Source organism: Rhodococcus sp. BP-332 (assembly GCF_019836065.1).
Taxonomy (GTDB): domain Bacteria; phylum Actinomycetota; class Actinomycetes; order Mycobacteriales; family Mycobacteriaceae; genus Rhodococcoides.
In genome coordinates this window covers 288,358-346,028 of the sequence record NZ_JABUEC010000001.1, presented here as the reverse complement: position 1 = coordinate 346,028, position 57,671 = coordinate 288,358, and the positions used below count along the sequence as shown (strand labels likewise).

53 protein-coding genes and 1 pseudogene (2 of these 54 only partly in view) are annotated in these 57,671 nt (G+C 70.0%); 46 read left to right on the top strand and 8 right to left on the bottom strand.

The window, feature by feature from the left end:
- The 7 genes from thrS to pdxS form a co-directional block, all read left to right on the top strand.
- A protein-coding gene (gene thrS / locus HQ314_RS01550; protein ID WP_222649496.1) for a threonine--tRNA ligase crosses the window boundary here: on the top strand, positions 1-1,192 show its 3' portion. Its footprint begins 872 nt before the window's first position; the window shows 1,192 of its 2,064 coding nt (coding positions 873-2,064); its start codon lies off the left edge, out of view; its stop codon occupies positions 1,190-1,192.
- On the top strand, positions 1,189-1,749 hold the full coding sequence (locus HQ314_RS01545; RefSeq protein WP_027505217.1) for an HIT domain-containing protein: 561 nt from the start codon (positions 1,189-1,191) through the stop codon (positions 1,747-1,749). The genes thrS and HQ314_RS01545 overlap by 4 nt, the downstream gene beginning before the upstream one ends.
- A 7-nt stretch (positions 1,750-1,756) precedes the next feature.
- A complete protein-coding gene (gene pgsA / locus HQ314_RS01540) occupies positions 1,757-2,440 on the top strand; it encodes a phosphatidylinositol phosphate synthase (RefSeq protein WP_056444783.1) in 684 nt (227 codons plus the stop codon).
- Entirely contained in the window at positions 2,437-3,351 is a 915-nt protein-coding gene (locus tag HQ314_RS01535; RefSeq protein ID WP_056444780.1) for a phosphatidylinositol mannoside acyltransferase, read from the top strand. The genes pgsA and HQ314_RS01535 overlap by 4 nt, the downstream gene beginning before the upstream one ends.
- A complete protein-coding gene (locus tag HQ314_RS01530; RefSeq protein ID WP_027505220.1) occupies positions 3,348-4,472 on the top strand; it encodes a glycosyltransferase family 4 protein in 1,125 nt (374 codons plus the stop codon). The genes HQ314_RS01535 and HQ314_RS01530 overlap by 4 nt, the downstream gene beginning before the upstream one ends.
- The gene (locus HQ314_RS01525) at positions 4,472-5,488 is read left to right on the top strand and encodes an NUDIX domain-containing protein (RefSeq protein WP_222649071.1); all 1,017 of its coding nucleotides are present in this window, start codon (positions 4,472-4,474) and stop codon (positions 5,486-5,488) included. The genes HQ314_RS01530 and HQ314_RS01525 overlap by 1 nt, the downstream gene beginning before the upstream one ends.
- Positions 5,489-5,584: 96 nt before the next feature.
- Positions 5,585-6,520, top strand: a complete 936-nt coding sequence (pdxS, locus tag HQ314_RS01520; RefSeq protein ID WP_051613209.1) for a pyridoxal 5'-phosphate synthase lyase subunit PdxS — start codon at positions 5,585-5,587, stop codon at positions 6,518-6,520.
- 30 nt (positions 6,521-6,550) lie between these two features.
- Here the strand turns inward: pdxS and HQ314_RS01515 are convergent, their stop codons facing one another.
- Entirely contained in the window at positions 6,551-7,162 is a 612-nt protein-coding gene (locus HQ314_RS01515) for a hypothetical protein (protein ID WP_222649069.1), read from the bottom strand.
- Between the two features lie 135 nt (positions 7,163-7,297).
- Here HQ314_RS01515 and HQ314_RS01510 point away from each other — a divergent pair, with 135 nt between their 5' ends.
- The 12 genes from HQ314_RS01510 (at position 7,298) to HQ314_RS01455 (ending at position 20,495) form a co-directional block, all read left to right on the top strand.
- Complete coding sequence (locus tag HQ314_RS01510; protein WP_222649067.1) at positions 7,298-8,149, top strand: acyl-CoA thioesterase II; 852 nt, start codon at positions 7,298-7,300, stop codon at positions 8,147-8,149.
- Positions 8,146-8,769 carry a pyridoxal 5'-phosphate synthase glutaminase subunit PdxT gene (pdxT, locus tag HQ314_RS01505; protein ID WP_222649066.1) on the top strand — a complete coding sequence of 208 codons (624 nt, stop codon included), beginning with the start codon at positions 8,146-8,148 and terminating at the stop codon, positions 8,767-8,769. Before HQ314_RS01510 ends, pdxT begins: the two co-directional genes overlap by 4 nt.
- 41 nt (positions 8,770-8,810) lie before the next feature.
- Complete coding sequence (locus HQ314_RS01500) at positions 8,811-9,566, top strand: YebC/PmpR family DNA-binding transcriptional regulator (protein ID WP_027505225.1); 756 nt, start codon at positions 8,811-8,813, stop codon at positions 9,564-9,566.
- A 107-nt stretch (positions 9,567-9,673) separates the two neighbouring features.
- Positions 9,674-10,270, top strand: coding sequence for a crossover junction endodeoxyribonuclease RuvC (gene ruvC, locus HQ314_RS01495; protein ID WP_027505226.1), 597 nt, complete (start codon positions 9,674-9,676; stop codon positions 10,268-10,270).
- The gene (gene ruvA / locus HQ314_RS01490) at positions 10,267-10,869 is read left to right on the top strand and encodes a Holliday junction branch migration protein RuvA (RefSeq protein ID WP_027505227.1); all 603 of its coding nucleotides are present in this window, start codon (positions 10,267-10,269) and stop codon (positions 10,867-10,869) included. The genes ruvC and ruvA overlap by 4 nt, the downstream gene beginning before the upstream one ends.
- A 41-nt stretch (positions 10,870-10,910) precedes the next feature.
- Entirely contained in the window at positions 10,911-11,948 is a 1,038-nt protein-coding gene (ruvB, locus tag HQ314_RS01485) for a Holliday junction branch migration DNA helicase RuvB (protein ID WP_222649495.1), read from the top strand.
- A gap of 113 nt (positions 11,949-12,061) precedes the next feature.
- Entirely contained in the window at positions 12,062-12,466 is a 405-nt protein-coding gene (yajC, locus tag HQ314_RS01480; RefSeq protein ID WP_081821185.1) for a preprotein translocase subunit YajC, read from the top strand.
- 182 nt (positions 12,467-12,648) lie between these two features.
- Positions 12,649-14,412 (top strand): protein translocase subunit SecD, encoded by a 1,764-nt coding sequence (secD, locus tag HQ314_RS01475; RefSeq protein WP_222649064.1) that lies wholly within the window; start codon positions 12,649-12,651, stop codon positions 14,410-14,412.
- A 3-nt stretch (positions 14,413-14,415) separates the two neighbouring features.
- Complete coding sequence (gene secF, locus HQ314_RS01470) at positions 14,416-15,618, top strand: protein translocase subunit SecF (protein WP_222649062.1); 1,203 nt, start codon at positions 14,416-14,418, stop codon at positions 15,616-15,618.
- A gap of 1 nt (position 15,619) precedes the next feature.
- A complete protein-coding gene (locus HQ314_RS01465; protein ID WP_222649060.1) occupies positions 15,620-17,341 on the top strand; it encodes an ABC transporter substrate-binding protein in 1,722 nt (573 codons plus the stop codon).
- The gene (locus HQ314_RS01460) at positions 17,338-17,898 is read left to right on the top strand and encodes an adenine phosphoribosyltransferase (protein WP_222649058.1); all 561 of its coding nucleotides are present in this window, start codon (positions 17,338-17,340) and stop codon (positions 17,896-17,898) included. Before HQ314_RS01465 ends, HQ314_RS01460 begins: the two co-directional genes overlap by 4 nt.
- Positions 17,899-17,993: 95 nt before the next feature.
- On the top strand, positions 17,994-20,495 hold the full coding sequence (locus tag HQ314_RS01455) for a RelA/SpoT family protein (RefSeq protein WP_308119186.1): 2,502 nt from the start codon (positions 17,994-17,996) through the stop codon (positions 20,493-20,495).
- 99 nt (positions 20,496-20,594) lie between these two features.
- On the opposite strand, the gene HQ314_RS01450 is transcribed toward HQ314_RS01455, so the two are convergent.
- Entirely contained in the window at positions 20,595-21,467 is an 873-nt protein-coding gene (locus tag HQ314_RS01450; RefSeq protein ID WP_027505233.1) for a peptidylprolyl isomerase, read from the bottom strand.
- 191 nt (positions 21,468-21,658) lie between these two features.
- Here HQ314_RS01450 and HQ314_RS01445 point away from each other — a divergent pair, with 191 nt between their 5' ends.
- The 3 genes from HQ314_RS01445 to HQ314_RS01435 are packed head-to-tail and all read left to right on the top strand — an operon-like array spanning position 21,659 to position 24,242.
- On the top strand, positions 21,659-22,327 hold the full coding sequence (locus HQ314_RS01445) for an MBL fold metallo-hydrolase (protein ID WP_222649056.1): 669 nt from the start codon (positions 21,659-21,661) through the stop codon (positions 22,325-22,327).
- A complete protein-coding gene (gene hisS, locus HQ314_RS01440) occupies positions 22,324-23,613 on the top strand; it encodes a histidine--tRNA ligase (RefSeq protein ID WP_056444766.1) in 1,290 nt (429 codons plus the stop codon). The genes HQ314_RS01445 and hisS overlap by 4 nt, the downstream gene beginning before the upstream one ends.
- A 2-nt stretch (positions 23,614-23,615) precedes the next feature.
- The gene (locus HQ314_RS01435; protein ID WP_027505236.1) at positions 23,616-24,242 is read left to right on the top strand and encodes a hypothetical protein; all 627 of its coding nucleotides are present in this window, start codon (positions 23,616-23,618) and stop codon (positions 24,240-24,242) included.
- On the opposite strand, the gene HQ314_RS01430 is transcribed toward HQ314_RS01435, so the two are convergent.
- The 3 genes from HQ314_RS01430 to HQ314_RS01420 form a co-directional block, all read right to left on the bottom strand.
- The gene (locus tag HQ314_RS01430) at positions 24,232-24,915 is read right to left on the bottom strand and encodes a TetR/AcrR family transcriptional regulator (RefSeq protein WP_027505237.1); all 684 of its coding nucleotides are present in this window, start codon (positions 24,913-24,915) and stop codon (positions 24,232-24,234) included. The genes HQ314_RS01435 and HQ314_RS01430 overlap by 11 nt on opposite strands.
- A gap of 3 nt (positions 24,916-24,918) precedes the next feature.
- Positions 24,919-25,422 (bottom strand): DUF3237 domain-containing protein, encoded by a 504-nt coding sequence (locus HQ314_RS01425; RefSeq protein ID WP_056444756.1) that lies wholly within the window; start codon positions 25,420-25,422, stop codon positions 24,919-24,921.
- A gap of 100 nt (positions 25,423-25,522) precedes the next feature.
- A complete protein-coding gene (locus HQ314_RS01420) occupies positions 25,523-26,788 on the bottom strand; it encodes an FAD-binding domain-containing protein (protein ID WP_222649054.1) in 1,266 nt (421 codons plus the stop codon).
- 124 nt (positions 26,789-26,912) lie between these two features.
- Between HQ314_RS01420 and HQ314_RS01415 the strand changes: the two genes are divergently transcribed.
- Positions 26,913-27,950, top strand: a complete 1,038-nt coding sequence (locus HQ314_RS01415) for an Rv2578c family radical SAM protein (protein WP_222649052.1) — start codon at positions 26,913-26,915, stop codon at positions 27,948-27,950.
- A 9-nt stretch (positions 27,951-27,959) separates the two neighbouring features.
- Here HQ314_RS01415 and HQ314_RS01410 read toward each other — a convergent pair whose 3' ends face one another.
- Entirely contained in the window at positions 27,960-28,739 is a 780-nt protein-coding gene (locus HQ314_RS01410) for an MBL fold metallo-hydrolase (RefSeq protein WP_222631021.1), read from the bottom strand.
- 41 nt (positions 28,740-28,780) lie between these two features.
- Complete coding sequence (locus HQ314_RS01405) at positions 28,781-29,698, bottom strand: neutral zinc metallopeptidase (RefSeq protein WP_056444750.1); 918 nt, start codon at positions 29,696-29,698, stop codon at positions 28,781-28,783.
- A 144-nt stretch (positions 29,699-29,842) separates the two neighbouring features.
- Here HQ314_RS01405 and aspS point away from each other — a divergent pair, with 144 nt between their 5' ends.
- The 14 genes and pseudogenes from aspS (at position 29,843) to aroB (ending at position 48,149) form a co-directional block, all read left to right on the top strand.
- Positions 29,843-31,663 (top strand): aspartate--tRNA ligase, encoded by a 1,821-nt coding sequence (aspS, locus tag HQ314_RS01400; protein WP_222631023.1) that lies wholly within the window; start codon positions 29,843-29,845, stop codon positions 31,661-31,663.
- Between the two features lie 49 nt (positions 31,664-31,712).
- Positions 31,713-32,636 (top strand): DUF389 domain-containing protein, encoded by a 924-nt coding sequence (locus HQ314_RS01395; RefSeq protein ID WP_056444744.1) that lies wholly within the window; start codon positions 31,713-31,715, stop codon positions 32,634-32,636.
- A gap of 56 nt (positions 32,637-32,692) precedes the next feature.
- A complete protein-coding gene (locus HQ314_RS01390) occupies positions 32,693-35,320 on the top strand; it encodes a circularly permuted type 2 ATP-grasp protein (RefSeq protein WP_308119185.1) in 2,628 nt (875 codons plus the stop codon).
- Entirely contained in the window at positions 35,317-36,219 is a 903-nt protein-coding gene (locus HQ314_RS01385) for a transglutaminase family protein (RefSeq protein WP_222649050.1), read from the top strand. Before HQ314_RS01390 ends, HQ314_RS01385 begins: the two co-directional genes overlap by 4 nt.
- 236 nt (positions 36,220-36,455) lie before the next feature.
- Positions 36,456-37,628: a kinase gene (locus HQ314_RS01380; protein ID WP_027505245.1), complete on the top strand. Its 1,173-nt coding sequence runs from the start codon at positions 36,456-36,458 to the stop codon at positions 37,626-37,628.
- A 7-nt stretch (positions 37,629-37,635) separates the two neighbouring features.
- A complete protein-coding gene (locus tag HQ314_RS01375; protein ID WP_222649048.1) occupies positions 37,636-38,997 on the top strand; it encodes a replication-associated recombination protein A in 1,362 nt (453 codons plus the stop codon).
- A gap of 9 nt (positions 38,998-39,006) precedes the next feature.
- The gene (alaS, locus tag HQ314_RS01370) at positions 39,007-41,679 is read left to right on the top strand and encodes an alanine--tRNA ligase (RefSeq protein ID WP_222649046.1); all 2,673 of its coding nucleotides are present in this window, start codon (positions 39,007-39,009) and stop codon (positions 41,677-41,679) included.
- A 2-nt stretch (positions 41,680-41,681) separates the two neighbouring features.
- Entirely contained in the window at positions 41,682-42,260 is a 579-nt protein-coding gene (gene ruvX, locus HQ314_RS01365; RefSeq protein ID WP_051613214.1) for a Holliday junction resolvase RuvX, read from the top strand.
- On the top strand, positions 42,257-43,606 hold the full coding sequence (mltG, locus tag HQ314_RS01360; protein ID WP_222649544.1) for an endolytic transglycosylase MltG: 1,350 nt from the start codon (positions 42,257-42,259) through the stop codon (positions 43,604-43,606). Before ruvX ends, mltG begins: the two co-directional genes overlap by 4 nt.
- On the top strand, positions 43,603-44,442 hold the full coding sequence (locus HQ314_RS01355; protein ID WP_222649044.1) for a shikimate dehydrogenase: 840 nt from the start codon (positions 43,603-43,605) through the stop codon (positions 44,440-44,442). The genes mltG and HQ314_RS01355 overlap by 4 nt, the downstream gene beginning before the upstream one ends.
- 79 nt (positions 44,443-44,521) lie before the next feature.
- Entirely contained in the window at positions 44,522-45,073 is a 552-nt protein-coding gene (locus HQ314_RS01350; protein ID WP_056444731.1) for a prepilin peptidase, read from the top strand.
- Between the two features lie 12 nt (positions 45,074-45,085).
- Positions 45,086-46,273: a chorismate synthase gene (gene aroC, locus HQ314_RS01345; protein WP_027505250.1), complete on the top strand. Its 1,188-nt coding sequence runs from the start codon at positions 45,086-45,088 to the stop codon at positions 46,271-46,273.
- An 83-nt stretch (positions 46,274-46,356) separates the two neighbouring features.
- Positions 46,357-46,848 (top strand): annotated as a pseudogene (locus HQ314_RS01340) (shikimate kinase); the annotation flags it as partial.
- Between the two features lie 191 nt (positions 46,849-47,039).
- Entirely contained in the window at positions 47,040-48,149 is a 1,110-nt protein-coding gene (aroB, locus tag HQ314_RS01335) for a 3-dehydroquinate synthase (RefSeq protein WP_027505251.1), read from the top strand.
- 12 nt (positions 48,150-48,161) lie between these two features.
- Here aroB and HQ314_RS01330 read toward each other — a convergent pair whose 3' ends face one another.
- Positions 48,162-48,755 (bottom strand): B-4DMT family transporter, encoded by a 594-nt coding sequence (locus HQ314_RS01330; RefSeq protein WP_027505252.1) that lies wholly within the window; start codon positions 48,753-48,755, stop codon positions 48,162-48,164.
- A 119-nt stretch (positions 48,756-48,874) separates the two neighbouring features.
- On the opposite strand from HQ314_RS01330, the gene HQ314_RS01325 reads away from it, so the two are divergent.
- From HQ314_RS01325 to carB, 9 genes are all read left to right on the top strand, one after another.
- The gene (locus tag HQ314_RS01325) at positions 48,875-49,984 is read left to right on the top strand and encodes a Xaa-Pro peptidase family protein (RefSeq protein ID WP_222649040.1); all 1,110 of its coding nucleotides are present in this window, start codon (positions 48,875-48,877) and stop codon (positions 49,982-49,984) included.
- Positions 49,985-50,084: 100 nt separating this feature from the next.
- The gene (efp, locus tag HQ314_RS01320) at positions 50,085-50,648 is read left to right on the top strand and encodes an elongation factor P (protein WP_027505254.1); all 564 of its coding nucleotides are present in this window, start codon (positions 50,085-50,087) and stop codon (positions 50,646-50,648) included.
- Positions 50,649-51,209, top strand: coding sequence for a transcription antitermination factor NusB (gene nusB / locus HQ314_RS01315; RefSeq protein WP_051613217.1), 561 nt, complete (start codon positions 50,649-50,651; stop codon positions 51,207-51,209).
- Between the two features lie 90 nt (positions 51,210-51,299).
- On the top strand, positions 51,300-51,875 hold the full coding sequence (pyrR, locus tag HQ314_RS01310; RefSeq protein ID WP_027505255.1) for a bifunctional pyr operon transcriptional regulator/uracil phosphoribosyltransferase PyrR: 576 nt from the start codon (positions 51,300-51,302) through the stop codon (positions 51,873-51,875).
- Positions 51,872-52,831: an aspartate carbamoyltransferase catalytic subunit gene (locus HQ314_RS01305; protein ID WP_308115639.1), complete on the top strand. Its 960-nt coding sequence runs from the start codon at positions 51,872-51,874 to the stop codon at positions 52,829-52,831. The genes pyrR and HQ314_RS01305 overlap by 4 nt, the downstream gene beginning before the upstream one ends.
- Entirely contained in the window at positions 52,828-54,144 is a 1,317-nt protein-coding gene (locus HQ314_RS01300) for a dihydroorotase (RefSeq protein ID WP_222649038.1), read from the top strand. The genes HQ314_RS01305 and HQ314_RS01300 overlap by 4 nt, the downstream gene beginning before the upstream one ends.
- A complete protein-coding gene (locus tag HQ314_RS01295) occupies positions 54,145-54,648 on the top strand; it encodes a hypothetical protein (protein ID WP_027505258.1) in 504 nt (167 codons plus the stop codon). It begins immediately after the preceding gene.
- The gene (gene carA, locus HQ314_RS01290) at positions 54,645-55,799 is read left to right on the top strand and encodes a glutamine-hydrolyzing carbamoyl-phosphate synthase small subunit (RefSeq protein WP_027505259.1); all 1,155 of its coding nucleotides are present in this window, start codon (positions 54,645-54,647) and stop codon (positions 55,797-55,799) included. Before HQ314_RS01295 ends, carA begins: the two co-directional genes overlap by 4 nt.
- Positions 55,799-57,671, top strand: partial view of a carbamoyl-phosphate synthase large subunit gene (gene carB / locus HQ314_RS01285; RefSeq protein WP_051613218.1) — the 5' portion only. Its footprint extends 1,532 nt past the window's final position; the window shows 1,873 of its 3,405 coding nt (coding positions 1-1,873); its start codon is at positions 55,799-55,801; its stop codon lies off the right edge, out of view. Before carA ends, carB begins: the two co-directional genes overlap by 1 nt.

Here is a 57,671-nt window from a genome sequence, read left to right as displayed (position 1 = left end):
GCGCAAGGAGCTCGAGGACTACTCGCGCCAGCGCCATGTCGAGCAGGGCTACGAGTTCGTCTACTCACCGCACATCACCAAGAGCACGCTGTACGAGGTCTCCGGTCACCTCGACTGGTACAAGGACGGCATGTTCCCCGCGATGCATCTCGACGCGGAACTCGCCGAGGACGGCACGGTGCGCAAGCCCGGCCAGGACTACTACCTGAAGCCGATGAACTGCCCGATGCACAACCTGATCTTCGACTCCCGCGGCCGCTCGTACCGCGAACTTCCGTTGCGGCTGTTCGAGTTCGGGTCGGTCTACCGCTACGAGAAGTCGGGCGTCATCCATGGTCTGACCCGTGTGCGCGGTATGACGCAGGACGACGCTCATATCTACTGCACTCGCGAGCAGATGCACGAGGAGCTCACGAACACGCTGAACTTCGTACTCGGACTCTTGAAGGACTACGGCCTCGACGACTTCTATCTCGAGCTCTCCACCCGTAACCCCGACAAGTCCGTCGGCTCCGACGAGGTGTGGGAGGAGGCCACCGCCACCCTCGCCGAGGTCGCCGCGGCCTCCGGGCTGCACCTCGTTCCCGATCCGGGCGGCGCCGCGTTCTACGGACCCAAGATCTCGGTGCAGGCGAAGGACGCGCTCGGCCGGACATGGCAGATGTCGACCATTCAGCTCGACTTCAACCTGCCCGATCGTTTCGGCCTCGAGTACACCGGCAGCGACGGTGTGAAGACGCGCCCCGTCATGATCCACCGCGCACTGTTCGGTTCCATCGAACGCTTCTTCGGTGTGCTGACCGAGCACTACGCGGGTGCCTTCCCGGCGTGGCTCGCCCCCGTGCAGGTGGTGGGCATCCCCGTCGCCGAGGCGTACGCGGACCACCTCTTCGGTGTGATCGCCGCGCTTCGGAAGTCGGGCATCCGCGCCGAGGTCGACGCCAGTGACGACCGCATGCAGAAGAAGATCCGCAACCACACCACGCAGAAGGTGCCGTTCATGCTGCTGGCCGGGCAGAACGACGCGGATGCCGGTGCGGTGAGCTTCCGCTTCCGCGACGGCACCCAGATCAACGGTGTCCCCGTCGACGACGCGGTCACGGCGGTCGCCTCCTGGGTGGCGCAGCGCCGCAACGAGTCCCCGACGGCGGACACCTTCGACACCATCCCCGGCGGGAGTGACGGAGCATGAGCGAGGACGACGCCACCGCCGACGCGGGAGCCATCGTGGACACCGGGACGGGTGACGAGGACCGCCTTCAGCGGCTCTGGTCGCCGCACCGGATGTCCTACATCGCGACGGCTCCGAAGGTCGACGACAAGATGGCGTCGGAGCCGTTCACCCAGATTCCCACGCTGGAGGACGAGGACGGGCTCATCGTCGCGCGCGGAGAGCACGTGTACGCGGTGCTGAATCTCTACCCGTACAACCCGGGTCACCTGATGGTGGTGCCGTACCGCAAGGTGGCCGACCTCGAGGACCTCACGGACGAGGAGAGCGTGGAGCTGATGCGGTTCACGCAGCACGCGATCCGCACGATGAAGCGGGTCTCACGCCCGCACGGGTTCAACGTCGGGCTCAATCTCGGTGCGCCCGCGGGCGGTTCGCTCGCCGAGCACCTGCACCAGCACGTCGTCCCGCGGTGGGGCGGTGACGCCAACTTCATCACCGTCATCGGCGGTGCGAAGGTCATGCCGCAACTCCTCCGAGACACTCGCGCGTTGCTCGCCGCCGCGTGGAAGGACTGACTCCGTCGTGCTGAGCATCTTCGGTAGGGCATCGGCGTCCAAGGTCACCGCGCCGCTGGGCCGCGCCCTCAACAGCACGGGTCTCACGCCGGACTCCGTCACCATCATCGGCACCGTCGCGAGCGTCGTCGCCGCGATCACGCTGTTCCCCGCGGACCATCTGTTCATCGGCACGCTGGTGATCTGGCTGTTCGTCATGTTCGACATGCTCGACGGTGCGATGGCACGTGCGCGGGGCGGCGGCAGCAAGTACGGCGCCGTGCTCGATGCGACGTGCGACCGCGTGGCCGACGGCGCCATCTTCGCCGGGTTGTCGTGGTGGGCGGTCTTCCACCAGAACGATCGGCCGCTGTTCGTCGCGATGCTCGTGTGTCTGGTCACGTCGCAGGTCATCTCCTACGCCAAGGCCCGTGCCGAGGCGAGCGGACTGTCCGCCGACGGTGGCCTGATCGAACGTCCGGACCGCCTGGTGATCGTCCTCGTCGGATCCGGGCTCACCGGCATCGGCCAACTCGCCGATCTCACCTGGCTGCAGTTCGCTCTGCCCGTCGCGACGTACTTTCTGGCCGCGGCGAGCATCGTCACGGTGTTCCAGCGTGTACTGGCCGTCCGCAACTCCGCCGGTGCCCGCGACATCATTCCGATCCAGCCGAAGGCCAACCGGATCGAGCCGGACAGCACGGCTGGATGAGTCTGTCGGAGCGGCTCGGCGCCGCGGGATACATCGCCGGATGGCGGGTCGTCCGGGCGCTGCCCGACGGCGTCGCGACCCGACTCTTCGACGCCGGCGCCGACCTCGCCGCGCGCCGCAACGGTGGACCGGAGCAGCTGCGCCGCAACCTCGCCCGCGTGCTGGGCACCACCGCGGACGCGGTACCGGACGACCTCGTGCAGGCGTCGGTGCGCTCCTACGCGCGGTACTGGCGCGAGGCGTTCCGGTTGCCGTCCATGGATCTCGCGGCCCAGGCCGCGGCCATCGACGACGCCGTCGTCGGCCAGGAACATCTGGACGCGGCGCTGGCGTCCGGCCGCGGCGCCGTGCTCGCGCTCCCGCACAGCGGGAACTGGGACATGGCGGGCGTCTGGCTCACGCGCACCCGCGGCCAGTTCACGACGGTGGCCGAACGGCTGAAGCCGGAGTCGCTCTACCAACGCTTCGTCGCGTACCGCGAGTCCCTCGGGTTCGAGATCTTCCCGCTGAGCGGCGGCGAACGCCCGCCGTTCGAGCAACTCTCCGAGCGCCTGCGAGACGGAAAGGTCGTGTGCCTCCTCGGTGAGCGCGACCTCGCCCGCCACGGGGTGCCCGTCACGTTCTTCGGGGAGCCGACCCGCATGCCGGCCGGGCCCGCGCGTCTCGCGATCGACACCGGTGCGGCTCTGCTCCCGGTGCACTGCTGGTTCACCCCCACCGGCTGGGGTTTCTCGATCGAGCCCCCGATCGACGTCTCCGCCGGCGTCGAGCAGGCCACCCAGTCGCTCGCCGACCACTTCGCCGCCAACATCGCCGCGCATCCGGCCGACTGGCACATGCTGCAGCCGCTGTGGTGGGACGACCTCTCGCAGGGCCGGCGTGACCGCATGACCGGTGAGGCCGACCGGTGAAGATCGGCATCGTCTGCCCGTACTCGTTCGACGTCCCGGGTGGCGTGCAGGCGCACGTCGCGGAACTGGCCGAGGTACTGATCCAGCGCGGTCACCGTGTCAGCGTCCTGGCCCCGGCGAGCGACGAGACGGCGCTGCCCGACTTCGTCGTCTCGACGGGCAAGGCCCTGAGCTTTCCGTACAACGGCTCGGTGGCGCGCCTGGCGTTCGGTCCGGTGACCTACACCCGCATCCGGGCGTGGATCGAGAAGGGCGAGTTCGAGGTCCTGCACATCCACGAGCCGAACGCGCCCAGTCTGTCGATGCTGTCGCTGAAGATCGCGGACGGTCCGATCGTGGCCACGTTCCACGCCTCGACCACGAAGTCGTTGCTGCTGAGCACCTTCCAGGGTGTGCTGCGCCCGTATCACGAGAAGATCGCCGGGCGCATCGCCGTCTCGGAGCTGGCGCGACGGTGGCAGGTGGAGGCTCTGGGGTCCGATGCGGTGGAGATCCCCAACGGGGTCCACGTCCCCGCGTTCGCGACGGCGCCCCTGTTGCCCGGGTATCCCCGGCCGGGCCGGACGCTGGTGTTCATCGGCCGCTACGACGAGCCCCGCAAGGGCATGCAGACCCTGCTGGCCGCGCTCCGGCCCATCGCCGCGGTGTTCCCGGACATCGAGGTGCTGGTCGTGGGCCGCGGCGACGAGCAGAAGCTGTGCCGAGAGGCCGGCGATCTGGCGAAGCACTTCCGCTTCCTCGGCCAGACGACGGACGCCGAGAAGGCGTCGGCACTGCGCAGCGCCGACATCTACTGTGCTCCCAACACCGGCGGCGAGAGCTTCGGCATCGTGCTGGTGGAGGCCATGGCCGCGGGCGCGCCCGTGGTCGCGAGCAATCTGGACGCGTTCCGCCGCGTGCTGCGGGACGGCACGGCCGGTGTGCTCTTCCCGGTGGGCGATTCCGAGGCCATGGCGGACGCGGTGATCCGCGTGCTGTCGAACGACGACGAGCGGGCCGACCTGGTGCGCCAGGCGAGCCGCGCCGCCGTGTCCTACGACTGGCCGGTCGTCGCGGAGCAGATCGTCCGGGTGTACGAAGCGGTCGCGGTGGCCGGTCGCACGGTGAAGGTGATCGACTGATGACGTTCTGGGTGGCCGCCGCCGTCGTGGTCGTGGCACTGCTGGTCCTCCTCCTCGGCCTGTGGGCGTACTCGACGGCGCACCGTCTCGACCGACTGCACGTGCGCTCGGACCGGTCCTGGCAGTCCCTCGAGGCCGCCCTGGCCCGTCGGTCGGTGGTGACCCGTGCGGTCGCCGCCGCCCTGGACGCGCCGGGATCGGTGGAGAGCCGCACCCTGACGACGCTCGCGGATCGGGCGGAACGGGCGGAGCGTGCCGACCGGGAGCGCGCCGAGAACGCGGTGTCCGTCGCACTCGGCCGCATCGACCTCGCCCGGCTGAACCCGCAGATGATCTCCGAACTCGCCGACGCGGAGGCGCGGGTGCAGATCGCCCGGCGGTTCCACAACGACGCGGTCCGCGACACCGTCGCACTGCGATCGCGTCGACCCGTCCGCCTGCTCCGACTCGGTGGGACGGCCGCGATGCCGACCTACTTCGAGCTCTCCGAGAGCGAGGCGACCCTCGGGGAGGTCGAGGGCGCGTCGACCCGGACGTCGGCGCGCGTCGTGCTGCTCGACGGGCGCGGCCGCGTGCTGCTGCTGCGGGGTCACGATCCGTCGGTGCCCGACGTGCACTTCTGGTTCACCATCGGTGGGGGCGTCGAGGTGGGGGAGACCCTGCGCGACGCCGCCGTTCGCGAACTGCGCGAGGAGACCGGCATGGTCGCCTCGGCGGAGGACCTGCGCGGGCCCATGTGGCGTCGGACCGCGACGTTCTCCTTCGACGGCGTCGTGATCCGGTCGGAGGAGCTGTTCTTCGCTCTCCGCGCCGAGGCGTTCGAGCCGGTGCGCACGGGCTTCACGGAGCTCGAGCGACGCGTCGTCACCGGACATCGCTGGTGCACGGCGGACGAGATCCGGTCACTGGCCGCCTCGGGCGACGCGGTCTATCCGCGCGCGATGGCGGAGCTGCTCGACGAGGCGGACACGGTGCTGGCTCTCCGCACCGATCCGGACGTGCGCGCCATCCACTGACCTGGTGTGATGGCAGCCATAGCGGGCCAGTGCGGTCGAAGTGGTTATCGCGACGAGGTCCAGCCGAGCCTAGGCTCGCGGTGCACACATTCCCGCATGCCTGAGGAGATCACCGTGACCACCACCCTCCCGTCCGAGCAGGACGCCACTCCGTCCACCGGAACCGCCCGCGTCAAGCGCGGTATGGCAGAGATGCTCAAGGGTGGCGTCATCATGGACGTGGTCACCGCCGAGCAGGCGAAGATCGCCGAGCAGTCCGGCGCCGTCGCCGTCATGGCTCTCGAGCGGGTGCCCGCGGACATCCGCGCACAGGGCGGCGTCTCGCGGATGAGCGATCCCGACATGATCGACAGCATCATCTCCTCGGTCAGCATCCCCGTCATGGCGAAGGCGCGCATCGGCCACTTCGTCGAGGCACAGATCCTGCAGAGCCTCGGCGTCGACTACGTCGACGAGTCCGAGGTGCTGACCCCCGCCGACTACGCGAACCATATCGACAAGTGGAAGTTCACGGTTCCCTTCGTCTGTGGTGCGACCAACCTCGGCGAGGCGCTGCGCCGGATCACCGAGGGCGCGGCCATGATCCGCTCGAAGGGCGAGGCCGGCACCGGTGACGTGTCCAACGCGACCACGCACATGCGCACCCTGCGTGACCAGATCCGCCACCTGACGTCGCTGCCCGAGGACGAGCTGTACGTCGCCGCGAAGGAGCTGCAGGCTCCCTACGATCTCGTCGTCGAGGTCGCCCGCGCGGGCAAGCTCCCCGTCACCCTGTTCACCGCCGGTGGCATCGCCACCCCGGCGGACGCCGCGATGATGATGCAGCTCGGTGCCGAGGGTGTCTTCGTCGGGTCCGGCATCTTCAAGTCCGGCAACCCCGAGCAGCGCGCCGCCGCCATCGTCAAGGCGACCACCTTCTTCGACGACCCGGACGTGCTGGCCAAGGTCTCCCGCGGCCTGGGCGAGGCCATGGTCGGCATCAACGTCGACGAGATCCCGCAGCCGCACCGCCTCGCCGAGCGCGGCTGGTGATCTGACACCACCTCCGGTCTGCGGGGTTGGTCAGCGCTCGACGAGCAGGGCCGGGCGGTCGGGGTGGTCCATCCGCACCTCGACGTCCGCCCGTTCGCCGTGCTCCGCGTGCGCCGTCAGGGCAGGCACCGTCCAGCGCTCGGCCTCCGGGGTGAGGCGCGACGCGGTGCGCTCGGTGAGCGTCAGCGCCACCGTGACGTCGAGATCGAGGCCACGCCCCAGCAGCATGGGGCCCGCGACGACCACCACCTGATTCTGCGCCGCCGTTCGCGGCCGAGCGCGAGCGGAGCGATCGGACCGCTCGTCCCACAGCGCGGGCAACCACTGATCGCGTTTGCGCACCGCCGTGATCACCTCGCGCGTCAGTGCGTCGTAGTCGAACCACAGGGTGCGGTAGGAGAGTTCGTCCTCGTGCCCGTACTCGAGTCGCAGCGACGCGGGCCGCACCCAGTCGTGCAGGGAGACGAGATCGGCGGCGCGGCCGTCCGCGCGGAGCCGGGCGACGACGCGCTGAGCGAAGGCCACCGGATCGGCGGCGTCCGCGCCGTCGACGGCCACGACACACCGTCCGTCGACGGCGTCGATGCGGTCCACGACGTGGTCCACCACCGCGTCGGGAGTGGTGGGGGAGAAGCGGGGCACGGCCTCGATCCTGCCCGACGTGCCGCCTCCGCCCCCCGCGAGTACGGCCGAAGTGTCGTTCCGGGGCCCGATTCTGCGACACTTCTGCCGTACTCGCGGGGCAGGTCCCGTCTGTCCCGACCGGAAAGGGTGATCATGGCCGGAATCGAAGAGATCCTCGAGCTCGAGCGCATCGAGAACGACATCTATCGCGGGAGTTCCGTCCCGAGTCAGCTGCAGCGCACGTTCGGCGGCCAGGTCGCCGGGCAGTCGTTGGTGTCCGCGGCGAAGACGGTGGATCCCGCGTTCCGCGTGCACTCGCTGCACGGATACTTCCTGCGTCCCGGAAACCCGAACGAGCCCACCGTCTTCACGGTCGACCGCATCCGCGACGGTCGGTCGTTCGCCACGCGTCGGGTCACGGGCATCCAGGACGGCAAGGCGATCTTCACGATGTCGGCGTCGTTCCACGTGGAGGACGAGGGCATCGAGCATCAGGACCGGATGCCGGCGGTGGTGGGTCCGGAGGACCTCCCCGACGTCGCCGAGGACGAGGCGTTGCGGCAGAAGATGTTCTACAAGGAGTGGAACCGGTGGGACGTGCGGCTCGTCCCGCAGGAGCGCATCACCCGGAGCTCCAGTCTTGCTGCGCAGCAACAGGTCTGGATCCGATACCGCGATCCGCTGCCGGACGATCAGGTCTTCCACGTGTGCGCTCTGGCGTACATGTCGGACATGACGCTGCTGGGTTCGGCGAAGGTCCCGCACGAGGACGTCGCCACGCAGACCGCGTCGCTCGATCACGCGTTGTGGTTCCTGCGCCCGTTCCGTGCGGACGAGTGGTTGCTGTACGACCAGACGTCGCCCTCCGCCGGCCTCGGCCGCGCGTTGACTCAGGGGCGGATCTACGACCGTCAGGGCCGGATGGTCGCGGCCGTCACGCAGGAGGGTCTGATGCGCTACGACCGCTCGGCGCAGCACACGCCGGGCCTCGAGACGTCACGGTGACAGCTTCGACCATCGGAGTGCTCGCGCTGCAGGGTGACGTGCGAGAGCATCTCGAGGCGCTCACTGCCGCCGGTGCGAGCGCGGTGACGGTGCGCCGTCCCGAGGAACTCGACGCCGTCGACGGTCTGGTGTTGCCCGGCGGCGAGTCGACCACGATGGGGAAGCTGCTGCGGATCTTCGATCTCCTCGATCCGCTCCGCGAGCGCCTCGCGGCCGGTATGCCCGCCTACGGGTCCTGCGCCGGCATGATCCTGCTGGCCTCCGACATCCTGGACACCACCCCGGATGCCGTGCATCTCGACGGCCTCGACATCACGGTGCGGCGCAACGCCTTCGGTCGTCAGGTCGACTCCTTCGAGACCGACCTCGACGTCGCTCGGGTGGGCGGCGAGCCGATGCGTGCCGTGTTCATCCGGGCGCCGTGGGTCGAGCGGGTCGGCGACGGAGTCGAGGTGTTGGCCACCGTCCCGGAGGGTCCCGCGGCGGGCCGCGTCGTCGCCGTGCGGCAGGGCGACGTGCTCGCGACGTCGTTCCATCCCGAGGTCACGGGGGACCGCCGGGTCCACGCCCTGTTCGCCGACATGGTGCGGGAGCGAAGGACCTCGTCCACGCCCGCGTAAGATGGGCACGTTCTCTGCCGGTACGAAAGGGGCTATTGCCGATGAGCGGCCACTCCAAATGGGCGACCACGAAGCACAAGAAGGCTGTCGTCGACGCCCGCCGATCGAAGTCCTTCGCCAAGTTGGTGAAGAACATCGAGGTCGCCGCGCGCACGGGTGGTGGTGACCCCGTCGGTAACCCCACGTTGTACGACGCCATCCAGAAGGCGAAGAAGACCTCGGTCCCCAACGACAACATCGAGCGTGCGCGCAAGCGCGGCGCCGGTGAGGAAGCGGGCGGCGCCGACTGGCAGACCATCATGTACGAGGGCTACGGGCCCAACGGTGTCGCCGTCCTGATCGAGTGCCTCACCGACAACCGCAACCGCGCGGCCGGCGAGGTCCGTGTCGCGATGACTCGCAACGGCGGCAACATGGCCGACCCGGGTTCCGTGTCCTACCTGTTCTCCCGCAAGGGCGTCGTCACGCTGGAGAAGAACGGCCAGTCCGAGGACGACGTCCTCATGGCCGTGCTCGACGCCGGCGCCGAGGAGGTCAACGACAACGGGGACACCTTCGAGGTGGTCTCGGAGCCGACCGACCTCGTCGCCGTGCGCACCGCGCTGCAGGAGGCGGGCATCGACTACGACTCCGCCGAGGCCAGCTTCCAGCCGTCCGTCAGTGTGCCCGTCGACGTCGACGGAGCGCGCAAGGTGTTCAAGCTGATCGATGCGCTCGAGGACAGCGACGACGTGCAGAACGTGTGGTCCAACGTCGATCTGTCCGACGAGGTGCTCGCGCAGCTCGACGAGGACTGACTCCAGCGCGCCGCCCACACTCGTCACCGACTCGCCGCTAAGGTATCGAACAACAGTTCTACGTGTTCGAAGGTCCGGAGCGGCCGAATCCGGTGAGGGAGTGGGCGTTGCGTGTCATGGGAGTCGACCCCGGGCTGACCCGGTGTGGACTGAGCCTGGTCGAGTCCGGCGCAGGCAGAGCGGTCACGGCGCTCGACGTCGACGTGGTGCGGACGCCGGCCGACATGGAGTTGGCGCAGCGACTTCTCCTGATCGCCGAATCCGCCGAGTACTGGCTGGACACCCACCGGCCCACGGTGGTCGCCGTCGAGCGGGTGTTCTCCCAGAACAACGTGCGCACCGCGATGGGCACCGCGCAGGCCGGGGGAGTGATCGCCCTCGCGGCCGCCCGGCGCGGTATCCCGGTCGCCTTCCACACTCCGTCCGAGGTCAAGGCCGCTGTCACCGGGAACGGCACCGCGGACAAGGCTCAGGTGACGGCCATGGTGACCCGCATTCTCGGCATGCAGCAGGCCCCCCGCCCCGCCGACGCCGCCGATGCTCTCGCCCTGGCGATCTGTCACTGCTGGCGGGCACCCATGATGGCGCGGATGGCCGCCGCCGAGGCGCAGGCGGCCGCGGCGAAGGCCGCGTACGAGAAGAAACTGAAGCAGCAGCGCGCGGCCGTGCGGGCCGCCGCGAGGACGGGAGCGCAACCGCGATGATCAGCTCGGTACGGGGCGAGGTGCTCGAGATCGCCCTCGACCACGCGGTGGTGGAAGCGGCAGGCATCGGCTACCGCGTCAATGCGACGCCGGCGACGCTGGCCGGGCTCTCTCGCGGAACCGAGGCGCGCCTGGTCATCTCGATGATCGTGCGCGAGGACTCCATGACGCTGTACGGCTTCGCGGACGCCACGTCGCGCGATCTCTTCGGTCTGCTCCAGACGGTGTCCGGCGTCGGTCCCCGGCTCGCCATGGCCGTGCTCGCCGTCCTCGAACCCGACGCGCTGCGCACCGCGCTGACCGACGGCAACGTCACGGCCCTGATGCGGGTACCGGGTATCGGCAAGCGCGGCGCCGAGCGTCTCGTGGTCGAACTGCGCGACAAGGTGGACGCGGTGGTGTCCGGTCCGGCCGGTGTCGCCGCACCCGGCCACTCGTCGGGCCCGGTGCGTGATCAGGTGGTCGAGGCGCTGCTCGGCCTCGGGTTCCCGGCCAAGCAGGCCGAGCCCGCCGTCGATGCCGTGCTGGCAGACGACCCCGCCGTCGGAACGGCGCAGGCTCTGCGCTCGGCCCTGGTGAGCCTGGGCAGGTCGCGGTGACGGACCCGGACGGCACCGATGACTCACTGGTCACCGCCGAGATGGTGCCGGACGACGGCGATCTCGATGCGAGTCTGCGGCCGAAGTCGCTCGACGACTTCATCGGTCAGCCCCGCGTGCGGGAGCAACTGCAGCTCGTCCTGCAGGGCGCGACGCAACGCGGCGGAACACCGGACCACATCCTGCTGTCCGGTCCGCCCGGACTCGGCAAGACCAGCATGGCGATGATCATCGCGGGGGAGCTGAACTCGGCGTTGCGCCTGACGTCCGGGCCGGCCCTCGAACGAGCGGGAGACCTCGCGGCGATGCTGAGCAACCTCGTCCAGGGTGACGTGCTCTTCATCGACGAGATCCACCGCATCGCGCGGCCGGCCGAGGAGATGCTGTACCTGGCGATGGAGGACTTTCGCGTCGACGTGGTCGTCGGTAAGGGGCCGGGCGCCACCTCGATCCCGCTCGACGTCGCACCGTTCACGCTCGTCGGTGCCACCACCCGGTCCGGCGCCCTCACCGGCCCGCTGCGCGACCGCTTCGGCTTCACCGCGCACATGGACTTCTACGACCCCCGCGAACTGCAGCGCATCCTGACGCGGTCGGCGGGAATCCTCGGAGTGCGCATCGAGGCGGATGCCGCCGCGGAGATCGCGGGACGATCGCGCGGCACACCCCGCATCGCCAACCGCCTGCTGCGCCGGGTGCGGGACTACGCCGAGGTGCGTGCCGACGGCCGCGTGACACTCGAGGTCGCCCGGGCGGCGCTCGAGGTCTACGACGTGGACGAGCTCGGCCTCGATCGCCTCGACCGGGCCGTGCTCGGCGCACTCGTCCGCAGCTTCGGCGGCGGGCCCGTGGGGGTCTCGACGCTCGCGGTCGCGGTCGGGGAGGAACCGGCCACCGTGGAGGAGGTGTGCGAGCCCTACCTCGTCCGCGCGGGCATGATCGCGCGGACGCCGCGCGGTCGGGTGGCCACGGCCGCCGCGTGGGAACGGATGGGTCTCACACCCCCGCCGGATCTCGCGGTCGGCGGCATCTCGGTGCGGACGAACGAGCCGCAACGCACGCTCTTCGACGAGACCTGAGCCGGTGGATCCGGACGATCCCGGCGTTTCGGGCGGTCGACACGCCCGATCGCCCGGCCGAACGTGGCACACTGAAGGTTCCGAGTCCCAAGATCTAAGGATTGACGTTTCTGATGGAACTGCTGTTTCCGCTTCTCGTTCTCGCCCTGCTCGTGCCCATGTTTCTCGGCATCCGCCGCCAGAAGCGTGAGGTGGCCAAGACGGTCGAGCTGCAGGAAGCGCTGTCCATCGGTGATCGCGTCCTGACCACGTCCGGGCTGCACGGCCTCGTCGACGGACTCACCGAGACCACCGTCGACCTGGAGATCGCTCCCGGCATCATCACCACCTGGTCGCGTGCCGTCGTGCGCGACGTGCTGCCCGACGAGGACGAGCTGGACGAGTCGGCTGCGGAGAACGCCGCTCCGACCAGCGACTTCGAGGACCACAGCGACGCCGGATCGCGCGTCGACAGCCTGGAGAACGGCCTCGGCGGAGCGGACGACGGCCGATCGCAGGCACGACTCACCAAGGAGTGAGACAAAGCGGATACACCGCCCCCGAGGTCGTCCTCGGGGGCGGTGCGTCGTTGTGGAGAGGGTACGGTCGGTCAGGCTCCGGCCGTCCGTGACGCCCGCCGCCGCCGCGCTCCACCCCCGTCCGACCAGCAGCAGGTCCGTCTCCTCCAGCCGGTCCGTCTCACTCAGGAGAAGCACTCACCGTGGCCCCATCCAGCGGATCCTCGTATCCGGTGCGGTATCTCGCCGTGTTCGGCGTCTTCATCGCCCTCGTGTACGTCCTGGTCTTTTTCACCGGTGACAAGTCCCCGACTCCCAAGCTGGGCATCGACCTGCAGGGTGGAACACGCGTCACGCTCACCGCGCGCACGCCCGACGGCAGCGCCCCGAGCCAGGAGAGCCTGCGTCAGGCGCAGCAGATCATCGAGACCCGCGTCAACGGTCTCGGTGTCTCCGGCTCGGAGGTGGTCGTCGACGGTCAGAACCTGGTCATCACGGTTCCCGGCGACGACAGCTCGCAGGCCCGCACACTCGGTCAGACGGCCCGGCTCTACATCCGCCCGGTGCTGACGTCCCAGGCCCCCACTCCGGCGGGCACTCCCGCTCCCGCGGCGACCGACCCCGCTGCCGACCCCACGGCTGCCGACCCTGCGGCCACCACGGCTCCCGCGACACCGGCGCCGCAGAACCGGCCCTTCCCGGCGCAGGACCCCACGGACACCCCCGCCCCGTCCGAGACATCTGCTCCGTCCGAGACACCCGCGCCGTCCGACACCTCCGCCTCCGAGCCCGGTGCCGCCCCGCCCGCGTCGTCGGCGGACGAGACCGCCGACGCGATCGCCGAGGCGAAGGCGCAGCGGCAGAGCACCGACCCGACCGTGCAGCAGCAGGCCATGGCCACGATCGACTGCTCCGCGCCCGACCCCCTGCAGGGCAACGACGATCCGGCCCTGCCGCTCGTCGCCTGCTCCACGGACGGCACCGCGGTCTACATCCTCGAGCCGTCGATCATCGACGGACAGCAGATCGCCGACGCCAGCTCGCAGTTCGACACCCAGCAGTCCCGCAACGTCGTCTCCCTCAGCTTCACCACCGAGGGTGGCAACACCTGGGCTCAGTTCACGTCGGCGAACATCGGCAAGCAGGCCGCGTTCACCCTCGACTCCAAGGTCGTCAGCGCACCGGTCATCCAGGGCGCGACCCCCGCGGGCAGCGCCACGCAGATCACCGGCAATTTCACCGCCGACAGTGCCCGCGAGCTCGCCAACACGCTGAAGTACGGATCGTTGCCGTTGTCCTTCGCCGCCTCCGAGGCGGAGACAGTGTCGGCGACGCTGGGACTCGCGTCGCTCGAGGCAGGCCTGATCGCCGGCGCCATCGGTCTCGTGTTCGTCCTCATCTACTGCCTCCTCTACTACCGCATGCTCGGCATCCTCACGGCGCTGTCGCTGGTGCTGTCGCTGGTCGCCATCTACGGGATCCTCGTACTGCTCGGTCGATGGATCTCGTTCACGCTCGATCTCGCCGGCATCGCCGGTCTGATCATCGGTATCGGTATGACCGCCGACTCGTTCGTGGTGTTCTTCGAGCGCATCAAGGACGAGATACGCGAGGGCCGCAGCTTCCGCTCGGCGGTTCCGCGTGGTTGGGCCCGTGCGCGGCGCACCATCCTGTCCGGCAACGCGGTGAGCTTCATCGCGGCGGCGGTGCTGTACGTGCTCGCCGTCGGTCAGGTGCGCGGCTTCGCGTTCACGCTCGGCCTGTCGACCCTGTTGGACATCGTCATCGTGATACTCGTGACGTGGCCACTGGTCAACCTTGCCTCGCGGTCCGAGTTCTGGTCCAAGCCGTCGATCAACGGTCTCGGTGCCGTCCAGGAGATCGCCCGCGCGCGCAAACGCGCTGCCGCCGCCAAGACCACCCGCGATGCTGCTACCGCGGCAGCCGGCCCAAGCAAGGAGGCCTGACCCGTGGCCGAGACGACCACCACCACCGAGGACTCCGTTCCCGACGCACCCGAGGCCGGTCGCGGACTCCTGTCGCGGCTCTACACGGGCACCGGCGCGTTCGACATCATCGGACGCCGTCGCCTCTGGTACGGCGTCACCGCGGCCTTCGTGCTCGTGTCGTTGCTGTCGATCGCGGTCCGCGGCTTCACGCTCGGTATCGATTTCGAGGGCGGCACGCGCGTGCAGTTCCCGGCTCCGCAGGGCGTCGACACCGCGCAGGTCGAGGAGATCTACACCGACACCCTCGGTCAGGACGCCGTCGCCGTCCAGACCGTGGGCACCGGATCCGGCGCCACCGTGCAGATCCGCTCCGAGTCGCTGGACCAGGGGCAGGCGTCCGCGCTGCAGACGGCCCTGTTCGACGCGTTCCAGCCCGCCAACGCGGAGGGTGAGACCACGCGCGATGCGGTCTCTTTCACCGACGTCAGTGAGACCTGGGGTTCCCAGATCACCGACAAGGCGCTGATCGCGCTCGTGGTGTTCCTGGTGATCGTCAGCATCTACATCGCCGTCCGGTACGAGCGGGACATGGCGCTCGCCGGTATCGCGGCCCTGTTCTTCGACATCCTCGTCACGGCGGGTGTCTACTCGCTGGTCGGGTTCGAGGTCACTCCGGCGACCGTCATCGGACTGCTGACCATTCTGGGCTTCTCGCTGTACGACTCCGTGGTGGTGTTCGACAAGGTCGAGGAGAACACCCGCGGCATCCTGCACCTCAACAGGCGCACCTATGCCGAGCAGGCCAACCTGGCGGTGAACCAGACGCTGATGCGCTCGATCAACACCACCGTCATCAGCGTGCTCCCTGTCATCGCCCTCATCGTCATCGCGGTCTGGTTGCTGGGTGTGGGGACGCTGAAGGATCTCGCACTGGTCCAGCTCGTCGGCATCGTCATCGGGGCCTACTCGTCGATCTTCTTCGCGACCCCGCTGGTGGTCACGCTGAAGGAACGGTGGGGCCCGGTCGCGGCGCACACGAAGAAGGTGCTCGCGAAGCGCGAGGGCACCACGCGTCCGCGCGCCGAGAGCGCGGTTCCGGCCGGCGCCACGTCCACGGCGACCGCCACGGCAACGGATGCTGCGGCCAAGACCGCACGCACTGCGGCCGCGGCGCCCCGCGCAGGCGCACGCCCGACGGGTAAGCGCGGCAAGCGGAGGAGCTGACATGCGTGCGTCGTCAGGGGTCAGGACAGGCGTCGCCGTCGCGGCGCTCGCCGCGATCACGGCCACGACACTCGTGGCGTGCGGCGACGAGGACACCCGCATCCCGTCCATCGGCTACGCCGTCGACAACACCGTCACCACCTACAACGGCGGAACCGTCGCCGGATCGGTCTCGGCTGCGCCGCAGGCCTTCTCGCGAGTGCTGCCCGGATTCGCGCTCACCGCCCCGAGCGGCGGTGCCGTGAGCGACACCGACATCGGGACGGCCGTGGAGGTACCCGGCGAGCAGCAGGTGGTCACCTACACGCTCGCCGCGCCCGCCGTGTGGTCCGACGGTGTGCCGATGACGTGCGACGACCTCGTGCTGGCGTGGGCCGCACGCAGCGGCCGGACAGCCGCGGACGGAGCGCCGCTCTTCGACGCCGCGTCCACCGCCGGTTACACCGACATCGAACGCATCGACTGCGCTCCCGCGGACAAGGTCGCGACCGTGACGTTCCGCTCGGGACGCGGGTACGTCGAGTGGCAGTCCCTCTTCGGCGCCGGGACGATGATGCCCGCACACGTCGCGGCCCGCATCGCCGGCGTGCCGGACGTGGTGAGCACCCTCGCCGGCGGTGACCAGGACGCACTGCGGCGCGTCGCGGACGTCTGGAACACCGGATGGAACCTCACCCCGGCGGAGGGGGAGGACGTCGGAACCGTCGACCCGGCGGTCTTCGTGTCGTCCGGGCCCTTCCGCATCGAGTCGTACTCGGTCGAGAACGGTCTCGCGCTCGTTCCCAACGAACGGTGGTGGGGTGTTCCCGCCGCCACGGATCGTGTCGTCGTGTGGCCCAAGGGCGCCGACATCGCGGCCAAGGCGGCATCGGGCGACATCGAGGTCGTCGACGCCGACGGCGGCACGGCGACTCCCGACGGCTTCACGTCGACGGCTCAGCCGTCCTTCGGCGTCGAGCAGTTGACCATGGCCACGTCCGGTGTCTTCGTCGACCCGGCCGCACGCCGCGCCTTCGCTGCATGCGTTCCCCGCGGCGAGCTGTACGCGCAGCACGGCCACCCCGGATACGAGGCGGAGACCGGCCGCGGGTCCGGCATCGTCGACAGCCGGACCACCCTTCCCGCGACGCTGCCCTACCGCTCGGTGGCGGCCACCGCGGCGGAGCGATACCGCACCGCGGACGTCGCCGGGGTGACCGCGGGTCTCGCCGAAGCGGGTCTGACCGACCCCGTCGTCCGCGTGGGCTACCTGGGGCCCGACGAGCGCCGCGCGGCCGTCGTCGCCGCCATCGCATCGTCCTGCGCACCTCTCGGCATCGAGATCGTGGACGCGTCGTCGCCGACCTTCTCGCCGCTCGCTCTGCGCGACGGGGAAGTGGACGCCGTCCTGGCCTCCACCGCCGGACAGGCGGGTGCGTCGGGCACGTCCTCCGCCGATCCCGGTCGCTTCGCCCTGCGCGGCGGACAGGGCGTCAACGTCGGCGGCTACGCCAACGGGCGTCTCGACGAGCTGATCGATCGCCTGGCCGTCGACCAGTCCGACGCCACCGTGCTCGCCGCGGCGGTCGAGGCGGAGAACATCCTGTGGACCGACATGCCCACACTCCCGCTCTACAACGCGCCGCGCGTCACCGCGGTGGCGTCCGGAATGCGAGGTGTGGAGTCGAACCCGACGGTCGCGGGTGCGGGCTGGAACATGGACAAGTGGATACTCGTCGGATGAGTACACCCGGATCGAGCAGCCCCACCACGAGCGCACCCGGTGGATCGGACGTCGTCGCCCGGTTGACGCGCTGGGCCGACGACTTCCCCACGCCGGGAGTGCGCTTCGCCGACCTCACGCCCGTGTTCGCCGACGCGGAGGGGCTGCGCACCGTGGTGGACTCGCTCGCCGAGGCGGGCCGTGACGCCGACGTCGTGGCCGGTATCGACGCGCGCGGCTTCCTTCTCGGTGCCGGCGTCGCGCTGGCGTTGAACACCGGCGTGATCGCCGTCCGCAAGGCGGGGAAGTTGCCCCCGCCGGTGCACCGGCAGTCGTACGAACTCGAGTACGGCACGGCGGAGCTCGAGATCTCCGCCGAGGGCATCGCGCTCGAGGGGCGCCGCGTACTCGTCGTCGACGACGTGCTCGCGACCGGCGGCACACTCGAGGCCGCCGCCGAACTGTTGACGCGGTGCGGGGCGATCGTGGTGGGTGCCGCCGTTGTTCTCGAGGTGGAAGTTCTGGGCGGCCGCGAGCGTTGGAAGCGTGGACCGCTCACGACATTGGGCGTCGTCTGAGCATCCGACCTCGAGAAGATGTGAGGGCGTGCGCTGTGCGCTCCGGTGACGGCGGATAGAGTCGGGTCTCTCGAGCAGCTGAGGAGGTGTCGATCATGACGCGATACATCGGTCGTACCGCCGAGGAGTCCGCAGCAGTGCCGCCTGCCGCGGGGGAGTCGCTGCCGTCCGACGCCGTCCTGCCTGCCGACGCTGCGGCTGACGAGGCCGCGACGGAGCCCGTGCCCTTCGGGGCGGAGCCTGCCGATCCGACCGCGCGCACCGATGCCCTGACACCGGAGCCGGTCGCACCCGCCACGGAGCCAGTGCCCGATCCGGCACCCTCCTCCGCCACCCCCACTGCGCCGTCGTCCGCGTCCCGGCGCGTTCGTGCGCGGCTGGCCCGCCGCATCACCGCGCAGCGCAACACCGCGGTCAAGCCGGTGCTCGAGCCGTTGGCCGGCACCCACCGGTCGATGTACCCGAAGGCGGATCTCGGGCTGCTGCAGCGCGCGTACGACGTGGCCGACGAGCGGCACGCAACGCAGATGCGCAAGTCGGGTGACCCGTACATCACGCACCCGCTCGCGGTCGCCAACATCCTGGCCGAGCTGGGAATGGACACCACGACGCTCGTCGCGGCGCTGCTGCACGACACCGTCGAGGACACCGGCTACTCGCTGGACCAGCTGCGCACCGAGTTCGGCGACGAGGTCGCCCATCTCGTCGACGGCGTGACGAAGCTCGACAAGGTCGCGCTCGGCACCGCCGCCGAAGGCGAGACCATCCGCAAGATGATCATCGCGATGGCGCGGGATCCGCGGGTGCTGGTCATCAAGGTGGCCGACCGGCTGCACAACATGCGCACGATGCGCTTCCTGCCGCCGGAGAAGCAGGCGCGCAAGGCGAAGGAGACCCTCGAGGTCATCGCACCGCTCGCGCACCGCCTCGGCATGGCGACGGTCAAGTGGGAGCTCGAGGACCTCGCGTTCGCGATCCTGCACCCCAAGAAGTACGACGAGATCGTGCGCCTCGTCGCCGACCGGGCCCCGTCACGCGACACCTATCTCGCCAAGGTGCGCGCCGAGATCAACGCGACCCTGTCGGCCTCCCGCATCAGTGCCGTGGTCGAGGGTCGGCCCAAGCACTACTGGTCGATCTACCAGAAGATGATCGTCAAGGGCCGCGACTTCGACGACATCCACGATCTGGTCGGCGTGCGCATCCTGTGCGACGAGATCCGGGACTGCTACGCCGCCGTCGGCGTGGTCCACTCGCTGTGGCAGCCGATGGCCGGACGGTTCAAGGACTACATCGCGCAGCCGCGCTACGGGGTCTACCAGTCGCTGCACACCACGGTCGTCGGTCCCGAGGGTAAGCCTCTCGAGGTGCAGATCCGCACCCGCGACATGCATCGCACCGCCGAGTTCGGCATCGCCGCGCACTGGCGATACAAGGAGACGAAGGGCCGTCACTCCGGTGACGCGACCGAGCTCGACGACATGGCGTGGATGCGCCAGCTGCTCGACTGGCAGCGGGAGGCCGCGGACCCGGGGGAGTTCCTCGAGTCGCTGCGGTACGACCTCGCGGTCAAGGAGATCTTCGTCTTCACCCCCAAGGGCGACGTGGTGACCCTGCCCGCCGGATCGTGTCCCGTGGACTTCGCCTACGCCGTGCACACCGAGGTGGGGCATCGGTGCATCGGTGCCCGCGTCAACGGGCGCCTCGTCGCACTGGAGCGTCAGCTCGACAACGGCGAGGTGGTCGAGGTCTTCACCTCGAAGGCCCCGACAGCCGGACCGAGCCGCGACTGGGCCACCTTCGTCGCGTCGCCGCGTGCGAAGACCAAGATCCGCCAGTGGTTCGCCAAGGAACGCCGCGAGGAAGCGCTCGAGGCCGGCAAGGACGCCATCGCCAAGGAGGTGCGGCGCGGGGGACTTCCGTTGCAGCGCTTGATGAACGGCGAGTCCATGTCGGCTATTGCGCACGAGCTGCGGTATGTCGACGTCTCGGCTCTCTACACCGCGGTGGGGGAGAACCACGTCTCGGCGCAGCACGTCGTGCAGCGTCTCGTCGCTCACCTCGGCGGTGTCGGCGATGTCGAGGAGGAACTGGCCGAGCGGTCCACCCCGTCCACCATTCCCACCCGTCCGCGCCGCGTCGGCGACGCAGGGGTCATGGTGTCGGGTGCGGACGGCGTCGTCGCCAAGCTGGCGAAGTGCTGCACCCCGGTGCCGGGAGACGACATCATGGGCTTCGTCACCCGCGGTGGCTCGGTGAGCGTGCACCGCACCGATTGCACCAACGCCGGGTCGCTGCAGACGCAGTCGGAGCGGCTGATCGAGGTCGAGTGGGCCCCGTCGCCGTCGTCGGTGTTCCTCGTCGCGATCCAGATCGAGGCACTCGATCGCCACCGTCTGCTCTCCGACGTCACGAAGGCGCTGGCCGACGAGAAGGTCAACATCCTGTCGGCGTCGGTGACCACCTCGGGCGATCGGGTCGCCATCTCGAAGTTCACCTTCGAGATGGGTGATCCCAAGCACCTGGGGCACGTGCTCAACGTGGTCCGCAACGTCGAGGGTGTCTACGACGTGTATCGCCTGACCTCGGCTGCCTAGAACTCGACACCCTTCCCGCGAGTACGTCCACAGTGTCGTGATCCCGTCCGGAATCACGACACTGTCGGCGTACTCGCGGGGAGGGTGCGAGGTGAGCCGTCAGGCCAGGTCGAGCCGCACCGTGTTCAGGGTGGTCGCGAGAGCCGGGGCACCGTCCTGCGCGCCACCTTCGACGCCCGCTGCGGCGATCTTGTCGAGAGTCGCGAGGCCGGTCTCGTCGATCGTGCCGAACACCGTGTAGTTCGGGGGCAGCTGCGAATCGCCGAACACGAGGAAGAACTGGCTGCCGTTGGTGTCGGCGCCGGCGTTCGCCATCGCGATGGTTCCGCGGGGGTACAGGACGGGCGACTGCAACGCGGCCGGATCGTCGGCGTACTGGTCCGTGGGGAACTCGTTGGCGTACTGGTAGCCCGGGCCGCCCGTTCCGGCGCCGGTCGGGTCACCGCACTGCAGGACCTTCAGGCTGTCGGCCGTGGTCAGACGGTGGCAGGGAGTGGCGTCGTAATAGTTCTGCCCGGCCAGCGAGGCGAAGCTGTTCACGGTGCACGGCGCCTTCGTGGCGTCCAGCGACAGGCCGATCGGGCCCTGCGAGGTGTCCATGCTGACGCTGACGTTGTCGTCCGTGGTGGGCACGTTCTCGGTCTGCGGAGCGTTCGCCGGCTTCGCGGCAGTGCCGCCCGCAGGGTAGGAGCAGCTCACGGTCTCGGGCAGCGGTTCCGAGCGGCCGGCGGGCAGCATGCCCTCCGGGGTCGCGTTCTCGCTGGTGGGGGAGTCGGAGGCCTCGACGGCGGTGTCGTCGTCGCCGCGTGTCACACCGATGGCGACAGCGACGCCGCCGATGACGACGACCAGTCCGATGACGGCGGCGGCGATGGTCGCCTGCTTGCGTCGTCGCGCCCGAGCGGCACGGTTCTCGAGCTGGCGTTCGAGCTTGCGCTTGGCAGCGTCACGTCGTTGTTCGTTCGTCGGCACGGTTGGCGTTCCTCTTCTCGCTGGAGCGGGTGAGCAGCAGAAGTGTGCCAGGCTTCCCTGAGAGGCACCTGACCCGGTGGACGGCCGAGGTGCCTGCCCCACGTTCCGGGGCGCCCGGCCGCACCGCCTACGCTGGTGGCATTCGTCCGATCGCGGATCGCTGCACCGCAAAGCATGAGGAGTCCTTCACTGTGCGTGTCACCGGATTCCCCGCCGGCATGTTCCAGACGAACTGCTACGTCGTCAGTCGGGACGAGGGGACGGACTGCATCGTCGTCGATCCCGGCCAGGACGCCGCGGCGCCGCTCTACTCGTTCCTCGACGACGCGGGCCTGACGCCCATCGCAGTGCTCCTCACGCACGGCCACCTCGATCACATGTGGGACGCGACGCCGGTGTGCGCGCGCTTCGACATTCCCCTGTACGTGCATCCCGAGGACCGCCACATGCTCACCGATCCGGCGTCCGGTATCGGCCCGGTCCTGGCGCCGCTGATCGCGCACTCCACCTTCGAGGAGCCCGCGACGGTGGTGGAACTTTCTCACGGCGACGTTCTCGACGTGGCCGGACTCGGTGTCACCGTCGCGCACACGCCCGGTCACACCCGTGGCTCCGTCGTCTTCCGTCTCGACGGGGGCGAGCAGCAGGTGATCTTCTCGGGGGACACGCTCTTCGCGGGATCGATCGGCCGCTCCGATCTGCCCGGCGGCGATCACGAGCAGTTGCTCGCCTCGATCGCCGAGCACCTGCTGTGCCTCGACGACGAGACCGCCGTGTTGCCCGGACACGGCGAGTCCACCACCATCGGCGCGGAACGCGGCAGCAACCCGTTCCTCGTGGGACTCGGTGGTGTGCGATGACCGGCGACACACAGCGCATCCAGCCGTTCGCCGCCCCCAAGGGCGTCCCGGACTACCTGCCACCCGACTCCGCGACCTTCGTGGCCGTGCGCGACGGTCTCACCGCCGCTGCCCGGGCCGCGGGCTACGGCCACATCGAGCTCCCCATCTTCGAGGACACGGCGCTGTTCGCACGCGGCGTGGGTGAGTCCACCGACGTGGTGAGCAAGGAGATGTACACCTTCGCCGACAAGGGTGACCGCAGTGTCACGCTGCGACCCGAGGGCACCGCCGGCGTGATGCGCGCGGTCATCGAGCACAGTCTCGACCGCGGAGCGCTCCCGGTGAAGGTCAGCTACTCCGGCCCGTTCTTCCGCTACGAGCGCCCCCAGGCCGGTCGGTACCGGCAGCTGCAGCAGGTCGGCGTCGAGGCCATCGGGGTCGACGATCCTGCGCTCGACGCCGAGGTCATCGCCGTGGCCGACAGTGGCTTCCGGAGCGTCGGTCTCACCGGTTTCCGGCTCGAGCTCACCTCGCTCGGCGACGAGACCTGCCGCCCGCAGTACCGGGAGCTGTTGCAGGACTTCCTGTTCGGTCTCGAGCTGGACGAGGACACGCGTCGCCGCGCCGAGATCAATCCGCTCCGCGTCCTGGACGACAAGCGACCGCACGTCCGTGAGATGACGGCCGACGCACCGTTGATGATGGACCACCTGTCGGAGTCGGCTCGCGTCCACTTCGACACCGTGCGTGCCCATCTCGACGCGATGGGCGTGCCGTACGTGGTCAATCCGCGCATGGTGCGCGGTCTCGACTACTACACGAAGACCACCTTCGAGTTCGTCCACGACGGTCTCGGTGCGCAGTCCGGCATCGGCGGCGGTGGACGGTACGACGGCCTCATGGCGCAGCTCGGCGGGCAGCCCCTGTCGGGCATCGGTTTCGGTCTCGGCGTGGACCGCACGGTGCTCGCTCTCGCGGCCGAGGGCGTCGCGCCCGCGTCGACGGCCCGGTGCGAGGTGTACGGCGTGCCCATGGGTCCGGAGGCCAAGCTGCGTCTCGCGGTGATCGCCCGGGAACTTCGGGCCGCCGGCGTCCGCGTGGACCTCTCCTACGGCGACCGCGGAATGAAGGGCGCCATGAAGGGTGCCGACCGTTCCGGTGCCCGCCTCGCGCTGGTGCTCGGTGATCGCGATCTCGAGGCCGGAGAGATCGGCCTCAAGGACCTGGCGACCGGCGAGCAGTCGTCGATCCCGCTGTCCGAGGCCACCGCTCGCGTGCGTGCCACGCTGTCGCCAGTGAGCTGACCATGGCCGACAGAGGGCTGGTGGCGCTCGATCTGGTGCCGCCGGAGCTCATCGTTCCGCGGCTCCGCGTCGCCGGTGCGGTGTTCGCCGTGGTCGGTGCCGTGCTCGGTGTCGTCGCCGGACTGTTGATCTCGCCGTACGTCGGTGTCGCTCTGGGAGCTGCGCTCGTCGCCACGGCAGGGTTCGCCGTCGTGTCGGGCGGCCGAAGACGCGTGTGGATCGATCACGGTGTGGTGAGCCGGCGCGGGTCGTTCCGCGTGCGACGGGTCAACCTGTCGGACGCGACGAAGGTCGAGGTCCTCGTGCGGGTCGCGCGTGTCAGCCAGGTGCTGATCCGTGTCGGCGACTCGTCCGGCGACGTCACGGTCGGCGTGGCGATGTACACGACCGACGGCGGTCGCGAACTGCAGCCGATCGCGCTGCGCGCGGTGGCGGACGGACTGGCCTCGTCCCCGCTCGCGTCGGCTCTGGCGCTGTCGTCGGTACTGGTGACCCAGCTTCGCGCCGAGGCCCGCGAGGCCGGGCTGTCGGAGCGCCCGCTCTATCGGGCGATCGACGTGGTCCGCACGTCCGGGCGAGCCCCGGCGACCGTGCTCACCGACGCCGAGGTCGCGGCTCTCACCGACTGATCGGCCGAGCGGCGTCGAGCAGTGTCGTGGCCGTGTCACGCAGCGACGCCGTCGAGCCCGTCCACCCCAGCACGCGCACCGCGGCGTCGGCGATCGTGTCGGGCGTCGCGAGGGAGTGCTGCGTCGATTCCGCATCGGACCGGGCGCTGATCACCGATTCGACGATGCGGAACGGGAGGTGTGTGAGTTCCTCGGAGACCACCAGCGTGCCGATGTCGACGAGAGCGTCTCGCGACAGCGAGGCGTAGAGCGCCATGAGGTCGGAGCGACGAGTGCGGAACTGTTCGAACCGTGCGCTGCGCAATTCGGGGACGAGGTACAGGGCGCCGAGGTTCCATCGCGAGGTCATGAGCTGGTCCGCGTCGAACCACACCAGGGCATACAGCGCGCTCGGAGCGTCGGCCGCGGCGTCGCGCAGCGCCTGCGCACAGGCCAGGGGTGCGTCGACGGTCCCCACCAGCAGCGCCGCGAGCATGTCGTCCTTGGTGGCGAAGTGGTGGTACAGCGACGCCTGCCGGACCCCGACCGCGTCGGCGATCATGCGGGTGGACGTGCTGGTGACACCCCGCGTCGTGAACAGCTCCGCCGCCGCGTCGAGGATCTCCTCCCGCGCCGTGGCTCCCGGTCGCTTACGGGTGGTGAGCCTGGGACGCCCGGCACCGGTGGTGGTCATCGACTACGTGACCAGGAACGCGTCGACCACGGACTGGGTGCCCTGACGCGAGCCGGAGGTGACGATCACGGCCCTGTTCAGGTAGGCGAGCGTCCGGATCGACGTGGACACCGTGAGGGTGCCGCGGAAGTAGTAGAGCGCGGACTCGACGTCCTCCCCGCGATCGAGGGCCTCGACGACCTCGGCCGATCCGAAACGGACGGAGTTCAGCGTCAACCGCATCACGGCGCCCGGGTCGTCCGACTCGACGTCGGCCAACAGGTCGGTGGAATACGTGGTCGATCCGTCCGCTCGGACGTGGGCGTGCTCGGCACCGACGGCGCGGACGACGGCCTCGACCCCGGGCCCACTCAGCACACCACCCACGACCGGTGCCACGGACTCCGCGCCGACGGGAGTGTCGCCGAGCTGCACCGGATCCGCGGTGCGCAACACGATGCGCAGCAGCGGCTCGAGCGTGGGAGCGGTCGGTTCGATCGACGCGGACGGGTCCGTGGGTTCGGTCACGCGCTCGACCGTATCCGATCCACCTGGTGCCCTCCCGCCGACTTTCCGGCCGGGCTCCGCCCTCCCCGCCTACTTCCCGGCCGGGCTCCGCCCTCCCCGCCTACTTCCCGGCCGGGCTCCGCCCTCCCCGCTCCGACGCCCGGCGCCACGCACTGAACGACCGCACCGACGATCGGGTCGGACGCACCAACCACGGCCACGGGTGCACCTCCACCGGATCGAGGGCGGCCGCGATGCGTGCCCACCCCGGTACCGGGGCGTGGGTCGCGGCGAGGCGCCGTCCGGCGAGCTCCTCGGTGACCCGTCCGCGCCGTACCTCCAGAGGCCGGACGGCGGCGAGCTCGCCGAGTGTCTCGGCGAGGAAGACCAGCCGCTTGCCGGACAATTGCAACCGTCGGAGCAGCGGCTCGTCGAACACGAACACCGCGGGGCGGGCGTCGTCGGCCGCGAGGGCCGGATCCGCGCTGCCGAGCGACTCCGCCGTCAGCCACACCTCGTCGCCGTCCTCACCCACGGTGTCCGCGGGGCCGGCCGGGGTGTCGCCGGTGGCCAGGCTCGGTCCGTCGACCGACGGGCCGAGAGCGGCCGTCGGCCAGTCCTGAATGGGGCACGCTGACGACAGCGCGCACGATCGGCACAGGCTGGGTGCGCGTTTCTCCACCTGCCAACGACTGAACCCGTAGACCTTGCCGCTGCCGGTACCGACGGTCCACTGCCAGCCGAGTCGGTTGGCCGCCCTCGAGCCGTCGAGGAGATGGGTGAACATCTCGTCCTCGCCGTCCCGCCATGTCGCGCCGGCCCGCACGGCCCACTGCGACGCCAGCCACATGCGCGTCTGGTTCACCAGCCACCCGTCCTCGTGCAGTTCGTCGACGACGGACTCCATGCAGCGCATCCGGGCCGGCCACGGATCGTCGGACCAGGTGTCGTGCGCCGAGACGGCCGGACGGGGCTGCTCGCGCGTGAGTGACGCCCCCAGGTGCGAGCCCACCCGTGCGTACAGGTGGCGGGCGTACTCCTGCCACAGCAACTCGTCGCGGTAACGAGACCGGTCCCGGGTCGGCGCGTCCGCCACCGCGTCCCACACCTCGCTCAGCGTGAGCAGGCCGTGCCGGATGTACGGCGACATGCGACTCGCCCCGCGCCGCGACGTCGGTTCCACCGTGCTGCGGGACCGGGCGTAGCCCGTGATGTCCAGGCTCGCGAGAGCGGCGTCGGCTGCCGACTGTCCGCCGCGCAGACCGCCCGCCCGGATCTCCTCGGGCTCTTCGAGGGTGAGGTCACCGAGGTGCTCGGCGACCCAGGCGACGACATCGTCGGACCGGGCGCCGTCCGCAGGTGACGGGGGAGTCGGGAGGAGGGCCATGTCCACTGACACTACCGAAGAGTTGACACCTCGATAGAACGGATGTTCGACTGTCTGCGAATCGACGATCGATCGTGTGTTCGAGGCATCGGTGTGCCGGGGTCGCCGGAGAACAGGAGGGGTCATGCGGTGGGACGGTCAGACACTCGACGCTCCCGACGGGGCGCTTCCCGGCCTCGAGCGCACCGGGCTGGTGCGTGCCGGTCTGGTCCGCACCGTCCGCACGCCCGAGTTCGAGGGCGTCACCTTCCACGAGGTGCTCTGCAAGAGCGCCCTCAACCGGGTGCCCGAGGAATCGGCGCTGCCGTTCCGCTGGACCATCAACCCCGCGCGCGGGTGCTCGCACGCGTGCCGCTACTGCTTCGCCCGGCCGACCCACGAGTACCTCGACCTCGATGCGGGCCGCGACTTCGACTCGCAGATCGTGGTCAAGACCAACATCGTCTCGGTGCTGCGCAAGGAACTCGCCCGCGCCTCGTGGAAACGTGACCCGGTCGCCCTGGGCACCAACACCGACCCGTACCAGCGCGCGGAGGGTCGCTACGAGCTCATGCCGGGCATCATCCGGGCGCTCACCGAGTCCGGCACCTCGTTCTCGATTCTGACAAAGGGCACGCTGCTGCGACGGGATCTGCCGCTGCTGACCCTCGCCGCTCAGCAGGTGAACGTGCAGGTGAGTGTCAGTCTCGCCTTTCACGACGAGGATCTGCAGAAGTCCCTCGAGCCGGGGGCGCCGTCACCGCGCGCTCGCCTCGACATGATCCGGGCCATCACGGACGCGGGTCTGTCGTGCCACGTGCTCATCGCGCCCGTCATCCCGTTCCTGACCGACAGTCCCAAACACCTCGGCGCCCTGATGGCGGCCCTGGAAGAGGCGGGCGCGACCGGTGTGACCGCGCTGCCGATGCATCTGCGGTCCAGCACCAAGGAGTGGTTCATGAGCTGGCTCGCCGAGCATCATCCGGCTCTCGTGCGCCGCTACCGGGTGCTCTACGGACGCGGGGCGTACGTCAGCCCCGAGTACAAGCAGTGGCTCCGCGACAAGGTGGAACCGTTGCGGGAGAAGCACTCTCTGACGGTGCTCGATCCGGCCGGTGCGCGGCGTGTGGCCAGGGCAGCTCCCGCGGAACCCGCTCCGGAACCAGCGATGACTCTGTTCTGAGCCGGTCGGTCAGAAGCCGGGGGTCACGCCGATGTGCTCGAGGTAGCGCCGCGCCGAGCGGACCACCGCGCCGTGAGCGTCCTCCTCGACGACCCGGTCCCACCACGCCCCGACGATGCGCTCGAAGGCCACGTTCTCGAGGAGGGCGACCGTCCGGCGGATCGTGTCGGGATGTTCGGGGATCAGGTTGGGGTAGCTGTACATGAACGAGACCCATCGGCGGTCGGACACCACCTGGACGATGTCCCCGGTGCACAGCGCGCCGCGGCCGTCGGTGCCCGGCCAGTGCAGCACCGAGCCGCCGGCGAAGTGCACCCGGGTGTTGATCAGCGTCCGCCCCGGCAGTATCTCCAGGGAGTCGCCCGACCACGTGCGGATGTTGCCGGCGCGGGGCAGCCACGCACGGTCGGACTCGTGCACGTAGATCGGCACGTCGCCGAAGGCCTCGCTCCACTCGACCATCGCGCTGTAGTAGTGCGGGTGGGACAGAGCGACGGCCGACACGCCGCCCAGTTCGGTGACACGGGCGATCGCGGCGTCGTCGATCGTGGTGATGCTGTCCCACAGCAGGTTTCCGCCGTCGCCGGGGACCAGCAGCGCGCGTTGGCCGATCGCGAAGGTCGGCTCGGTGCCGATGCCCCACAGGCCCGGGTACTCCTCGCGCACCACGGTCCGGTGCGACGCCGACACCTCGGCGACGGTGGTCCACCGCTGGCCGCCGCGTCCGACGTACTGGCGCTCGTCGGTGCAGATCGGGCACTCGTCCGGATCGACGCGGTCGAACTGCACGCCACACGTCTCACAGACCGGCAGCTCCGTGCGGGACGACATCAGCGGACGGACGACGGGTCGTTCAGATCCGACGCGTCGTAGGTGTTGCAGGCGGCGACAGCTCCCGTGCGGTAGCCGGCGTCGAACCACGCCTGTCGCTGGTCGGACGAGCCGTGGGTCCAGCCCTCCGGGTTCACGCGGCCCGTCGAGGCCTGCTGGATCCGGTCGTCGCCGACGGACGACGCGGCCGACAACGCGTCGGACACGTCCTGTTCGGTGAGCGGATCGAGCAGCGGCTCGGAACTGCCGGGTGCGGGAACGTCGTCGGCCTTGTTCGCCCACACGCCGGCGTAGCAGTCGGCCTGGAGCTCGGTGCGCACGGCGCCGGACTCGGGTCCGTTCGGGTCGGCCTGCGCCCGGCCGATGTCGCCCAGCTGGTTCTGGATGTGATGGCCGAACTCGTGGGCCACGACGTACTCCTGCGCGAGCGGGCCGCCGCTGGAACCGAACTGGTCGACGAGCACCTGGAAGAATCCGGTGTCGAAGTACGCGGTGGAGTCGGCGGGGCAGTAGAACGGGCCGACGTCGGACGTCGCGGCGCCGCACCCGGTGGAGACCTGACCGGAGAAGATGTCGACCTCGGGGCGCTCGTACGGCACGCCCGTCTGCGCCGCCAGCTCGGCGTCCCACACCTGATCGAGACTGTTCACGGTGGCCGTGACCCGGCAGTCGACATTCGCGTTGGCGTCGGCCCCGGTGTCGCAGTTCTCGATGGCGCCGCTGCCCGAGTCCTGCGACGTGGCCTCACCGCCGCCGAGCTGCCCGATCACCGACGACGGGTCGCCGCCGAGCAGCAGGGTGATCACCACGATGACGATGCCGCCGAGACCGCCGCCGACGGCGATGCCCTTGCCGCGGCCACCGGAGGACCGTCGAACCCGGGAGGAGTCGATCCTGGCGTCGGGGTCGAACGTCATGAGTCACCACTTTCGTCGGCGTGTGCGGCTCACAGCTTCGCACGTGGCCACCACCGACACAGCGCTGTTTCTCCCGGCGTCGGGGTGGGCTCGAATGGTCCGTAGGATCACCAGCTGTATTCGTCTACTTCTGGAAGGACTCCTGTGCTGCGCACGCACCTCGCCGGTTCGCTTCGAGCCGAGCACGCGGACCGACACGTCACCCTGACCGGTTGGGTCGCTCGACGGCGCGATCACGGCGGAGTCATCTTCATCGACCTGCGTGACGCCTCCGGAGTGGTCCAGGCCGTGTTCCGCGACGGTCCGGCGGCCGAGCAGTCGCACCGCCTGCGGTCGGAGTTCTGCGTCAAGATCACCGGCATCGTCGAGCTCCGCCCCGAGGGCAACCAGAACCACGAGATCCAGACGGGCGCCGTCGAGGTGAACGTGACCGAGCTGGAGGTATTGGGCGAGAGCGCGCCGCTGCCGTTCCAGCTGGACGAGACTCCGGGCGAGGAAGCGCGGCTCAAGTATCGCTACCTGGACCTGCGTCGCGCCGGACCCGGTCATGCGATCCGACTGCGCTCGAAGGTCAACGCGGCGGCACGGTCCGTCCTGGCCCACCACGAATTCGTCGAGGTGGAGACGCCCACGCTGACACGCTCGACCCCCGAGGGTGCCCGCGACTTCCTGGTTCCCGCGCGACTCCAGCCGGGAAGCTTCTACGCACTCCCGCAGAGCCCGCAGCTGTTCAAGCAGTTGCTCATGGTCGGCGGCATCGAGCGGTACTACCAGATCGCCCGCTGCTACCGGGACGAGGACTTCCGCGCCGACCGGCAGCCGGAGTTCACCCAGCTCGACGTCGAGATGAGCTTCGTCACGCAGGACGACGTCATCGTCCTCGCCGAGGAGATCCTCACCTCGCTGTGGAACCTGATCGGCCACGAGATCACCACACCCATCCCGCGCATGACCTACGCGGACGCGATGCGCCGCTTCGGTTCCGACAAGCCCGATCTCCGCTTCGGAGTCGAGCTCGTGGAGTGCACCGAGTACTTCGCCGAGACGCCGTTCCGCGTCTTCCAGGCGCCGTACGTCGGCGCCGTCGTCATGCCCGGCGGTGCGTCGCAGCCGCGTCGGCAGCTCGACGCGTGGCAGGACTGGGCGAAGCAGCGCGGCGCCAAGGGCCTCGCGTACGTCCTGGTCCAGGAGGACGGCACCCTCGGTGGTCCCGTCGCCAAGAACCTGTCGGACGCCGAGCGCGACGGACTCGCCGCCCACGTCGGCGCGAAGCCCGGTGACTGCGTCTTCTTCGCGGCCGGCCCCGCCAAGGCGCAGCGCGCACTGCTCGGTGCCGCCCGCGGTGAGATCGCCCGCAAGCAGGGCCTCATCGACGAGAACGAGTGGGCCTTCGTCTGGATCGTCGACGCGCCGCTGTTCGAGCCGACGTCCGATGCCACCGCCAGCGGCGACGTCGCCGTGGGTTCCGGCTCGTGGACCGCCGTGCACCACGCCTTCACCTCGCCGAAGCCAGAGTCGATGGACACCTTCGACACCGACCCCGGCAACGCCCTGGCTTACGCGTACGACATCGTCTGCAACGGCAACGAGATCGGCGGCGGCTCGATCCGTATCCACCGCAAGGACATCCAGGAGCGCGTCTTCGCGATCATGGGCATCGACGCGGAGCAGGCGCAGGAGAAGTTCGGCTTCCTCCTCGACGCCTTCGCCTTCGGTGCGCCGCCCCACGGCGGTATCGCTTTCGGCTGGGACCGCATCACGGCCCTGCTGGCCGGAGTGGACTCCATCCGTGAGGTCATCGCATTCCCGAAGTCGGGCGGCGGCGTCGATCCGCTGACCGACGCGCCGGCTCCGATCACCCCGGCGCAGCGCAAGGAGTCGGGTATCGACGCGAAGCCGGTTCCTCGTCAGACGCCGGGTGGCGCATCGGGCGAGAAGCCCGCGTCGGAGGGCCCCACGACCTAGGGTCGAGGCGTCGCCGGTCACGCGTCGACGACGCGCGGACGGAGAGTGCATGCAGAACCTCAGGGTGGTCAGTCCGGCGGACCGGACCGACGAGGTGCTCCGGGTGCTCGACGAGACTCCCGGCGTCGCTCACGTCGTCGTTCTGCGCGGTGCCGCCGTGCGCCCGGAGGGCGACGTCGTGGACGCCGTCGTCGTGCGGGAGTGCGCGAATCAGGTTCTCGACGGTCTGCGTTCGCTGCGCCTGACCCACGACGGAGCCATCACCATGCAACCCGTGGAGACGGTGCTGTCGGACGCGGCGCGCACCGCGGAACAGGACGCGCCCGGTGACCCGGACGACTCGATCGTCTGGGACGAACTGGTCGGACGTACGCGGGAGGAATCGTCCCTCACCCTGACGTTCGTCGCCTTCCTGACCATCGCGCTGCTGCTGGCGGCCATCGGCGTCGTGACCGACTCGCCGGTCACCATCGTCGGTGCGATGGTGGTGGGACCCGAGTTCGGTCCGCTGGCAGCGCTGTCGGTCGGCCTCGTGCGTCGTCAGCGATCACTGATCCGTCGATCGTTGCTGGCGCTGCTCGTGGGTTTCCCGACCGCGATGGTCATCACGGCGCTGGGGGCGTTCGGGGCCGAGGCCCTCGGATGGATCCGACCGGAGGCGATGGACGACCTGCAGCAGGTCGACTTCATCTACCAGGTGGGTCCGTTCTCTCTCGTCGTGGCTCTGCTCGCCGGCGCCGCCGGCATGCTCGCGCTCGTGTCGGCGAAATCGGCCGCCCTGGTCGGGGTCTTCATCTCCGTGACCACCGTTCCGGCAGCAGGTTTCGCCGTCGTCGCGGCCACGGTGGGGAGCTGGCGCATCGCCGCTCTGTCCGCAGGACAGCTGGGTATCAACCTCCTCGGCATCGTCGTCGCGGCGACCTTCGTGCTCTCCCTGCACCGGCGATCGGCTCGGGCACAGGCGGACAGGTAGATTTCTCGCGGACGTGCGCCGAGCGCGGTGCCGGTCGTCTGCGGAGGGGGAGTTGCGTGCAGCAGGGTGAGGCCACATCTCCCGTGCTCGCGGCGTACCTCGACGAGATCCGTCCGGACGGCCACGACGACCTCGTGGAGAACGCCGTCGACGGTGGTCCGCGGCTACGAGAGCGCTGGGCGGCCCTCCCCGGCGCCGAGGACGTGACCCCGGCTGATCTCGCCGCCGCACAGTTGCGCGTGGGCCGTCTGGTGGACGACTCCGGCATCACCTACAACGACACGGCGGACGCGTCGTCCGAATCGCCGTCGTCGACGCAGTCCGGTGCGCGGTGGGAGCTCGACGTGGTGCCGACGGTGGTGTCGGCGCCGGACTGGGACCGGCTCGAGGCCGGCATGCTGCAACGCTCGCGCATCCTCGACGCGGTGCTCACCGATCTGTACGGCGAGCGCACCCTGATCCGCCGCGGTCTGCTGCCGCCGGAGATCGTCTTCCGGCATCGCGGCTATCTCCGAGCCGCGCACGGCATCACCATCCCCGGCCCACATCAGCTGTTCTTCCACGCGGCGGACATCGCCCGATGCACCGACGGCGAGTTCCGAGTCCTCTCCGACCGCACTCAGGCACCGTCGGGCGCCGGCTACGCCCTGGCGGACCGGTCGATCGTCGCGCGTGCGGTACCGGCTGTCTTCGGCCGGGTGGCGCCCCGTCCCGCGAGCACCTACGTCGGTGCGATGCGCGTGGCCCTCGTCGAGGTGGCGCCGGCCGCCGCCGAGAACCCGCTCGTGGTGGTGCTCAGTCCCGGTGTCTGGTCGGAGACGGCGTTCGACCAGGCGCATCTCGCCTCGGTGCTCGGATTCCCCTTGGTCGAGTCCGCTGATCTGGTCGTCCGCGACGGCGCCCTGTGGATGCGCTCGCTCGGCACCCTGCGCCGCGTCGACGTCGTGGTGCGCCGTGTCGACGACGACTACGTGGATCCGCTCGATCTGCGCCCCGAGTCACGCCTCGGGGTCGTGGGACTGCTCGAGGTCGCGCGGCGCGGAGCCGTCACCGTGGTCAACACGATCGGCAGCGGCGTCCTCGAGAACGCGGCGCTGTTCGGACGGCTGCCGGAGCTGGGCCGGGCGCTGCTCGGGGAGGAGCCCCTGCTCGACTCGGTCCACGCCTTCTGGGCGGGGGATCCACACGGCCTGTCGCACATCGTCTCTCGTATCGGTTCGCTCGTGGTGTACGCGATCGGTTCGCACGAGAGCGTCGTCGGTCCCGCGCTGTCCATGCGCGAACGGGACGAGCTGGTGCGGCGGATCGGGGCGGACCCGACGGGGTGGGCGGCGCGGGCGATACCGGACCTGGCGACGTCGCCCGTCGGGCCGGTCGGTCATCGCCGGCACGACGCCGCCGTGTTGCCGAGGCCCGTCGGCATCCGACTGTTCGACGTGGCCGGGCACCGGGGCTACACCCCGATGACGGGCGGTCTCGCCCAGGTGTTGGTCACGGATCCGCCGTCGGAGCCCATGGCCACGACCGCTGCCAAGGACGTGTGGGTGCTGGCCCAGCGTCGCGGCCGGTCGGATCAGCCGGACGTGTCGAGCGCCGTCGACGCACCGCGTCCGATGGGTGGACGCCGTCCCCGTGTCATCGACTCGGTGAGTACGCCGCGTGTGCTCGACGACCTGTACTGGATGGGTCGCTACGGCGAGCGTGCCGAGGCGACGGCCCGCCTGCTGGTGGCCGCGAACCAGATGGTCCGCGATCATCGCGGCGAGACGCCGTTCGGGGAGCAGGCGCGGTCCGACACGGACGTCGCCCTCGCCGTGGTGCTCGACGCGGTGACCGCGGTGACCGCGACGGCGCCGGGGTTCCGCGCCGCGACCACGCGGTCGGACCTGCTCGCGGAGTTCCGGTCGCTGACGGTGCGGACGCGGCGCACCGGTTCGCTCGCGCACGCCGTGGCGGCGTTGCAGACGTGTGCCCGCGCGGTGCGGGATCAGCTGGGCGAGGACACCTGGGCGGTGTTCAACCGGCTCGACACCGCGCTCGCCGAGTGTGCGGCGTCGCCGGTGTCCGACGAGGCGGGGCTCTGGTCGACGCAGAGCCGTGTCGTGGGGTCGATGCTCGCCGTCGCCGGTCTGTCGGCCGAGTCGATGGTGCACGATCCGGGCTGGTTCCTCATGGACACGGGCAAGCGCATCGAGCGCGCTCTGCAGATCACCGCCCTGCTCGCCGAGACCGTGGGCACCGCGCGCCCACCGGCCGTCGAGCAGGCCGTGCTCGGGGCGGTGCTGAACGCCGCCGACTCGTCGGTCACCTACCGGCGCCGCTATCGCGGTGCTCCCGAGGTGGGCGCCGTGGCCGAGCTCGTGCTCTTCGACGGCGGCAACCCGCGCTCGGTCATCCACTCGGTGGAACGAGCAGCGGTGAACCTGGCGTCGCTGCCCGGGTCGACGGGGACCTCCCGCACCGATCGGGCGCTCGAGCGCATCGTCGCGACGCTGCGCCGAGTGGACCCGTCCGATCTCGAGGACGTCGACTCCACCGGGACCCGATCGGAGTTCGACGACGTCGTCCGGTCGGTGCACACCGATCTGCTCGACCTCTCCGAGTCGATCACCGCGGCGCACCTGACGCTGCCCGGCGGCACGCAGCCGTTGTGGGGACGCGGCGGCGGACGGGTGTTGTCGTGACCGATCACGAGGGTGCGCGGTGGTACGCCATCACCCACCGCACCGAGTACGTCTATCAGGGCACCGTGTCGTCGTCGTACGGCCGCGGCCACCTCTTCCCGCGCTCGACCTCGGAGCAGCGGTGTCTCGACGCCTCCGTCACCGTGACGCCGACGCCGACCGACCGGTCCACCGGTGTCGACCTCTTCGGGAACGAGGACGTCTACTTCCACGTCACCACCGATCACGACCGGTTGTGCGTGACCGCGCGCGCCCTGGTCGCCGTGGACCCTCCCGACCCCGCTCGCCTCACCACCCGGGCTGCGACGACGGCGTGGGAGAGTGCTCGTCCCACCGGGGTCGACGGGGCCCTGGACGTCGACTTCGTGCTCGATCTCGTGCCACCGGAGATCACCGACGAGGTGCACGAGTACGCCGCGCTCTCGCTGACCGAGGGCCGCCCGTTGGTGGAGGCGGTGTTCGACCTCAACCACCGGATCCACACCGACTTCGCCTACCTGTCGGGGTCGACGACCATCTCGACGACCGTCGCGGACGTCCTCGCCGCCCGGACCGGTGTGTGTCAGGACTTCGCGCGGGTCGCCGTCGCGTGCCTGCGCTCGCACGGCCTCGCCGCGCGCTACGTCTCCGGCTACCTCGCGACTCGACCGCCGCCGGGCAAGGAACGCATGGTGGGTGTGGACGCCACCCACGCCTGGGCGGCGGTGCGGTCACCGGACGGCTCGTGGCTGGCCTTCGACCCGACCAACGACCAGTGGGTGGACGAGCGCTACGTGACGGTGGCGTGGGGCCGTGACTACGACGACGTCCCGCCGCTGCGCGGCATCATCTACACGGAGTCGGCGGGGAGCCGCATCGCCGTGTCGGTCGACGTCGCGCCGATCGTCCGAGCCGTCTGACCTCGGATCTTGCCTCTCGTGGGCACCGCGGTGCCAGCGGCGCCCCCGAGCTGTCGGGAGAGTGCGATAGGGTCGAGAAACCGCACAGCGAGCCCGTTTCATCGACTGTGGAGCGGGGAACCCGATCCTGCTCCGGCAGTACGCACACAGCATCACAGGCGGCCCTCACGGGCCGACGCGAGTACGGAAACGAGGAATGACCTGCCCGTTCACGAACGAGGTGGGTCGGACAATCGATGACGGCAATGTTGGCAGATCCGGTCACCGAAGCAGTGGCAGCAGCACGAGAACTCCTCACCAGACGCACGGGAGCATCGGTGACCCTGGTCGACCCGGTCGATCTCGGCGGCAGCGGGCGCACCGTGGTCATCCGTGTCCGGGTGGCCGAGAACCCGTTCCAGTTGCCCCGCACGCTCGTGATCAAGCAGGTCCGCGAGACGTCCACGGAGTCGGTGTCCCGCACGGGTCTCGGCGCCGGAGACCACACGGCGTTCCTGCGCGAAGCGGTCTCGTACCAGTTCGCCACCGCCCTCGCGACGCACACCCGTCCCGGTCCCTCCCTCATCGCGTACGACCTGAAGGAACGGCTCCTCGTCCTCAGTGACCTGGGGGACGCCGCGCCGTTCACCAGTCTGATCGCGAACCCGGATCCGTCGTCCGTCACCAACTCGCTCATGGCTCTGGCCCAGGCACTCGGGCGGATGCACGCCGCCACGTTCGGCCGCGAGGAGGATTTCGGGGCGCTCCTCGGTCGCGCCGGCGTCGCCGATTCTCGGGACGGGCTGGCCGATCAGGTCGCGGTGGCCCAGTCGGACGTCCCGGCGATGCTCGCCGCGGATCTCGGCATCGAGGTGCCGCCCGCGGTCGCCGCCGCCGTCGCCCGCGCGGCCAAACTCTTCGGTTCCGGCGGACACCGCGCCTTCAGTCCGTCGGACCTGTGCCCGGACAACATCATCGTCAACGACGAGGGCGTGCGATTCCTGGACTACGAGTGGGGAGGCTTCCGGGACGCCACTCTCGACGTGGCCTACACGCTCCTGTCCTACCCCGGCTGCCTGTGCCGTCTCGATCTCACGCCGGAACGCGCCGAGGCCATGGTCGATGCGTGGCGCGCCGAGGTGGTCGGAATCTGGCCGCACCTCGCCGACGATGACGTGCTGCACGCCAAGTTGCTGGACGCCCAGTTGGTGTGGGCCTGGCTCACGACGCACTGGTTCCTCCCCGACGACGACACCCGCAACGCCGCACTGCGTCGGCACCACCTCTCGGTGCCCCGCGCCGCCGCGCTGACCACGCGGTGGTCCATCCTCTCGGAGTACGCGCGCTTCGTCGGGCACCACGATCTCGCGGACTTCGCGGGCGATGTCCGGCAGGCACTCGCGGCGCGGTGGCCCGCCGCCGCGTCCTGACCGTCCGATGAGCGCCGACGACTCCCTCTTCGACGACGACACCGCTGCTTCCGACGGGGACGCGTTCGTCCCGTCCCCGCGTGCGAGCACACCGGGTGCGCCGCTGGCCGTGCGGATGCGTCCACGGTCGTTGGACGAGGTCGTGGGCCAGGGCCACCTCCTCACCCCGGGTGCCCCGCTGCGCCGCCTGGTGGAGGGGTCCGGGGCAGCGTCGGTCATGCTCTACGGCCCACCCGGCACCGGCAAGACCACGCTCGCGTCCCTGATCTCGGGTGCCACCGGCCGCAAGTTCGAGGCCCTGTCCGCGCTCTCCGCGGGCGTCAAGGACGTCCGGGCCGTGATCGACCTGGCGCGTCGCCGGCTGCTGAACAACGAGCAGACCGTGCTCTTCATCGACGAGGTGCACCGGTTCTCCAAGACCCAGCAGGACGCCCTGCTCGCCGCCGTCGAGAACCGGATCGTGCTGCTCGTCGCCGCGACGACGGAGAACCCGTCGTTCTCCGTCGTGTCGCCGCTGCTGTCACGGTCCCTGGTGCTGCAGCTCCGGTCGCTCACCGACGACGACATCCGCGAGGTTCTCACGCGGGCCCTGGCGGACGAGCGCGGTCTCGGCGGGTCGGTGACGGTGACCGACGAGGCGCTCGGACACCTCGTGCGGCTGGCCGGCGGTGACGCTCGACGGGGTCTGACAGCGCTCGAGGCGGCCGCCGACACTGCGGGTGCGGGCGGCACCGTGGATCTCGAGACCGTGGAGAAGAGTGTCGACCGAGCCGCGGTGCGGTACGACCGGGACGGTGACCAGCACTACGACGTCATCAGCGCGTTCATCAAGTCGATCCGCGGGTCCGACGTCGACGCGGCCATGCACTACCTCGCCCGGATGATCACCGCCGGTGAGGACGCACGCTTCATCGCCCGCAGGCTCGTGGTGCACGCCAGCGAGGACATCGGCATGGCCGACCCCACCGCGTTGCTGGTCGCGACGGCGGCGTCGCAGGCGGTGCAGACGATCGGGATGCCCGAGGCGCGGCTCGCCCTCGCCCAGGCCACCATCCACCTCGCCACCGCACCGAAGTCCGGTGCCGTCACCAGCGCGCTGTCCGCGGCGATGGCCGACATCGCGGCGGGGAAGGCAGGCGCCGTGCCGCCGCACCTGCGCGACGGGCACTACACGGGAGCCGCCTCACTGGGCAACGCGGTGGGCTACAAGTTTCCGCACGACGACCCCGACGGTGTGCTCGCCCAGCAGTACCCGCCGGACGAGCTGGTGGGCACCGACTACTACCGGCCCACCAACCACGGAGCGGAGCGAGACCTCGAGACGCGCGTCGGCAAGCTCCGCAGAATCGTGCGTGCTCTCGCGCGCTAGGGTGTTTCCGTGCAGACTCACGAGATTCGCCGTCGTTTCCTCGACCATTTCGAGAAGCTGGGACACACCTCCGTCCCCAGCGCCTCGCTGGTCCTCGACGACCCGAATCTGCTGTTCATCAATGCCGGCATGGTGCAGTTCGTCCCGTACTTCCTCGGGCAGCGCACCCCGCCGTTCGCGCGTGCCGTGAGTGTGCAGAAGTGTGTGCGCACCGGCGACATCGAGAACGTGGGCGTGACCACCCGCCACAACACTTTCTTCCAGATGGCCGGCAACTTCTCGTTCGGCGACTATTTCAAGCGCGAGGTCATCGGCTTCGCGTGGTCACTGCTCACCTCGTCCGTCGAGGACGGTGGCTACGGCTTCGATCCCGAGAGGATCTGGGCCACAGCGTATCTCGACGACGACGAGGCCATCCAGATCTGGAAGGACGTCGCCGGTCTGCCCGACGAGCGCATCCAGCGCCGAGGCATGGCCGACAACTACTGGTCCATGGGCATTCCCGGACCCTGCGGGCCGTGCTCGGAGATCTACTACGACCGCGGACCCGAGTTCGGCAAGGAGGGCGGTCCGGAGGCGGACGAGGACCGCTACATCGAGATCTGGAATCTCGTGTTCATGCAGAACGAGCGCGGACAGGGGACGTCGAAGGACGACTTCGAGATCCTGGGGCCGTTGCCGCGCAAGAACATCGACACCGGTATGGGTGTCGAGCGCGTGGCGTTCCTGCTGCAGGACGTCGACAACGTCTACGAGACCGATCTGGTCCGTCCCGTCATCACCGAGGCCGAGGCACTGTCCGGCCGTCGGTACGGGGAGAACCACGACGCGGACGTACGGTTCCGCGTCATCGCCGATCACGCCCGCACCGCGGTCATGCTCATCGCCGACGGCGTGACGCCGGGCAACGACGGCCGTGGCTACGTGCTGCGGCGTCTGCTGCGCCGGATCGTGCGCAGCGCACGCCTGCTCGGTGCCGAGGACCCCTCGATGGCGCGGTTCGTCACGGTCGTCCGCGACACGATGGCCGAGTCGTACCCGGAACTGGTCGAGGACTTCGCGCGCATCGAGTCCGTCGCCGTCGGCGAGGAGAAGGCGTTCCTCGCGACCCTCACGTCCGGATCGCGCCTTTTCGACAACGCTGCTCAGGCCGTGACCGCGTCCGGCGGCACCCGCATCAGCGGTGACGAGGCCTTCGTCCTGCACGACACGTACGGCTTTCCCATCGACCTCACACTCGAGATGGCGGCCGAGGCGGGCCTGCAGGTCGACGAGGCCGGATTCCGCACGCTCATGGCGGAGCAGCGTAACCGTGCGAAGGCCGATGCGCAGTCGCGCAAGCACGCGCACACCGACCTGACGGTGTACAAGGAGTTCGTCGACCGTGGTCCCACCGAGTTCACCGGTTTCGACGAGCTGGACAGCGAGGCAACGGTTCTCGCGATCATCGCCGGGGGCGTGCGGGTGCCCACCGCCGCTGCGGGGGAGAAGGTCGAGGTCATCCTCGACCGCAGCCCGCTGTACGCCGAGTCCGGCGGACAGCTCGCGGACATCGGCACCCTCACGGGCCCGGGACTGAGTGTCACCGTGGGCGACGTGCAGAAGATCGCGAAGACCGTGTGGGTGCACAAGGTCACCGTCGACGAGGGGCAGCTCACCGAGGGCGACGTCGTCACCGCGCACGTCGACCAGCAGTGGCGCCGCGGCGCCACCCAGGGACACTCCGGCACGCACATGGTGCACGCCGCACTCCGCCAGATCCTGGGCCCGAACGCGGTACAGGCCGGATCGCTGAACAAGCCCGGCTACCTGCGGTTCGACTTCACGTACCAGGGTGCGCTGTCGGAGTCGCAGCGCGAGGACATCGAGTCCGTCACCAACGACGCCGTCGCGTCCGACTTCGCGGTCAACACCTTCGTCACCGATCTCGACGACGCCAAGGCCATGGGGGCGATGGCGCTGTTCGGTGAGAACTACGGCGACGAGGTCCGGGTCGTGGAGATCGGCGGACCGTTCTCGATGGAACTGTGCGGCGGCACCCACGTCCAGCACTCGTCGCAGATCGGCCCGGTGACGCTCCTCGGAGAGTCGTCGGTCGGGTCGGGCGTGCGACGCGTCGAGGCCTTCGTCGGCCTCGACTCGTACAAGTACCTCGCCAAGGAGCGGGCGCTGCTCGCCGGTGTCGCCTCGTCGCTCAAGGTGCCCACCGACGAGGTGCCCGCGCGGATCGAGAACCTCGTCGAACGGCTCCGCGTCGCCGAGAAGGAGCTCGAGGCCACTCGCGCCGCCGCCGTGCTCTCGTCCGCCGGGTCCTACGTCGACACGGCGCGCCGGGTCGGGTCGCTGCTCGTCGTCGCGGAGCCCGCGCCGGCCGGCGTCGGTGCCGCGGATCTGCGCACCCTCGTCGGCGACGTTCGCGGCCGGTTCGGCACGCAGCCCGCGGTGGTGGCGCTGTTCGGAGACGTCGACGGCAAGGTGCCGTTCGTCGTGTCGTTGACCAAGGCCGCGCAGGAACTCGGCGTGAAGGCCGGTGAACTGGTGGGTGCCTTCGGTCCGAGCATCGGCGGCCGCGGCGGTGGCAAGGCCGACACCGCGCAGGGAGCCGGGTCCGACGCGTCGGGTATTCCGGCGGCGATCGAGGCTCTGCTCGGTCGCGTCACCGAGATCGCCGGGAACTCCTGACGGTGGCCGCCGGCAGCTCCGCGCCCGACCGGCCGGGCGCCGACGACCCGGGGCGGGGGCGGCGGCTCGCGATCGACGTCGGGAGCGTGCGCGTCGGGGTGGCGTCCTCCGATCCCGACGGCACCCTCGCCACACCCGTCGAGACGGTCCCGCGCGCGGCGAAGACACACACCGACTCGGCCGACGTCCAGCGGATCGTCGCGCTCGCCGAGGAGTACGAGGCCGTCGAGATCATCGTCGGTCTGCCGCGCACGCTGCGCGGCGAGCGCGGAACCGCCGCCACGCTGGCTGTCCGTTTCGCCCGAGTCCTGCACCGTGCGCTGCCCGGCGTGCCGGTGCGGCTGTCCGACGAACGCTTGACTACGGTGAGTGCCGCGCGTGGTCTTCGAGACAGCGGCGTCCGCGCGAGAGACCAACGGTCGATGATCGACCAGGCGGCGGCGGTCGCCATCCTGCAAGGGTGGCTCGACGAGCGCCGCAGTGTCCTGGCGCGAGAGATGGTCGCCCAGGCGAACGAGGAGGGGGCAACGGTGCCCGAGAATCACGGTCCGGAGCAGGACACACCGGGGACGACCCCGTGACGGACGACGGTCGTGGACAGCGGCCCGGCCGACGCGACGAGTGGGACACCGACGAGCTGAATCTCCCGGTCGACGACCTGCGCCGTCAGCCGCTCGCCGACGACCGCCGCGCCCGTCCTGCGCGAGTGGCGTCGGGTCCCGGTGACCGCCCGAGCCGCGCGAGCCGTGCGGACACCCGCCGCGACCGCGCCGCGGCCGGTCGCAAACGTCGCTCGCGCATCATCGGCGGACTCGGTGTGCTGGTCCTGGTCGGCCTCGTGGCCGTCGGAGGTGTGTGGGGAGTGTCGAAGTTCACCGGCGGCGGGGCCGCGGTCGCGGAGGACTACCCGGGTCCCGGCGGCGACGCCGTGGTGGTGCAGGTCGCCTCGGGCGACACCGCACAGGAGATCGCGACCGAGATGGCGGACAAGGACGTCACCGCCAGCTCGGCGGCCTTCTACGAGGCCGCGGTCCAGAACACCGCGATGACCTCCGTGCAGCCCGGTTTCTATCGGATGCGCTCGCAGATGGCGGCGGCCGACGCCGTCTCCGCACTGGTGGACCCGGCATCGCGAGTGGGCCAGATCCAGATCGCCGAGGGCCGTCAGCTGCACGACTCGACCGACGTGAACACCGGCGCCGTCCGCAAGGGCATCTACACGCTGATCTCCGAGGCCAGTTGTGCTGTCGGAGAGGGTCTTCCGTGCGTGACATACGACGACCTGAACCTCGCGGGTGCGGGGGACGATCCTTCCGCACTCGGTGTCGCCGACTGGGCGACCGACGCGGTACGGCAGGTGCCGGATCGCGATCGTCAGCTCGAGGGGCTCATCGCCGCGGGCACGTTCAACTTCGACCCCAGCGCCGCACCGACGGACATCCTGCGTCAGCTCGTGTCCGAGAGTGCTGGGATCTACGAGGACACCGGTCTTCTGGAGGCAGGCGCCTCCTCGGGTCTCGACCCGTACCAGGTGCTCGTGGCGTCGTCCCTCATCGAGCGCGAGGCGTTGCCGCAGGACTTCGCCAAGGTGGCGCGCGTCATCCTCAACCGTCTCGCCATCGGGCAGCGTCTGGAATTCGACTCGACGGTCAACTACTCGCTGGACACCACCGAGGTGGCCACCACCGACGCTGACCGTGCGAACGTCACGCCGTGGAACACGTACGCCAAGGAGGGTCTGCCGGCGACGCCGATCTGCTCTCCCGGTGTGGCAGCGGTGCAGGCCGCCGAGGCTCCCGAGCCCGGCAACTGGCTCTACTTCGTCACCATCAATGCCGCCGGTGAGACGCTCTTCACCGACGACTACCAGGTGCACTTGGACAACATCACGAAGGTCGAGGGCGGGTTCCTCGACAGCGGCCGGTGACGTCCGTCTCCGACGCCTCGTCGACGAGGCGCGCGGCCGTTCTGGGGTCGCCGGTGGCGCACTCGCGTTCACCTGTCCTGCACGCGGCGGCGTACCGGGAGCTCGGGCTCACCGGGTGGACCTACGAGCGGGTGGAGTGCACCGCGGAACGGCTTCCGGAGTTCGTGGACGGCCTCGGACCCGAGTGGGTGGGACTGTCGGTGACGATGCCGGGCAAGTTCGCGGCTCTGGCCTGTGCGACCGAACGAACGCAGCGCGCAATCGCTGTGGGCTCGGCGAACACCCTGGTACGCACCGACTCGGGCTGGCGCGCCGACTGCACCGACGTCGACGGTGTCACGGGCGCCCTCGGCACGGTCGGTGTCCGTGACCTGTCGGGAGCGTCGGTGGTCGTCGTCGGGGCGGGCGGAACGTCCCGCCCGGCGCTCGTCGCTCTGCGTGATCTCGGGGCGAGTGCGGTCACCGTCGTCTCGCGGGACGAGGAGCGGGCGGAGGGAGCTCTGGTCTGTGCTCGCGACGCCGGTCTCACCGCCCGGTGGAGTGCACCGGACGACGACGCGCTGCCGCGAGCGGTCGCGGACGCGGCAGCCGTGGTGTCCACCGTCCCGCCCGAGGGCGGCGCGGCGATGATCGACGCACTGCGCGGGACGCGCGTGCTGCTGGACGCGATCTACCACCCGTGGCCCACGCCGCTGGCCGCCGCGGTCGAGGAGTCCGGCGGCGTCGTCGTCGGCGGCCTCGCGATGCTGCTGCACCAGGCCTTCGGTCAGGTGGAGCAGTTCACCGGTATGCCTGCCCCGCGTGCTGCGATGGAGCGGGCTCTGCGGGAGTCCTGACCATCCCCGGGTGCGCCGTCGTCCCCGGGCGGGTCGCCGCGGCACGGATCATGGGAGTCACCGGTGCCACCGTGACTGCATGACCGTCCTCCTCGGATCCGCGCTGTGTTGCCTCGCTCTTCTCACCGTCGGTCGGTGGGTGACGCCGACGGTGCCCGACCTGCTCGCGGCCGCCGTCGTCGGTGCCGCGCTCGGCGCGGTCACCACCGACGTGGCGATCCTCGCGGTCGGGGCGTGGTCCTGTGCCGTCGCGCTCGTCGACCTGGTCCGTCACCGCCTGCCGGACGATCTGACGCTGCCCGCCGCGGGTGCGGTGCTCCTGGCAGCCGCCCACCAGGGTGGGGGCGAGTCGGCGCTCCTCGGCGGCCTGGCTCTGGCCGGTGTCCACCTCGTCGGGTCGGTGGCGTCACCCGGATCGATCGGAGGCGGCGACGTCAAGCTGTGTCTCGCACTCGGGGGACTGGGCGCGGTCTCGGGGCCGTCCGTGTGGACCGTGGCCGCCGTGCTGGCACCGACGACGACGCTGGTGCTGGCGGCGATGACGGGACGAACCGGGGGAGCGGCGGGGATTCCGCACGGACCCGCTCTGTGTGCGGCGACCCTGGTGGCGTGGGTGAACGCCGGGACGTGAAAAGATCGATCCGTGTTGCGATGGATCACTGCCGGAGAATCTCACGGCCCTGCCCTGGTTTCCATTCTCGAGGGCATGGTGGCCGGAGTCGAGGTGACCTCCGAGGACATCGGAGCTCAGCTCGCCCGACGACGCCTGGGCTACGGCCGCGGCGCCCGCATGAAGTTCGAGGCCGACAAGGTCACCGTCATCGGCGGTGTCCGGCACGGCTCGACGCTCGGCGGTCCCGTCGCCATCGAGATCGGCAACACGGAGTGGCCGAAGTGGGAGACCGTCATGGCGGCCGACCCGGTCGATCCCGCCGTGCTCGCCGACCTCGCGCGCAATGCGCCCCTGACCCGTCCGCGCCCCGGCCACGCCGACTACTCGGGCATGCTCAAGTACGGCTTCGACGACGCCCGGCCCGTGCTCGAGCGCGCCAGCGCACGGGAGACCGCCGCCCGCGTCGCGGTCGGCACCGTCGCGCGACAGTTCCTGAAACAGGTCCTCGGCGTCGACGTCCTGTCGCACGTCATCTCGATCGGCGCGTCCGACCCGTACGAGGGCCCGGAGCCGTCGGCGGGAGACATCGAGGCGATCGACGCCAGCCCCGTGCGGGCGTTCGACGCCGTGGCCGAGCAGTCCATGATCACCGAGATCGAAGCGGCCAAGCGCGACGGGGACACCCTCGGCGGCATCGTCGAGGTGGTCGTCCACGGCCTTCCCGTGGGACTCGGCTCGTTCGTCACCGGCGACAGCAAGCTCGACGCGCAGCTCGCCGCGGCACTCATGGGCATCCAGGCCATCAAGGGTGTCGAGGTCGGCGACGGGTTCGAGACCGCACGCCGCCGCGGCAGCGCCGCCCACGACGAGATCCTCCCCGGCCCGGACGGGATCGTCCGCACCACCAACCGCGCCGGCGGCATCGAGGGCGGCATGACCAACGGCGCCCCGCTGCGGGTGCGCGCGGCCATGAAGCCCATCTCCACGGTTCCGCGTGCCCTGGCGACGGTGGACATGTCCACCGGCGAGGGTGCGGTGGCCATCCACCAGCGCAGCGACGTCTGCGCCGTGCCGGCCGCGGGGGTCGTCGCGGAGACCATGGTGGCTCTGGTGCTCGCCCGCGCCACGCTGGAGAAGTTCGGAGGCGACTCCGTCGCCGAGACCGCCGGCAACGTGCGCCGCTACGTGGAGAACGCGCAAGCCCGTCCGCCGCGATGACCGGGCAGGCCGGAGGCCGGTCGCAGGATGCCGGGCAGGCCGGGGCGGGGCAGGCCGGGGAGGTTTCCGGTCCGCCGCGCGCGGTGCTGATCGGGCCACCCGGCGCCGGGAAGTCCACCATCGGCCGACGGCTGGCTCAGGCCCTGGGCACGCAGGTGTACGACACGGACGTGGCCATCGAGAAGGACACCGGCCGCACCATCCCGCAGATCTTCGCCGAGAGCGGTGAGGCGGAGTTCCGTGCCATCGAGGAGCGCATCGTGCTCGATGCGCTGCGCACGTATCCGGGCATCGTGTCCCTGGGCGGTGGGGCGATCCTGTCCTCGCGCACTCGTGCGGCGCTCCGCGGTCACACCGTCGTCTACCTCGAGATCAGTGTCGGCGAGGGCCTCCGGCGCACCGGTGCGACCACTGCCAACGCTTCGCGACCCCTCTTGGCCAGCTCGGACCCGCGGGCGAAGTACCGCGAACTGATGCGCACTCGGCGACCCCTGTACCGCGAGGTGTCCACCATCCGTGTCCGCACGGACGGCCGCAGCCCTGCTCGCGTCGTCACCGCTGTGCTCGGCCGTCTCGGCGTCGCTCCCGCCGACCGCGTCCCCGCGCCGGCCGCACCACCGCAGCGGACCTCGCCGCGGCGCCGGATCCGGCGCAAGGGCGGACGTCCGATCCCCACCGATCCGGGACCGTTGCCGCGGCAGTCGGCACCACGGACCGGCCGTACCCGACCACCGCAGGATCCACCCCCAGCACAGGAGACGCTCTCGTGACAGAACCTGTTCGTATCGACGTCCGGACGGCGAACCCGTACCCCGTGATCATCGGTCGCGGTCTGCTCACCGACCTGGTGGAGCAGCTCGCGGGCACGCGCACCGTCGCGATCTTCCATCAGCCTCCGCTCGCCGAGACCGCTGAGGCCGTCCGAGCAGCACTGGCGGACAACGGGATCGACGCACACCGCATCGAGATCCCCGATGCCGAGGACGGCAAGGAACTGGCCGTCGCCGGCTTCTGTTGGGAGGTGCTCGGCCGCATCGGTCTGACGCGGAGCGACGCCGTGGTCAGCCTGGGCGGCGGCGCGGCCACCGATCTCGCCGGCTTCGTCGCGGCCACCTGGATGCGCGGCGTCCGCATCGTGCACGTGCCCACCACGCTGCTCGCCATGGTCGACGCGGCCGTGGGAGGCAAGACCGGCATCAACACCGACGCCGGGAAGAACCTCGTCGGTGCCTTCCACGAGCCTGCCGCCGTCCTGGTGGACCTGGCGACCCTCGAGACGGTGCCGCACAACGAGATCGTGGCCGGGCTCGCCGAGGTGATCAAGACCGGATTCATCGCCGACCCGGTCATTCTCGACCTCATCGAGGCGGATCCCGCTGCCGCGCTGGACCCGACGGGCGAGGTGTTGCCCGAGCTGATCCGGCGCTCCATCGAGGTGAAGGCTCGGGTCGTCGCGGCCGATCTCCGGGAATCCGATCTTCGCGAGATCCTGAACTACGGCCACACCCTGGGACACGCGATCGAGCGCCGCGAGAAGTACAAGTGGCGCCACGGCGCCGCGGTCTCCGTGGGTCTGGTGTTCGCCGCCGAGCTCGGACGTCTCGCGGGGCGACTGTCGGACGATGTCGCCGACCGGCACCGCAGCATCCTGCAGGCGGTGGGACTGCCCGTCAGTTACGACGCGGACGCGTTCGCCCATCTGCTGTCGGGCATGCAGACGGACAAGAAGAACCGCAACGGGCTGCTGCGCTTCGTCGTGCTGGACGGACTGGCCAAGCCGGGCCGCCTCGAAGGACCGGATCCGGCGCTGCTGGCCGCCGCGTACTCCGCGGTGGCGCGTGAGGAGCCGACGACGGGGTCGTCGATCTTCCTCTGACGACGGGGTCGGTCAGGAGGAGCGGTCGCCCTTCGCGAGGTTCGGGCGCGGATCGGAGTCCCGGACCGGCGCGAAGACCTCGGTGTCGGCGTCCGACTCGCCCCGTGCGGGTGCTCCGGAGGTGACGCGGTCACGCTCGGTCGCGTCCTCCTTCTTGCCCGGCCGCAGGTCCTCCTGCTTGTCGTCGCCGCGTCCGGCCAGCCAACGGCCCACCGTGACGGCGATGACCGTGGGGATGAAGACGAGCAGAATCGTGAACGCCGCGCCGGAGGTGACCTCGAAGAAGAGGGAGTTGCTGCTCACCGCGAGGTTCGCCACCGCCGAGAACACCCAGCAGACGAGCCCGGCGAGAACACCGGCCACGACCGACGCCTTCAGCCACAGCATCGTGAAATCGGTCCGGCCCTCGCCGTGGTCACCGCGGCGGTGCGCGTTGATCCCGTCGATTCCGCCCCACACGACGGCCACGAGAACGACGGCGGCCAGCGTGATCATGCGCAACACGGACCCTTGCGCGGGCCAGGCGGAGACCGCCAGCGCGAGCAGCACTCGTGCCACCACATGAACCAGCGCCATCCCCACACCGCGAACCACCCACCCAGTCATGCTGCACACAGTAATCACCCCGGTCGGTCGCGTGTGCTTCTGCCCACATATCCGGGTGCGGTGTCGTCGGGCGGACCGGTGTCGCCGGCCGTCGGTGACGGCGGCGGTAGGTTCGAGAGATGCCGTCCTCCGACCGCGCCGCACGGCGCGACGCTCTCAGAGAACTCGTCCGCGACCGGGAGGCCGACGCGCTCCTGGTGACCGATCTGCTCAACGTCCGGTACCTCACGGGGTTCACCGGTTCCAATGCCGCGCTGCTGCTGAGTGCGCACGACTCCGCCTCCGACGAGTCCGGCACCGTGGTGTGCACCGACGGTCGGTACGTGACGCAGGTGGCCGAGCAGGTGCCCGACCTCGCGGCGGTGATCGACCGCGCGGGCCCTGTTCGCCTGCTGCAGGACGCCGGCGGTGCGCGAGGCGGGCAGACCGTCGGATTCGAATCGCACGTCGTGTCCGTCGACGAGCATCAGGCATGGTCCGACGCCGCGTCCTCGCTCTCGCTCCAGCGCCTGCCGCGCCTGGTGGAGAAGCTGCGGATGATCAAGGACGAGAGCGAGATCGACGCGCTGCGACGCGCCTGCGGTGTCGCCGACGCCGCGCTGGCCGCGTTGATCGAGCGGGGCGGCATCAGCGCCGGCCGGACCGAGAAGCAGGTCGCGATCGATCTGGAGTTCCTCATGCTCGAGCTGGGAGCGCACGCCATCTCGTTCGAGACCATCGTGGCCGCGGGCGCACACTCGGCGGTGCCGCACCACCGCCCCACCGGTGCGGTGCTCGAGCAGGGTGACCTGGTGAAGCTGGACTTCGGCGCGGAGGTGGACGGGTACCACTCCGACATGACGCGTACCTACGTGCTGGGCACCCCCGCGGACTGGCAGCGCGAGCTGTACGCCCTCGTCGAACAGTCCCAGGCCGCCGGACGCGCCGCCGTCCTCCCCGGCGCCGACGTGCAGGCGGTGGACGGAGCGGCTCGCTCGGTCATCGTGGACGCGGGGCACGGGGACAAGTTCCTGCACGGACTCGGCCACGGCGTGGGACTCGAGATCCACGAAGCGCCGGGAATCGGTGCCACCGGCACCGGTACACTGCTCTGCGGTGCTGCGGTGACAGTCGAGCCCGGCGTGTACTTCTCCGGTCGCGGAGGCGTACGGATCGAGGACACGCTCATCGTTCGAGAGAACGAGCCGGAACTGCTGACGCTCACCAGCAAAGAGTTCACCGTTCTGTAGGCGAGGGCCTGCCGACCAGTGCTTGTCAGGCCCGGAGGCCGTGCGCGGCGTCCGGGTACCGAGAGACCGAGACGACAGTCGACGAGGAGACGCGAAGCAAGTGGCTTCCACCAGTGATTTCAAGAACGGACTCGTTCTCAACATCGAGAACCAGTTGTGGTCCATCATCGAGTTCCAGCACGTCAAGCCTGGTAAGGGACCGGCCTTCGTGCGCACCAAGCTCAAGAACGTCACGTCGGGCAAGGTCGTCGACAAAACCTTCAACGCGGGCGTCAAGGTCGAGACCGCGACGGTCGACCGACGCGATATGACGTACCTCTACCACGACGGTTCGGACTACGTCTTCATGGACGGCGACACCTTCGACCAGATCTCCGTCGCCGAGGCGACCATCGGCGAGGTCTCGCGCTTCCTGCTCGAGAACATGAAGGTCCAGGTGGCGATGCACGAGGGTCTGCCGCTGTACGTCGAGTTGCCGGTCACGGTCGAGCTGATCGTCCAGCACACCGATCCGGGTCTGCAGGGCGACCGCTCCACCGGTGGCACCAAGCCGGCGACCCTCGAGACGGGTGCCGAGATCAACGTGCCGCTCTTCATCAACACCGGCGACAAGCTCAAGGTGGACTCCCGCGACGGCAACTACCTCGGGCGCGTGAATTCCTGAGTGAGCGAGCCTTCCAAGAACCCTGCCGCACCGGGCAAGCCGGCGGCGAAGAAGCTCGGAGCACGGCACAAGGCGCGTAAGCGCGCCGTCGACTTCCTCTTCGAGGCCGAGGCTCGGGATCTCGATCCCGTGGTGCTCGCGACCGAGCGCGGCGAGCTGTCCGCTCACGAGGAGACGGTGGCGCCGGTCAACGCGTACACCACGACTCTCGTGACCGGAGTGGCCGAGAACCTCGACCGCGTCGACTCGGTCATCGGGGATCACCTGCACCAGTGGACTCTCGATCGTCTCCCCGCCGTCGACCGCGCGATCCTGCGCGTCGCGGTGTGGGAACTGCTCAACGCGGTCGACGTCCCGCCGGTGGTGGCCGTCGACGAGGCGGTCGAGCTGGCCAAGCAACTCTCCACCGACGACTCGCCGTCCTTCGTCAACGGGGTGCTGGGCCAGATCGTGCTCGTCGCACCCCAGGTGCGCGCCGCCGCGGCGGCGCGTCCGGCGGCGCAGAGCCGGCCCGTGACGGAGAACACCGCCGACGACGCCGTACCGCCCGCCTCGAGCTGAGTTCGAGCCCGGCGTGGTTGGTATAGTCACCGCGTCAGACATCCTTTAACGATCCGTCCAGTGAGGCGGAGAAGGAGGTCACCTGTTCTCGTGTCCTCAGACGAGCCCGGTACCCCCGGTCCAGCAGGCCAGTCCCGCGAGCTGTTGTCGTCGGCGGACGTCGGCCGCACCATCGCCCGGATGGCCCACCAGATCATCGAGAAGACCGCGTTCGGCTCGGCCGACGCCGCTCCGCTGGTTCTCGTGGGTATCCCCACTCGCGGTTCCACTCTCGCTACGCGCCTCGCGGCGCGGATCGAGGAGTACTCCGGACTCCGCCCGCCGGTCGGCTCTCTCGACATCACGCTCTACCGCGACGATCTGCGCAGCAAGCCCCATCGCGCGCTCGAGCGCACCTCGATGCCCGACACCGGTGTGGACGGCGCCCTCGTCGTGATCGTCGACGACGTGCTGTTCTCCGGCCGATCGGTGCGCGCCGCGCTCGACGCTCTCCGCGATCTCGGGCGTCCGCGGGCCGTGCAGCTCGCGGTGCTCATCGACCGCGGCCACCGCGAACTCCCGCTCCGCGCGGACTACGTGGGCAAGAACGTGCCGACCGCGCGCACCGAGGACGTCTCGGTGCTGCTCGACGAGCACGACGGTCGAGACGGGGTGGAGCTCTCGTGAGTGCCCGGCACCTGCTGTCGACGATGGACCTGAGCCGCGACGACGCCACCGACATCCTGGACGAGGCGGAGCGCTTCGAGCAGGCGCTGCTCGGCCGCGACGTGCGCAAACTCCCCACCCTGCGCGGCAAGACGGTCATGACCGTCTTCTACGAGAACTCGACGCGCACCCGGGTGTCGTTCGAGGTCGCGGGCAAGTGGATGAGCGCGGACGTCATCAACGTCAGCGCGAGCAGCTCCTCCGCGTCGAAGGGTGAGTCGCTGCGCGACACCGCCCTCACGCTGCGAGCGGCCGGCGCGGACGCCCTGATCGTGCGGCACCCCGCGTCCGGTGCGGCGCACCGCATCGCCCAGTGGACGGCCCTGTCCGACGGCTCGGGTCCGGCCGTGATCAACGCCGGCGACGGCACGCACGAGCATCCCACCCAGGCGCTGCTCGACGCGCTGACGCTGCGCCAGCGTCTCGGCGGAATCGAGGGCCGCCGCATCGCCATCGTCGGTGACGTCCTGCACAGCCGCGTCGCCCGGTCCAACGCGTTCCTGCTGGCCACGCTCGGTGCCGAGGTGGTGGTCGTCGCGCCGCGCACGCTGCTGCCGGTCGGCATCGAGACGTGGCCTGTCACCGTGGCACCGTCGCTCGACTCCGAGCTGCCGGCGCTCGACGCCGTCATGATGCTGCGCGTCCAGGCCGAACGCATGAACGGTGGCTTCTTCCCGTCGGCGCGGGAGTACTCCATCGGATACGGGTTGTCGCAGAAGCGGTTCGATCTGCTCCCCGACCACGCGGTGGTGCTGCACCCCGGTCCGATGCTCCGCGGCATGGAGATCGGCTTCTCGGTCGCCGACGCACCCGAGACCGCCGTCCTGCAACAAGTCCAGAATGGAGTGCACGTGCGTATGGCAGTGCTGTTCCGCCTGCTCATCGGGTCCGAGCCGACACCGGGACTCGCGCGATGAGCGGGACCGTGGTGCTGCGCTCGGTGCGCCCCTACGGCGAGGGTGATCCCGTGGACGTGGTGGTGTCGGGCGGTGTCATCGACGCGATCGGCGCGGACATCACCGTTCCCGACGGTGCCGAGATCGTGGACGGTGCCGGTGGCGTTCTGTTGCCCGGCTTCGTCGATCTGCACACCCATGTCCGGGAGCCGGGCCGCGAGGACACCGAGACCATCGAGACCGGTTCCGCCGCAGCAGCTCTCGGCGGATACACCGCCGTCTTCGCGATGGCGAACACCTCTCCGGTCGCGGACTCCGTGGTGGTCACCGACCACGTGTGGCGTCGCGGCCAGGAAATCGGGCTGGTCGACGTCCACCCCGTCGGCGCCGTCACCGTGGGCCTGCAGGGCAAGGCCCTGGCGGAGATGGCCACCATGAACGCCGGTGTCGGTGCGGTCCGGATGTTCTCGGACGACGGTCACTGCGTCGCCGACCCACTGCTGATGCGCCGTGCCCTCGAGTACGCGGCCGGCCTGGGAGTGCTCATCGCCCAGCACGCCGAGGAGCCGCGGCTCACCGAAGGTGCCGTCGCCCACGAGGGTCCGACCGCGGCGCGCCTGGGTCTCACCGGATGGCCCCGGTCCGCGGAGGAGTCCATCGTCGCCCGCGACGCGATCCTCGCGCGGGACGCGCGCAGCCGCGTCCACATCTGCCACGCCTCCACCGCCGGCACCGTGGAGCTCCTCGACTGGGCGAAGAAGCAGGGCATCGCCATCACGGCCGAGGTGACACCGCACCATCTGTTCCTGGACGACTCGCGTCTCGAGACCTACGACGCCGTGAACAAGGTGAACCCGCCGCTGCGGGAGGCCTCCGACGTCCAGGCACTCCGCGCGGCGTTGGCCTCGGGTGTCGTGGACTGCGTGGCCACCGATCACGCGCCGCACGCCGAGCAGGACAAGTGCTGCGAGTTCTCGCAGGCCCGGCCCGGCATGCTCGGTCTCGAGACCGCCCTGTCGGTGATCGTCACGACCATGGTGGAGACCGGTCTGCTCGACTGGCGCGGCGTCGCACGGGTCATGAGCGAGCGACCGGCGGAGATCGCCGGGCTCACCGACCAGGGTCGGCCCATCGCGGTCGGAGAGCCCGCCAACCTGACGATCGTCGACCCGGACGTCCGGTGGACCGTCGTCCCGAAGGATCTGGCCTCGCTGTCCGCCAACACCCCGTACGAGTCGCTCGAGCTGCCCGCGAAGGTCACCGCGACGCTGCTGCGCGGACGGATCACCAGCCGCGACGGAGTCGCGGCCGCGCCATCGGGAGGGATGAACTAGATGGACAGAGTGCTGTTGGTGGTCGGCTTCCTCGTGTTCTGGGTCGCCATGATCGGCCTGATCATCTGGGGCTGGAAGAACCGTCAGAAGCGTCAGGCCGACGCGATCGGAACCCTCCCGGCCGTGCCGGAGCAGCTCGGCGCCGTCGTCACCCCGGCCTGCACAGGTCTGTACGTGGGATCGACGTTGGCCCCGAGCTGGCAGAACCGGATCGCCGTGGGCGACATGGGCCATCGCGCCACCGGAACGCTGACGCGCTACGAGACGGGCATCCTGCTCGAGCGCACGGGGGAGTCCGACATCTGGATGCCCGCCGACTCGCTCCGCGCCGTGCGGACCGAGCGTGGCCTCGCCGGCAAGGTCATGACCAGGGACGGCCTGCTGGTCGTCCGCTGGGAACTGCCCACCGGCACCGAGATCGACACCGGCTTCCGAGCCGACGACAAGACGGTCTACCCGCAGTGGGTGGACGACACGAGCAGTGACGAGAAGGAGACCGCGTGAGCACCCAGGACGCCGCGGCACTGGTCCTCGAGGACGGGCGCATCTTCCGTGGCACCGCGTTCGGAGCCCGGGGTTCGACCCTGGGCGAGGCGGTGTTCTGCACCGGCATGACCGGCTACCAGGAGACGCTGACCGATCCGAGCTACCACCGCCAGATCGTGGTGGCCACGGCCCCGCAGATCGGCAACACCGGCTGGAACGGTGAGGACAACGAGTCCGTCGGACGCACCGGCGACGCCGACGACTCCCGTATGTGGGTCGCCGGGTTCGCTGTCCGCGACCCCAGCCGCCGCAGCTCGAGCTGGCGCTCGACCGGCACCCTGGGCGAGGAGATGGCGCGGCAGGACGTCGTCGGCATCGCCGAGATCGACACCCGCGCGCTGGTGCGGCACCTGCGCACCCGCGGGTCGATGAAGGCCGGCATCTTCTCCGGCGAGGCCCTCACCGACGTCGACGCGCTGATCGAGACCGTGCGCAGCCAGCCGAGCATGGTGGGTGCGGATCTGGCGGGCGAGGTGAGCACGACCGAGGGTTACACGGTCGACCCCGAGGGCGAGCCCCGGTACTCCGTCGTCGCGGTCGACCTCGGCATCAAGTCGAACACGCCACGCATGTTCGCGCAGAGGGGAATCCGGGTCCACGTGGTCCCCGCGAACGCCGACATCGACCAGGTGCGGGCACTCGGCGCGGACGGCGTGTTCCTGTCCAACGGACCGGGCGACCCGGCCACCGCGGACTCCGTGGTGCGGCTGACCGAGCAAGTGCTCGGTGACGGCACCCCGCTGTTCGGCATCTGCTTCGGTAACCAGATCCTCGGCCGCGCACTCGGCCGCTCCACCTACAAGATGACCTTCGGTCACCGGGGCATGAACATCCCGGTGATCGAACACGGCACGGGCCGCATCTCCATCACGGCCCAGAACCACGGGTTCGCGCTCGAGGGCGAGGCCGGCGAGGAGTTCGACACCCCGTTCGGCCGGGCGATCGTCAGCCACACGTGCGCGAACGACGGCACCGTCGAAGGTGTCCGCCTGCTCGACGACTCGGCGTTCTCGGTGCAGTACCACCCCGAGGCCGCGGCCGGTCCGCACGACGCCGAGTACCTCTTCGACCGTTTCCTGCAGCTCCTCGACAAGAAAGCCGGCCAGTAATGCCACGGCGCACAGACCTCCAGCACATCCTGGTCATCGGATCCGGACCGATCGTCATCGGTCAGGCCTGCGAGTTCGACTACTCCGGAACGCAGGCCTGCCGTGTGCTCCGCGAGGAGGGCCTGCGGGTCAGCCTCGTGAACTCGAACCCGGCGACAATCATGACGGACCCCGAGTTCGCGGACTCCACCTACGTCGAACCCATCACGGCGGAGTTCGTCGAGAAGGTCATCGCGAAGGAGAAGGCCGAGGGCCATCCCATCGATGCGGTGCTCGCCACCCTCGGCGGCCAGACGGCGCTCAACTGCGCGGTGGCGCTGCACGAGCAGGGGATCCTCGAGAAGTACGACGTCGAGCTCATCGGAGCCGACTTCGAGGCGATCCAGCGTGGTGAGGATCGCCAGAAGTTCAAGGACATCGTCGCGAAGGTCGGCGGCGAGAGTGCCCGGTCGCGTGTCTGTTACACGATGGCCGAGGTGCACGACACCGTTGCCGAACTCGGCCTGCCCGTCGTCATCCGGCCCAGCTTCACCATGGGCGGGCTCGGCTCCGGCATGGCGTACACGACCGAGGATCTCGAGCGTCTCGCCGGCGGCGGACTGGCCGCGTCGCCGTCCGCCAACGTGCTCATCGAGGAGTCCATCTACGGGTGGAAGGAGTACGAGCTCGAGCTGATGCGCGACAACCGCGACAACGTGGTGATCGTGTGTTCGATCGAGAACGTGGACCCGATGGGTGTGCACACGGGCGACTCCATGACGGTCGCTCCGGCGATGACGCTCACCGACCGCGAGTACCAGAAGATGCGCGATCTGGGCATCGCCATCCTCCGCGAGGTCGGCGTCGACACGGGCGGATGCAACATCCAGTTCGCGATCGATCCGAAGGACGGTCGTCTGATCGTCATCGAGATGAACCCGCGCGTCTCGCGGTCGAGTGCACTCGCCTCGAAGGCGACGGGATTCCCGATCGCCAAGATCGCGGCGAAGCTCGCGGTGGGGTACAGCCTCGACGAGATCGTCAACGACATCACGGGCGAGACACCGGCCTGTTTCGAGCCGACGTTGGACTACGTCGTCGTCAAGGCGCCGCGCTTCGCGTTCGAGAAGTTCCCGGGCGCCGACGCCACCCTCACGACGACGATGAAGTCGGTCGGCGAGGCGATGAGCCTGGGCCGCAACTTCACCGAGGCGCTCGGCAAGGTGCTGCGGTCGCTCGAGACCAAGGCCACCGGATTCTGGACCACGTCGGACGAGGTGCTGGCGGGGGACCGGGCGCACGATCTGCAGGCGGTGCTCGCCGACCTGAAGGTTCCCACCGAGGGACGCATCTACGACGCCGAGTTGGCGCTGCGCCTCGGCGGCACCGTCGAGGAGGTCGCCGCCGCGTCCGGTATCGACCCGTGGTTCATCGACGAGATCGCCGGTCTGGTGGAACTGCGGACCCGGCTGCTCGACGCTCCCGTCCTCGACGAGAACCTGCTGCGTCGGGCCAAGCACTCGGGCCTGTCCGATCGGCAGATCGCGGCACTGCGTCCCGAGCTCGCGGGCGAGGACGGGGTGCGCTCGCTGCGCCACCGGCTGGGAGTGCGGCCCGTCTTCAAGACCGTCGACACGTGCGCCGCGGAGTTCGAGGCGAAGACGCCGTACCACTACTCCACGTACGAGCTCGATCCCGGCGCGGAGACCGAGGTGGCCCCGCAGACCACGCTCGGCAAGGTGCTCATCCTGGGCTCCGGTCCCAACCGCATCGGCCAGGGCATCGAGTTCGACTACTCGTGCGTGCACGCGGCCACGACGCTCTCGGCCGCCGGCTACGAGACCGTGATGGTGAACTGCAACCCCGAGACCGTCTCCACCGACTACGACACGG

What these genes read in the sequence shown, in the direction of transcription:
- HQ314_RS01545 (WP_027505217.1), top strand. Translation starts at nt 1,189, where the DNA reads ATGAGCGAGGACGACGCCACCGCCGACGCGGGAGCCATCGTGGACACC.
- HQ314_RS01535 (WP_056444780.1), top strand. Translation starts at nt 2,437, where the DNA reads ATGAGTCTGTCGGAGCGGCTCGGCGCCGCGGGATACATCGCCGGATGG.
- HQ314_RS01525 (WP_222649071.1), top strand. Translation starts at nt 4,472, where the DNA reads ATGACGTTCTGGGTGGCCGCCGCCGTCGTGGTCGTGGCACTGCTGGTC.
- pdxS (WP_051613209.1), top strand. Translation starts at nt 5,585, where the DNA reads ATGCCTGAGGAGATCACCGTGACCACCACCCTCCCGTCCGAGCAGGAC.
- HQ314_RS01510 (WP_222649067.1), top strand. Translation starts at nt 7,298, where the DNA reads ATGGCCGGAATCGAAGAGATCCTCGAGCTCGAGCGCATCGAGAACGAC.
- HQ314_RS01500 (WP_027505225.1), top strand. Translation starts at nt 8,811, where the DNA reads ATGAGCGGCCACTCCAAATGGGCGACCACGAAGCACAAGAAGGCTGTC.
- ruvA (WP_027505227.1), top strand. Translation starts at nt 10,267, where the DNA reads ATGATCAGCTCGGTACGGGGCGAGGTGCTCGAGATCGCCCTCGACCAC.
- ruvB (WP_222649495.1), top strand. Translation starts at nt 10,911, where the DNA reads ATGGTGCCGGACGACGGCGATCTCGATGCGAGTCTGCGGCCGAAGTCG.
- yajC (WP_081821185.1), top strand. Translation starts at nt 12,062, where the DNA reads ATGGAACTGCTGTTTCCGCTTCTCGTTCTCGCCCTGCTCGTGCCCATG.
- HQ314_RS01465 (WP_222649060.1), top strand. Translation starts at nt 15,620, where the DNA reads ATGCGTGCGTCGTCAGGGGTCAGGACAGGCGTCGCCGTCGCGGCGCTC.
- HQ314_RS01460 (WP_222649058.1), top strand. Translation starts at nt 17,338, where the DNA reads ATGAGTACACCCGGATCGAGCAGCCCCACCACGAGCGCACCCGGTGGA.
- HQ314_RS01455 (WP_308119186.1), top strand. Translation starts at nt 17,994, where the DNA reads ATGACGCGATACATCGGTCGTACCGCCGAGGAGTCCGCAGCAGTGCCG.
- hisS (WP_056444766.1), top strand. Translation starts at nt 22,324, where the DNA reads ATGACCGGCGACACACAGCGCATCCAGCCGTTCGCCGCCCCCAAGGGC.
- HQ314_RS01435 (WP_027505236.1), top strand. Translation starts at nt 23,616, where the DNA reads ATGGCCGACAGAGGGCTGGTGGCGCTCGATCTGGTGCCGCCGGAGCTC.
- HQ314_RS01430 (WP_027505237.1), bottom strand. Translation starts at nt 24,915, where the DNA reads ATGACCACCACCGGTGCCGGGCGTCCCAGGCTCACCACCCGTAAGCGA.
- HQ314_RS01420 (WP_222649054.1), bottom strand. Translation starts at nt 26,788, where the DNA reads ATGGCCCTCCTCCCGACTCCCCCGTCACCTGCGGACGGCGCCCGGTCC.
- HQ314_RS01415 (WP_222649052.1), top strand. Translation starts at nt 26,913, where the DNA reads ATGCGGTGGGACGGTCAGACACTCGACGCTCCCGACGGGGCGCTTCCC.
- HQ314_RS01405 (WP_056444750.1), bottom strand. Translation starts at nt 29,698, where the DNA reads ATGACGTTCGACCCCGACGCCAGGATCGACTCCTCCCGGGTTCGACGG.
- HQ314_RS01395 (WP_056444744.1), top strand. Translation starts at nt 31,713, where the DNA reads ATGCAGAACCTCAGGGTGGTCAGTCCGGCGGACCGGACCGACGAGGTG.
- HQ314_RS01380 (WP_027505245.1), top strand. Translation starts at nt 36,456, where the DNA reads ATGACGGCAATGTTGGCAGATCCGGTCACCGAAGCAGTGGCAGCAGCA.
- HQ314_RS01375 (WP_222649048.1), top strand. Translation starts at nt 37,636, where the DNA reads ATGAGCGCCGACGACTCCCTCTTCGACGACGACACCGCTGCTTCCGAC.
- HQ314_RS01350 (WP_056444731.1), top strand. Translation starts at nt 44,522, where the DNA reads ATGACCGTCCTCCTCGGATCCGCGCTGTGTTGCCTCGCTCTTCTCACC.
- HQ314_RS01330 (WP_027505252.1), bottom strand. Translation starts at nt 48,755, where the DNA reads ATGACTGGGTGGGTGGTTCGCGGTGTGGGGATGGCGCTGGTTCATGTG.
- HQ314_RS01325 (WP_222649040.1), top strand. Translation starts at nt 48,875, where the DNA reads ATGCCGTCCTCCGACCGCGCCGCACGGCGCGACGCTCTCAGAGAACTC.
- HQ314_RS01300 (WP_222649038.1), top strand. Translation starts at nt 52,828, where the DNA reads ATGAGCGGGACCGTGGTGCTGCGCTCGGTGCGCCCCTACGGCGAGGGT.
- HQ314_RS01295 (WP_027505258.1), top strand. Translation starts at nt 54,145, where the DNA reads ATGGACAGAGTGCTGTTGGTGGTCGGCTTCCTCGTGTTCTGGGTCGCC.